General features: G+C 62.9%; 52 protein-coding genes and 1 riboswitch (1 of these 53 running past the window's edge). Of the genes, 20 read left to right on the top strand and 32 right to left on the bottom strand.

All coding sequences use genetic code 11. The features are described from left to right. The 24 genes from U4Y90_RS25700 to U4Y90_RS25585 form a co-directional block, all read right to left on the bottom strand. Positions 1-152, bottom strand: the start of a protein-coding gene (locus tag U4Y90_RS25700) for a cellulase family glycosylhydrolase (RefSeq protein WP_321798798.1). 847 nt of this gene lie to the left of the window's left edge; only the first 152 of its 999 coding nucleotides appear in the window; it begins with the start codon at positions 150-152; its stop codon lies beyond the left edge, outside the window. A 93-nt stretch (positions 153-245) separates the two neighbouring features. Further along, complete coding sequence (locus tag U4Y90_RS25695; RefSeq protein ID WP_321798906.1) at positions 246-1,409, bottom strand: glycosyltransferase family 4 protein; 1,164 nt, start codon at positions 1,407-1,409, stop codon at positions 246-248. Between the two features lie 10 nt (positions 1,410-1,419). Next, complete coding sequence (locus tag U4Y90_RS25690; protein ID WP_321798796.1) at positions 1,420-2,598, bottom strand: glycosyltransferase; 1,179 nt, start codon at positions 2,596-2,598, stop codon at positions 1,420-1,422. After that, positions 2,595-4,058 (bottom strand): murein biosynthesis integral membrane protein MurJ, encoded by a 1,464-nt coding sequence (gene murJ / locus U4Y90_RS25685; protein WP_321798904.1) that lies wholly within the window; start codon positions 4,056-4,058, stop codon positions 2,595-2,597. The genes U4Y90_RS25690 and murJ overlap by 4 nt, the downstream gene beginning before the upstream one ends. A 20-nt stretch (positions 4,059-4,078) precedes the next feature. Then, a complete protein-coding gene (locus U4Y90_RS25680; protein ID WP_321798794.1) occupies positions 4,079-5,194 on the bottom strand; it encodes a glycosyltransferase in 1,116 nt (371 codons plus the stop codon). Positions 5,195-5,247: 53 nt separating this feature from the next. Further along, positions 5,248-6,390, bottom strand: coding sequence for a glycosyltransferase (locus U4Y90_RS25675; RefSeq protein ID WP_321798792.1), 1,143 nt, complete (start codon positions 6,388-6,390; stop codon positions 5,248-5,250). Continuing rightward, a complete protein-coding gene (locus U4Y90_RS25670) occupies positions 6,383-7,708 on the bottom strand; it encodes an O-antigen ligase family protein (RefSeq protein ID WP_321798790.1) in 1,326 nt (441 codons plus the stop codon). The genes U4Y90_RS25675 and U4Y90_RS25670 overlap by 8 nt, the downstream gene beginning before the upstream one ends. Positions 7,709-7,750: 42 nt before the next feature. Next, positions 7,751-9,952 carry a polysaccharide biosynthesis tyrosine autokinase gene (locus tag U4Y90_RS25665; RefSeq protein ID WP_321798788.1) on the bottom strand — a complete coding sequence of 734 codons (2,202 nt, stop codon included), beginning with the start codon at positions 9,950-9,952 and terminating at the stop codon, positions 7,751-7,753. A gap of 39 nt (positions 9,953-9,991) precedes the next feature. Next, a complete protein-coding gene (locus U4Y90_RS25660; protein WP_321798902.1) occupies positions 9,992-10,441 on the bottom strand; it encodes a low molecular weight protein-tyrosine-phosphatase in 450 nt (149 codons plus the stop codon). 106 nt (positions 10,442-10,547) lie between these two features. Further along, a complete protein-coding gene (locus U4Y90_RS25655; RefSeq protein WP_321798787.1) occupies positions 10,548-11,894 on the bottom strand; it encodes a polysaccharide biosynthesis/export family protein in 1,347 nt (448 codons plus the stop codon). A gap of 13 nt (positions 11,895-11,907) precedes the next feature. After that, positions 11,908-12,960, bottom strand: coding sequence for a sugar transferase (locus U4Y90_RS25650; RefSeq protein ID WP_321798901.1), 1,053 nt, complete (start codon positions 12,958-12,960; stop codon positions 11,908-11,910). A gap of 142 nt (positions 12,961-13,102) precedes the next feature. Then, positions 13,103-14,524, bottom strand: coding sequence for a mannose-1-phosphate guanylyltransferase/mannose-6-phosphate isomerase (locus U4Y90_RS25645; RefSeq protein WP_321798785.1), 1,422 nt, complete (start codon positions 14,522-14,524; stop codon positions 13,103-13,105). 85 nt (positions 14,525-14,609) lie between these two features. After that, positions 14,610-16,028 (bottom strand): UDP-glucose/GDP-mannose dehydrogenase family protein, encoded by a 1,419-nt coding sequence (locus U4Y90_RS25640; RefSeq protein WP_321798783.1) that lies wholly within the window; start codon positions 16,026-16,028, stop codon positions 14,610-14,612. Between the two features lie 651 nt (positions 16,029-16,679). After that, positions 16,680-17,780 carry a TraB/GumN family protein gene (locus tag U4Y90_RS25635; protein WP_321798781.1) on the bottom strand — a complete coding sequence of 367 codons (1,101 nt, stop codon included), beginning with the start codon at positions 17,778-17,780 and terminating at the stop codon, positions 16,680-16,682. Positions 17,781-17,824: 44 nt separating this feature from the next. Further along, positions 17,825-18,829, bottom strand: coding sequence for a peptide ABC transporter ATP-binding protein (locus tag U4Y90_RS25630; protein WP_321798779.1), 1,005 nt, complete (start codon positions 18,827-18,829; stop codon positions 17,825-17,827). Beyond that, on the bottom strand, positions 18,826-19,818 hold the full coding sequence (locus U4Y90_RS25625) for an ABC transporter ATP-binding protein (protein ID WP_321798778.1): 993 nt from the start codon (positions 19,816-19,818) through the stop codon (positions 18,826-18,828). Before U4Y90_RS25625 ends, U4Y90_RS25630 begins: the two co-directional genes overlap by 4 nt. A 1-nt stretch (position 19,819) precedes the next feature. Continuing rightward, the gene (locus tag U4Y90_RS25620) at positions 19,820-20,737 is read right to left on the bottom strand and encodes an ABC transporter permease subunit (RefSeq protein WP_321798776.1); all 918 of its coding nucleotides are present in this window, start codon (positions 20,735-20,737) and stop codon (positions 19,820-19,822) included. 13 nt (positions 20,738-20,750) lie between these two features. Continuing rightward, positions 20,751-21,761, bottom strand: coding sequence for an ABC transporter permease subunit (locus U4Y90_RS25615; protein ID WP_321798775.1), 1,011 nt, complete (start codon positions 21,759-21,761; stop codon positions 20,751-20,753). A 125-nt stretch (positions 21,762-21,886) separates the two neighbouring features. Then, positions 21,887-23,518, bottom strand: a complete 1,632-nt coding sequence (locus tag U4Y90_RS25610; protein ID WP_321798773.1) for an ABC transporter substrate-binding protein — start codon at positions 23,516-23,518, stop codon at positions 21,887-21,889. 322 nt (positions 23,519-23,840) lie between these two features. Next, on the bottom strand, positions 23,841-24,680 hold the full coding sequence (metF, locus tag U4Y90_RS25605; RefSeq protein WP_321798772.1) for a methylenetetrahydrofolate reductase [NAD(P)H]: 840 nt from the start codon (positions 24,678-24,680) through the stop codon (positions 23,841-23,843). Positions 24,681-24,718: 38 nt separating this feature from the next. Further along, positions 24,719-25,072, bottom strand: coding sequence for a phage holin family protein (locus U4Y90_RS25600; RefSeq protein WP_106853794.1), 354 nt, complete (start codon positions 25,070-25,072; stop codon positions 24,719-24,721). A 79-nt stretch (positions 25,073-25,151) separates the two neighbouring features. After that, positions 25,152-26,573, bottom strand: coding sequence for an adenosylhomocysteinase (gene ahcY / locus U4Y90_RS25595; RefSeq protein ID WP_321798770.1), 1,422 nt, complete (start codon positions 26,571-26,573; stop codon positions 25,152-25,154). 32 nt (positions 26,574-26,605) lie between these two features. Beyond that, positions 26,606-26,742: riboswitch (S-adenosyl-L-homocysteine riboswitch) on the bottom strand. Between the two features lie 77 nt (positions 26,743-26,819). Further along, the gene (locus tag U4Y90_RS25590; RefSeq protein ID WP_321798769.1) at positions 26,820-27,542 is read right to left on the bottom strand and encodes an LrgB family protein; all 723 of its coding nucleotides are present in this window, start codon (positions 27,540-27,542) and stop codon (positions 26,820-26,822) included. A gap of 10 nt (positions 27,543-27,552) precedes the next feature. Then, positions 27,553-27,996, bottom strand: coding sequence for a CidA/LrgA family protein (locus tag U4Y90_RS25585; protein ID WP_321798768.1), 444 nt, complete (start codon positions 27,994-27,996; stop codon positions 27,553-27,555). A gap of 130 nt (positions 27,997-28,126) precedes the next feature. Between U4Y90_RS25585 and U4Y90_RS25580 the strand changes: the two genes are divergently transcribed. Next, on the top strand, positions 28,127-29,071 hold the full coding sequence (locus U4Y90_RS25580) for a LysR family transcriptional regulator (RefSeq protein WP_321798767.1): 945 nt from the start codon (positions 28,127-28,129) through the stop codon (positions 29,069-29,071). An 86-nt stretch (positions 29,072-29,157) separates the two neighbouring features. On the opposite strand, the gene U4Y90_RS25575 is transcribed toward U4Y90_RS25580, so the two are convergent. Next, complete coding sequence (locus U4Y90_RS25575) at positions 29,158-30,816, bottom strand: OmpA family protein (protein ID WP_321798765.1); 1,659 nt, start codon at positions 30,814-30,816, stop codon at positions 29,158-29,160. A 320-nt stretch (positions 30,817-31,136) separates the two neighbouring features. On the opposite strand from U4Y90_RS25575, the gene U4Y90_RS25570 reads away from it, so the two are divergent. From U4Y90_RS25570 to U4Y90_RS25560, 3 genes are all read left to right on the top strand, one after another. Then, positions 31,137-32,834 carry an isovaleryl-CoA dehydrogenase gene (locus U4Y90_RS25570; RefSeq protein ID WP_321798763.1) on the top strand — a complete coding sequence of 566 codons (1,698 nt, stop codon included), beginning with the start codon at positions 31,137-31,139 and terminating at the stop codon, positions 32,832-32,834. 151 nt (positions 32,835-32,985) lie between these two features. Next, positions 32,986-35,382, top strand: a complete 2,397-nt coding sequence (locus U4Y90_RS25565; protein ID WP_321798762.1) for a hypothetical protein — start codon at positions 32,986-32,988, stop codon at positions 35,380-35,382. Beyond that, positions 35,382-35,981: a hypothetical protein gene (locus U4Y90_RS25560; RefSeq protein WP_321798761.1), complete on the top strand. Its 600-nt coding sequence runs from the start codon at positions 35,382-35,384 to the stop codon at positions 35,979-35,981. The genes U4Y90_RS25565 and U4Y90_RS25560 overlap by 1 nt, the downstream gene beginning before the upstream one ends. A gap of 189 nt (positions 35,982-36,170) precedes the next feature. Here U4Y90_RS25560 and U4Y90_RS25555 read toward each other — a convergent pair whose 3' ends face one another. The 5 genes from U4Y90_RS25555 to fliE form a co-directional block, all read right to left on the bottom strand. After that, positions 36,171-36,485, bottom strand: a complete 315-nt coding sequence (locus U4Y90_RS25555) for an EscU/YscU/HrcU family type III secretion system export apparatus switch protein (RefSeq protein ID WP_321798759.1) — start codon at positions 36,483-36,485, stop codon at positions 36,171-36,173. Next, positions 36,482-37,786 carry a flagellar hook-length control protein FliK gene (locus U4Y90_RS25550; protein ID WP_321798757.1) on the bottom strand — a complete coding sequence of 435 codons (1,305 nt, stop codon included), beginning with the start codon at positions 37,784-37,786 and terminating at the stop codon, positions 36,482-36,484. The genes U4Y90_RS25555 and U4Y90_RS25550 overlap by 4 nt, the downstream gene beginning before the upstream one ends. A 55-nt stretch (positions 37,787-37,841) precedes the next feature. Beyond that, entirely contained in the window at positions 37,842-38,171 is a 330-nt protein-coding gene (locus tag U4Y90_RS25545) for a flagellar protein FliT (protein ID WP_321798755.1), read from the bottom strand. Positions 38,172-38,200: 29 nt separating this feature from the next. Next, positions 38,201-38,620 (bottom strand): flagellar export chaperone FliS, encoded by a 420-nt coding sequence (gene fliS, locus U4Y90_RS25540; RefSeq protein WP_321798754.1) that lies wholly within the window; start codon positions 38,618-38,620, stop codon positions 38,201-38,203. Positions 38,621-38,861: 241 nt separating this feature from the next. Beyond that, positions 38,862-39,230, bottom strand: a complete 369-nt coding sequence (gene fliE, locus U4Y90_RS25535; RefSeq protein WP_321798752.1) for a flagellar hook-basal body complex protein FliE — start codon at positions 39,228-39,230, stop codon at positions 38,862-38,864. Positions 39,231-39,501: 271 nt separating this feature from the next. Here fliE and fliF point away from each other — a divergent pair, with 271 nt between their 5' ends. The 6 genes from fliF (at position 39,502) to U4Y90_RS25505 (ending at position 46,388) form a co-directional block, all read left to right on the top strand. Continuing rightward, positions 39,502-41,277 carry a flagellar basal-body MS-ring/collar protein FliF gene (gene fliF, locus U4Y90_RS25530; protein WP_321798750.1) on the top strand — a complete coding sequence of 592 codons (1,776 nt, stop codon included), beginning with the start codon at positions 39,502-39,504 and terminating at the stop codon, positions 41,275-41,277. Continuing rightward, positions 41,267-42,262 (top strand): flagellar motor switch protein FliG, encoded by a 996-nt coding sequence (gene fliG / locus U4Y90_RS25525; protein WP_035499267.1) that lies wholly within the window; start codon positions 41,267-41,269, stop codon positions 42,260-42,262. Before fliF ends, fliG begins: the two co-directional genes overlap by 11 nt. Next, positions 42,255-42,929: a flagellar assembly protein FliH gene (fliH, locus tag U4Y90_RS25520; protein WP_321798747.1), complete on the top strand. Its 675-nt coding sequence runs from the start codon at positions 42,255-42,257 to the stop codon at positions 42,927-42,929. Before fliG ends, fliH begins: the two co-directional genes overlap by 8 nt. Further along, a complete protein-coding gene (gene fliI / locus U4Y90_RS25515) occupies positions 42,923-44,446 on the top strand; it encodes a flagellar protein export ATPase FliI (RefSeq protein ID WP_321798746.1) in 1,524 nt (507 codons plus the stop codon). Before fliH ends, fliI begins: the two co-directional genes overlap by 7 nt. Positions 44,447-44,510: 64 nt before the next feature. Beyond that, entirely contained in the window at positions 44,511-44,966 is a 456-nt protein-coding gene (gene fliJ, locus U4Y90_RS25510) for a flagellar export protein FliJ (protein WP_321798744.1), read from the top strand. A 30-nt stretch (positions 44,967-44,996) separates the two neighbouring features. Beyond that, positions 44,997-46,388, top strand: a complete 1,392-nt coding sequence (locus tag U4Y90_RS25505) for a flagellar hook-length control protein FliK (RefSeq protein ID WP_321798742.1) — start codon at positions 44,997-44,999, stop codon at positions 46,386-46,388. Positions 46,389-46,404: 16 nt separating this feature from the next. On the opposite strand, the gene U4Y90_RS25500 is transcribed toward U4Y90_RS25505, so the two are convergent. Beyond that, positions 46,405-47,952, bottom strand: coding sequence for an acyl-CoA-binding protein (locus tag U4Y90_RS25500; RefSeq protein ID WP_321798740.1), 1,548 nt, complete (start codon positions 47,950-47,952; stop codon positions 46,405-46,407). Beyond that, positions 47,949-49,262, bottom strand: coding sequence for an MASE1 domain-containing protein (locus U4Y90_RS25495; RefSeq protein ID WP_321798738.1), 1,314 nt, complete (start codon positions 49,260-49,262; stop codon positions 47,949-47,951). The genes U4Y90_RS25500 and U4Y90_RS25495 overlap by 4 nt, the downstream gene beginning before the upstream one ends. A 242-nt stretch (positions 49,263-49,504) precedes the next feature. Here U4Y90_RS25495 and U4Y90_RS25490 point away from each other — a divergent pair, with 242 nt between their 5' ends. The 10 genes from U4Y90_RS25490 to U4Y90_RS25445 form a co-directional block, all read left to right on the top strand. Then, positions 49,505-51,781 carry a patatin-like phospholipase family protein gene (locus tag U4Y90_RS25490; protein WP_321798736.1) on the top strand — a complete coding sequence of 759 codons (2,277 nt, stop codon included), beginning with the start codon at positions 49,505-49,507 and terminating at the stop codon, positions 51,779-51,781. A 110-nt stretch (positions 51,782-51,891) separates the two neighbouring features. Next, positions 51,892-52,704, top strand: coding sequence for a MipA/OmpV family protein (locus U4Y90_RS25485; RefSeq protein ID WP_321798734.1), 813 nt, complete (start codon positions 51,892-51,894; stop codon positions 52,702-52,704). Positions 52,705-52,943: 239 nt separating this feature from the next. Further along, positions 52,944-53,432 (top strand): flagellar basal body-associated protein FliL, encoded by a 489-nt coding sequence (gene fliL, locus U4Y90_RS25480; RefSeq protein WP_321798732.1) that lies wholly within the window; start codon positions 52,944-52,946, stop codon positions 53,430-53,432. 24 nt (positions 53,433-53,456) lie between these two features. Continuing rightward, complete coding sequence (fliM, locus tag U4Y90_RS25475; RefSeq protein ID WP_321798730.1) at positions 53,457-54,455, top strand: flagellar motor switch protein FliM; 999 nt, start codon at positions 53,457-53,459, stop codon at positions 54,453-54,455. Positions 54,456-54,459: 4 nt separating this feature from the next. Beyond that, entirely contained in the window at positions 54,460-54,879 is a 420-nt protein-coding gene (fliN, locus tag U4Y90_RS25470; RefSeq protein ID WP_415749413.1) for a flagellar motor switch protein FliN, read from the top strand. Then, positions 54,876-55,370 carry a flagellar biosynthetic protein FliO gene (gene fliO, locus U4Y90_RS25465; protein ID WP_321798726.1) on the top strand — a complete coding sequence of 165 codons (495 nt, stop codon included), beginning with the start codon at positions 54,876-54,878 and terminating at the stop codon, positions 55,368-55,370. Before fliN ends, fliO begins: the two co-directional genes overlap by 4 nt. 310 nt (positions 55,371-55,680) lie before the next feature. Continuing rightward, the gene (fliP, locus tag U4Y90_RS25460) at positions 55,681-56,388 is read left to right on the top strand and encodes a flagellar type III secretion system pore protein FliP (RefSeq protein WP_415749412.1); all 708 of its coding nucleotides are present in this window, start codon (positions 55,681-55,683) and stop codon (positions 56,386-56,388) included. A gap of 10 nt (positions 56,389-56,398) precedes the next feature. After that, positions 56,399-56,668, top strand: coding sequence for a flagellar biosynthesis protein FliQ (gene fliQ, locus U4Y90_RS25455; protein WP_008352562.1), 270 nt, complete (start codon positions 56,399-56,401; stop codon positions 56,666-56,668). A 10-nt stretch (positions 56,669-56,678) separates the two neighbouring features. After that, positions 56,679-57,473, top strand: a complete 795-nt coding sequence (fliR, locus tag U4Y90_RS25450; RefSeq protein WP_321798723.1) for a flagellar biosynthetic protein FliR — start codon at positions 56,679-56,681, stop codon at positions 57,471-57,473. Beyond that, positions 57,470-57,671 (top strand): hypothetical protein (locus U4Y90_RS25445; protein ID WP_321798721.1); only part of this gene is annotated, 202 nt, incomplete at its 3' end. The genes fliR and U4Y90_RS25445, both read left to right, overlap by 4 nt.

Raw genomic sequence — 57,671 nt, 5'->3', positions numbered from 1 at the left:
GCGGGAAACGTGTAAGCGCCCTTCGATTTTTCGACATCGGACCAGTGGACCTCCATGCGAATCGACCGCATGCCCGCGTTGCTCGCCATCGGCAGCGTGCGGCCCTGGAAGCCGGGATCGGCCGCCCGGTGGATGCCGACGCCGACGATCATGTCTTGCGCCGGGTATGCCGGCAAACTGAACGTCAGGAACAGGCCGATGCAGAGAAACGTAAAGATCCGGGATGTCATCGCGTCGCTTTCCGGTCAAATGTCCATGTGATCCGCTTGGGCAATACTGCTGCAGCTTTCCACGAATTCAGCGTACCGTTTCTCGCAGTACGAGTGAAACGACTGCCGAAACCGTTCCGCCGAGAATCGTTCCGCGTTCATCCTGCATGCTCGCGGGTCGATCGGCTCCGCCAGGGATTCGAAGCGCGCGACGGCATCCACGATCGCATCTGGAGACTGGGCCGCATAGAACAGCCCGGTCGACCGGCGCGACGCGTCGCCGATTACCGTCTCTTTGGCGCCGCCGCTGCCGAATGCGATCACGGGTGTGCCGCATGCCTGCGCCTCCACCGGAACGATCCCGAAGTCCTCTTCCGCGTTGAAGACGAAAGCCTTGGCCCGGCGCATATGGTCTTGCAGGACGCTGAAGGGCTGATAGCCCATCAGCGTGACGTTCGATGTCGCGTGAGCTTTTGCTTTTGCGAATTCGGGACCGTCGCCGATCACCACGAGCCGTCGGGAAGGCATCTTCGCGAATGCCTCGACGATCGCCGGAATCTTCTTGTACGGAACGAGTCGTGATGCCGTCAGATAGAAGTCTTCTTTCGTATCGCTGCACTCGAAAGCGTCGATGCTGACAGGCGGATAGATCACGCTCGCTTCCCGGCGATAGACCTTGTTCACCCGGCGGGCAATGTAATGCGAGTTGGCGACGAAGCAGTCCACGCCAAGAGACGAGCGTGCATCCCATTGGCGAATCCTGTGCAGAATCAGTCGCGCGGCCCATCCGCTCAGACCTTTGTCGAGACCTGCTTCGCTGAGATATTGATGCTGCATATCCCAGGCATAGCGGATCGGCGAATGGATGTAGCAAATGTGAAGCTGATTGGGTCCGGTGATCACGCCTTTCGAGACCGCGTGCGAACTCGAGATGACGAGATCGTACGAGGAGAGGTCCAGTTGCTCCACAGCGAACGGCATCAGCGGAAGATACTTCTGATAGAGACGCGATACGCGCGGCAATTGCTGGATGAAAGTGGTCTTGGCCCGCCGCCCGCCGATGTGCTTCCGGTCCGCATCGCTATAGCAGTCGATGACCGAAAACAGGTCGGCATGCGGCCAGATCTCGAGCATCTGCTCGAGGACTTTCTCGGACCCACCTCGGGTGACGAGCCACTCATGGACGATCGCGACGCGCAGTTGACTGAATTCACGCATGTTGCCGGCTCCGCCCGTAGATCAAGTCCAGCATCTTTTGCGTTCGGACTTCATAGGTCTGTTCACGCGCCGCCTCCAGACGTGCATCCAGCGTGGCGCCTTCGCCGCGCAGCGCCGCGGCCACGGCTTCGATGAATTCGTCGTGTGTGCCGGCGAGCCGGGCAACATGGCCATAATCCCGAAGCGCATGGAGTTGGGTGGACACGACGGGTTTGCCCGCCGCCAGATATTCGAAGAACTTCATTGGGAACATCGCACGGGTGTAATCGTTGATTCGACATGGCAATATCGCCACGTCGAGTCCTTTCAGATAGCCAGGCAGGTCGCCATACGGGCGCGGACCCAGCAGATGAATATTGGCGTGCTGCTTCAGTCGCGATACGTCCGTATTCCGCTCGCCCTCGCCCACTTTTCCGATCAGCACGATCGACCATTCCGGATGCCGCCGCGCCATCTCCGAAATGAGCTCGAAGTCCACCTTATAGGCGCTCAGCGCGCCGATGAAGCCGATGCGAGGCCCAGGAATCCGGGCAAGGTCGTCGTGAATCGAGACGCCGTCTCCCATCGCCGATTGGAAATGCGAGAAATCGGCGACGTTCGGGAAGTAATGCGTGTTGTCGTTCCAGGCCTGGCGCGTGTCCAGAAGATGCTGCGAGGTGACGAAGCATATGTCCGACCGGCTCACCAGCTCTCGCTCCGCGCACTCGAGCTCGGCAACCGGCATATCGGGTTGAGCCTTGATTTCGTCGACGCAATGGAACACCACGCGCGCGAACCTGTCGAGCTTGATCAACTGGTGCGTCTTGGGGTTATAGGTCCAGCACAGCCCGGGTTTCATGCCCGTGCTCGCGAGGCATCGGGCGAGACCCATGCGCAGCAGGAGCCGGTTCAGGCGCACGACCCAGGGATAGCGATGCAGCGGCAATATCAGCGGGGACCACACCCACAAGTTTTCCCGGACCTTCCTCGGACCGGCAAGCCCGCGCCGCACGCGCCGCACTATGCGCTTCAGATCCGCGCCTGAAGCGGAGGGCTGGCGGATGGCCAGCGAGTCCACATAGAGAACCTTATGTCCCCGGCGGGCCAGTTCGACCGCGACGTGCTGCTTGTTCGTCCAGAACGGGTTGTCCCAGTCGGCCGTCGATATCAACACGATATCGTCTTTACTCATAACGTCTTACCTTGAACGCGTGTTTTCATGTATCCGAGCAACGTTTGACGGAGGCGGCGGTTCGCGCCTGTCCAGACGACCCAGAAGATGCCCGAAGCGACGGCGGCGATCACCAGCCCGCGCGGGCCAGATGGCCAGTCGATCATCACGGAGAGTGCGATGTAGGCGATCTCGCCCGCGATCATCCAGCCGATCGGGCCCAGTTCCTTTGCGCTGTAGCCAAACGCACGCGCAGCCATGACGCTATTGACGACGCCGTAGCCCGTCACGGCGAGTCCAATCGCCGCGACGCCGATCCAGCGTGATGCGACGAGATTGATGGCGACGGACACTGCCAGGCTGATCATCATGAAAGTGACCGCCGTCCTGTTTCTCAATTGGGCTGAAAGCGCTTTCTGCGCGATATAGCCAAGCGCCTGAGCCCAGAGTCCGATCGACATGGTGGCAAGAATGGCGCTCGTCAAAAGAATCGAACGCTCGTCGAAAGCGCCCCGGCCATACATCAGCGCCACGACATCGTGGGCGTGCACGTAGAGGAATCCCGAGGCGGGCACGGTCAGCAAGGTCAACGGGATCGCGATTCCAAGCAGGGCTTCGCGAATCTCATCGGCCGACTTTCCCGCAAGCTCGCTCAGGACCGCGAGCGCGAACGGAACCGTGATCAGGACATTGACGGTCTCGGAGACCAGCCGCGCGTAGTCGATCGCCGCCACGGCGCCATCCGCCAGTCGAGTGGCGACGATTCGCTCCACGGCGAAATTGCCCTGCATCAATATCGGCAAAAGAATCAGCGGACGCATCAGGCGCAGAACGCGCCGCACGACTTCCTTGACCTGATCCAGGCTCATGCTGGTGCGCCGGATCAGGCCGAGCGCGGTCAGTCTTCTCCATCCCCATACGCAGCAGACGATCTGGGCCAGCACGAAGCCGGTCGCGAGCAATGCGGTCTGTTCGAGGAAATAGGCGGCGCAGGTCGATGCAATCAACCCAATGCTCTGGACGGTCGCGCGCGCGCTCGTCAAGGTATGCCCGCCCGCCCCCATCTCCAGGTACGACATCAGCCCCGCGAGAATGTAGAGAGGCGCCGCCAGAGAGAGAATCTGCAGGAACATGGTCGCGCAGGCATGTGTCGGCGCATTGAAGGTGGGCGCGAGGACATGAACGATCTCCGACGAGAAGCAGACCATGAGCAGGCCAAGAAGCAGCCCGAACAGCCCGAATCCCACGAGGACGATCGTCGCGAAGCGCACCTCCGCGTCTTTGTCTTCCGCGCCCTGATATTGCCGTTGCAGCGGGATCACCGCCGCGTTCAGGACATCGGCCGTGAAGAAGTTGATCGGAATGAAGAGCGCGGCCTGAGCCAGCCGGTAAGCGGAAGCGACCGAGCCCGTTCCGTATAGCGACGCGACGAGCAGTTCGCGGCCCACGCCGACAATCTTGCCGACGAGCCCGCCGCTCATGAGCGCAAGTATCTTTCGCTTCATCGGCCTGCCATCCGCCGAATCAACTTCAGATAAGCCGATGCGCAGGGCTCCAGCCGATAGGTTTCCGGGAGCTGCGTGCGGCCGCCTCGCGCGGCAAGGTCGCAAGCGCGCCCAAGGGCTTCGACGACAGCGTCCGTATTTTTTGAATCGACCGCGAAAATACCTGCTTGCGAAGGTATCGAGGCAGCCACGCTCTTCGCGAGGACCGATGGCAGTCCGGCCGCCAGCGCTTCAAGCATGTTGAGCGGCAAACCCTCCACGCGAAGCGTGAGAAAGCCGAACACGTCGGCTGCGGCGAGACTGCGCGCAACTTCGCTCCGTGCCTGCGCGCCCGTGAACACGACGCGCGAGGCAATGCCTTTCTCTTGCGCCAATGCCTCAAGCGCTTCCTGATCCGGTCCGTCGCCGACGATCAGCAGACGCGCGCGCGTATTCGGGCGCGCGAATGAATCGAACGCCGACAGGAGTTCCCGGACACCCTTCTGAGGATGCAAGCGACTGACCGATACGATCACCTGATGAGCGTCGTCGAATCCATACGCCTGTCTTGCCGCGCGACGAACCGAAGGCTCGAGTGCGAACACGCGCTCGTCGATACCGTTGGCGATCACCTCGATCGGCGCATGCGACCTGGATAGGACGGACGTCCATTGAATCTGCCGTTTGACGGCGTCGGAGATCGCAACGATCGCGTCATAGCGCGAAAGCGCGTGGCGGTCCTTGAAGATCCAGAGAAGATTTTTCGATGAGCCCAGCACCGAGCGCAAGGTCGGTCGGCGCCATTTCGATATGAACTCGCCGATGCTCGACCCGTGGGCCTGCATCATCACCGGGACCGTGCGGTTCGTCCGATGCAGCGCGATCGCGCGCGCGCCCGCGCTCACGCCGATCGCCGCGTCGAGTCCCTCGGCGCACAGGACATCGAAAGCGGCCAGCGTACCGTTCCAGAAGGCCGTCGAATACCGGCCGCCGCGCGCGCCCTCGATCGCAATGACGTCGATGCCATCGATCTCGAACCGGCCCGGACAGCCCGCGACGGCCGATGTCACGACGGTCGTCCTGATGCCGCGCGCATGGAATGCCTGAGCCAGATCCCAGACGACACGCTCCATTCCTCCGATCCGGTGCATCGGAATGGAACGGGAAAACAGGCTGATATGGCGTATCACGGACGACTCCCACGAATGGCGGAGTAGATCGATTCCAGCTTCTGCGTTTGCCGCGCGATGTCGAAATTCTCCTCGACGACTCGGCGGGCGTTCGCCGCAAGGCGCGCGTGAAGTCGCGTGTCCGTCAGCACCGCCGCCATGCGGTCCGAGAGACCATTGGCGTCGCGTTCCGCTACCAGCAATCCGTTTACGCCGTCCTGGATCGCTTCGGGAATTCCGCCATGACGCGTGGCCACGCACGGGACATGGTGGGCCGCCGCTTCCAGCAAAACCATGCCCAATCCCTCGGAATCGCCCGATTTCGCGGTCACGCTCGGGAGGCAAAACAGATAGGTGGTCGACATGAGCTTCATGACGTCAGCCCACGACAACGCGCCGTGAAACCGGATAGCGTCGCCAAGCTGCAGGGAGCTGGCGAGAGCCATCAGTTCCTCGCGCAGCGGCCCATCTCCCACGATATGCAGTTCGATGTCGGTAATGCCTCGCCTGCGCAGCCTTGCAAAGGCTTCGATGAGATAGCGTGTGCCTTTCTTTTCGACCAGACGCGCGACATGCAGGATTCGCCGCCCCGGTTGAGCATCCCAGACCGCGGGTTCGAACGAACGCGCGTCGATGCCCATGTAGTGTGTCTCGAGCAGATGTTCGGGATAGCCATAGTCGATGGCTCGGCCCCTGATGAAATCGGACACGCAAATGAGCCGGCTGGCGCCTTTCGCAACCGCGTTGCGCGAAAACGCGTAGCGCATTTCCGTGGGCTTGCCCGACAACGCGAAGGCTGACGGCCGGACGGTCACGTCGAAGCCATGAAGGGTGACGGCTAGCGGAATATCGAGCTTTTGGGCGACACGAATGCCGTACACCGCATCGAGCCCGAAGTGGGCATGCATGAGGGCAGGCCGATCGTCGCGCAAAATGTCGAGAAACGGGCGCGGCTCGCACCACAAGCGGTTTGCGAACCGGCTCCAGTTCGATGCGCGCTCAATCGTCCGGACCTCGCTACCTTCCGGAGCAGGTCCCAGGGTCTTTCGCCCCACATACAGCGGGCGATAGTGCCGCAACCAGCTTGCCTGCGCGTGAATGAACGGCTCTGACGCCTTGAACAGTTGATGTCGATAGACCAGAACACTCGGCTTATGCATTTTCCAACCTTCCCATGCGGGAACGTACCCGGTCGTTTTCATCTGCGTGGCGAACCCGGAAAGCAATCACGCGCGCCACGCCGAGACATGCGGCGAGCAACGGACTTACACGCAATGTACCGAGCAGTCCCCAGTTCTCGCCCAATCCTTGAATGAAGATGAAGAGAAACCCGCAAAGCATCCCGGCTCCGATCCATGCGGCGCTTTTCGGTCCGCAGCGCATGAACGCGACGATCTCCGCCACGAACGCGATCGAGAAGGCGGCGCCGCATACGACAGCAGGAATGCCGCTCTGTGACCAGAGTTGAATGAAGGTGTCATGCGGCGGAAGCTCGAGGATCTTGTTTTGCCACGCGTACGATCTGAACGATTCTGCCCAGCCACCGAACCCCTGTCCCAGGAGAGGACTTCTGATGAACTCCGATGCTGCATGTACCCAGATGAGCTGACGTGATCCGAGCGTGTCCGAGGAATCCTGTCCGAATCGTGTCGATGACAGAAATGCCAACCCGGCCACGCCGACGATGGCCACAGCAGCCAGCATGAAAAAGACCACCGCAAGACGCGAAGCCGACATCTTCCGGGACGTGTACGCCAGCATGGTCATGGCGAACAACAGGAGCACCGCGAGCATCAGTGACGCCTTGGATCCCGTGAACGCCACTGCACACAGGTGAACCGCGCCGACACAGACCAGAAGAGGCTTGCGCAGGCCGATGGCAATTCCGGCCGTCAAAGTCCCGACCATGCCGATCCAGACGCCGCCGAAATTCGCGTTGACTTCGAAGCCTCCCGATTTCTCGGGATCGAGGGCATTGTTTCTGGCAACGTCAAACAGGCCGCTCAACGTGCTCGGATTGGCGAATATTTCCGCTAACCGACTTTGGAGGTAGCTCAGCTTGATGCCCGGTTCGAGCCGGAAACCAATGACAAGGCCCGATTGAGCCAGCGCGCAAACCGAGTAGGCCATGATCAGGCTCATGACGAAGCGAGGATCGCGCTTCGCTTCGTGCATGCACGCTGCAAAGATGAAAAAAAATGGCAGCGTATAGATGATCTCGCGGACGCCGTCACGCACGCTGACGGCCCAAAGCAGGCTGATAGCCTGCACCAGGATCAGCGCCGCCAGACACTTCAGGGCGGTGGATGTCCTGAGCGGAGTCCACACGTCATAGAAGATCACGAGGCTGAAGCTGAGCAGCAACACCAGCGACGGATAGATTTCGCCAACCGGAAAGGTATAGATCTGAAATGGCGCGAGCAGCATCGTTAGCACGAGCATGCCACGCCCCATCACGCCATTGTTCCGAAATCCCATTAGTCGTCGCTCCGCATCGCGGTGCCGCGCCAGCGCATCCGTTCAACGCTTGTCATCGTAAGAGTACTGATACGCGTACTTGTATCGGCCGTATCGAAGCTTGCCGTTCGCGAGCGGAACCTGATTCATCACGGTGCCCTTCAGATTGACGCCCGCTTGCGTCAGCCGACGCACTGTCATTTCGATCTCTCTGGCCGGATGTGCGCCGAAACGCAGGACGAGCAGCGCCATGCCGGTCAGACGGCCAATGATGGCCGCATCGGTCACGGCCAGCACGGGTGCTGTGTCGAACAGGACGATGTCGTATTGCGCGCAAACTTCTTTCCGGAAACGATCGAAGCCCGGGTGCAGGAGCAAGTCGACCGGGTTCGACGGGATCGCGCCAGTCGAGATCAAATCCAGGCCGGGACCGACTCCGCGATGCACGCAATCCTCGAACTTGCCCATGCCCGAAACGATGTCCGAAAGACCTCGGCCTCGGTCGACGCCGAAAGAGTCGTGCAGAGCGCCGCGCCGCAAGTCCGCATCGATCAACAGCACGCGCTTGTTCATGGAACCCAGTATCGCGCCCAGGTTGGAGGCCACGAACGACTTGCCGACTCCCGGCGCCGGGCCGGAGATCATGATCGAATTGTTCGATGCGCCCTGCAGGGCGAAGTGCAATGTCGTGGCAAGGCTGCGCACGCTCTCGATCGCGCTGTCAGACGCGTTCTCGTAAGCGAGGCAACTTCCGCGCTTCTGTTTTCGGAGCAGCGGCATCAGACCCGACTCGCCACCGCTATGCGGAATCGTCGCGTACACGGGGAGGCCCAGTCCGCTTTCGATCTCCTCGCAATCTTCAACGCCGGATTGCATCCCGGCCCGGGCGAACGCGGTGCAGATGCCCAACAGCAGGCCAACGATCGCGGACAGGCAAACGACCAGCAACTTCTTGGGCTTCACCGGGAAATACGGCGTGACCGCGTTGTCGACGATTCGCACGCTCCCGATTCTCCCTGCCTTCACGACGCGTAACTGCTCGAGGTTGTTGAGCAGGTTCACATAGATCTGTGTATTCACCTCAAGGTCGCGCTTCAGACCGAGTGCCGCCTGCTCGTCGTTCGGCAGGCGTTTGATCCGGTCCTTACCCGCCGAGATAGTGCTCTTCAGAGCCGCGATTTGCTGATCGATCGCGTTCACGTCGGGTGCCGTTTCCATGAACCGCGGTATCAGCGCGGCCCTGCGCTGTTGCAATTCAGCCAGTTGCGCTTCGCCATCCACGCTCTGCTTGAGCAACAGTTTGGCTTCCTCGCCCAGGTCGAGAACCGCATGCTCACGCCGGAAATCGTTATACGCTTTCTCCGACACTTCGAGCTGCGACTTGACGAGTGGTAGCTGTCCCTCGAGGAAGGAGATCATATTCTGAGCTTCGGCTGCTTTTCGGTCAGCGTTCTGCCGCAGATAGGTCTGCGCCATCTCATTGAGCACGCGAGCGATCTGAGCGGGATCTTTGCCTTCCAGCGTGACGCCGACCACGCCGGAATCCTTGCTGCGCTCCTCGATCAGCAGGGACTTGGACAGTTGGTCGATCGTATCCAGTCGCTCGTTGCGGATCAGTGTGAATTCGGTATCCGGCTCGCCAATCATCCTGTCGATCTTCAACGACACTTTGCCGGCGTCGGTTTCGCCCGACTCCAGCTTTCCCGTGACCCCATCGAGGATTTTCTCGCCGTCGAGAAGCAGCCGATATTTGCCGCCTTTTTCCGCCACGACGATCCACTTGGCGCGATACAGCTGCGGCGGGACGTCGAACACATCGACGTCGATGCTCTCGGTGCCCCACGCGTAGCTGCGCAGCCCGAACAATGGCTTGCTGACCTGATCCTTATCAGCGGACTTTGCAACCAGCCGGCCGAGCACCGGAAAGCGCCGTGGCTCGGCCACGATGAACAGACGCAGATCGTCGACCGTCTGTCCGAGGACCAGGCGCGAGTTGAGAACCTCGATCTCCGTCGTCGCCTGCGATGACACGCCAAGGAACCCTGACAGGTTCTGACCGAGCAATGTCGAGGCAGTCGTTCCCACAGGGTTGGGCTGCTCGATTTGCACGGCAAAGTTCGACCGATAGGTAGGCGGCGCGAGAAACGCATAGAGCGTGCCGAGCACCAGAATGATCATCGTGACGATCGCCGCCATCCAACGGCCATCCCATAGGATAGCCAGATAGTCGCCCATTCCCTTTTCGCCGTCGGCATTCGGTTGCATGAATGCTCTGAGTTGATCGTCGCTTGTAACTGACATCTGTTATTTCCCTGTTACTGCTGGCATGCCCAGCTTCGCTACCCAATCCGCGGTTCCCTCGACCATCAAGTCGAGCGTCAAACTAAAGTGCTGCCTGGATTTACGGTATGGATCGGGCACATCGATCGCGCGGCTTTCCAGGAAGCGGAATATGCGCCCCCTCGTTTCGGGGAGCCAGGATTCGATGTCCCGCTTCTGAGCCGCTTCCATGACCAGAATGAGGTCGGCGCTGACGGCCGTTTCGCGCGTGAGCTGCCGTGCGACATGGCTCTCGATGTCGATACCCCGCTGCGCCATGAGCTCGATCGCGAGCGGGTCCGCGCCATGCCCGTCCAGCGCGTGCAGACCCGCCGAAACGATGTCGATGGATTCGCAAGCGTGTTTCAGCAGCGCGGCGCCCATCGGGCTTCTGCAAATGTTCCCGGTGCAAACCACCAGTACTCGCTTGAACATGATCACGCCGCCGTCTCCGCTGCGGCTTCGTCAACGCCGCGTATCGACGGAGACGAAAGCCCGATGGCATCCGGGCGCGATTCGCGTGCAATCGTCGAGGCAAGCATCATTTCGCCACGACCGCCGCAGTCAAGCCGGCATTGATGGCTGGCAACAACAAGGAAAGCACGCGGCTGAAGCGCACGAGGCCATTGCCGTCGACGTAGACGACGTCTGACGGGTGCAGGTCGAACTGGTTGGCAAGGATCATGGCGACCGGCGAGCGCGCGTTCAGATGGAACACCTGCGGCTCGGACGCCGAAGCGTTGCGGATGACGTAGATCTGCGCCGCGTCGGCGCTCATGCTGTTGAGGCTGCCCGCCTGGGAGAGCGCGTCGCTCAGTGTGAGCTTGCCGTTTGTCATCGGCACCGCGCTGGCCGGCTTGTTCACTTCACCCATGACGTACACCGGGCTGTCCGTTCTGGCCAGGACGCGAACGACATCCTTGTTACGCAGTACGATTTGCGCCGGGCTTTGACCGCGGCTGAGCATGGCCGTGAAATTGATCAAATGAGACTTCCCGTTGCGGATCAGGACGACACGGCTTTGATCAGCGGTCGAACTGAAACCGCCTGCCCGGCTGATCGCGTCGTAGATCGACATTGGAATGTCGTTGACCGGCTGAACGCCGGGAGCGTGGACTTCACCGTCGATATAAGCTGCCTGAGAGCGAAACGACGCCACGCGCAATGTCACCTGCGGTGAGCGCAGCGTTTTTCCGAGCTGCGCCACGAGCAACTGCCGGGCTTCGTCAGGGCGCAGTCCGGCAACGCGGATATGGCCGACGTAGGGGAACTGGAGATCGCCAGTTTGATCCACGACGAATCCGGGCGCCGGATCAGCCGTTCGCGTGGGGCTTTGAAGCGGTGCGCCTGCCGCCGCGGCGATCTCGGGGTGATCCCAGACCGTGATTTGGAGCACATCGCCTGGCCCGATGGCATAGGGCCCAGGCGCCGCGAGCAGCGAGGGATCGTCAAGGCCGCCACTTGCCGCGGTTTCGCTCTGGATCGTCCTGATGAGCGAGAGATCGATGTCCCGGATCGGAATATTTTCGGAACTCGCGGATGCATTCGCACTGCCGGCAACAACCGGCAGCGTGGCGGTGCTATTCATCTGCATACCGGGTGCGACGGCGCAAGCGCCGAGCGCGGCACACAGAACGATAGCCGCGATGCCTTGTGTGCCTTGCCACAATGCTTTTCCAATCGCGGCCGCTTTGGGCGGCACAACTTCGTATGTCATTTTGGTTGCTTGAGGGTCGACGAAACCGATCGACGCAGTACCGTTAAAAGAACATCTCGATGAACGTGCGAGGGTTTCGTCCGCATGTTTGCATCGGATCATGTTTGTTACCAAAGGCCGGAAATTCATCTCAGGCCCGAGCGCATCGAAGGTGTGATCCGACTCGTGCATTCGACTCGTGCATTCAATAGGCTCCGACCCGCCGCAGGACGACACTGAAGGTCCTGATGAGAATGCGAAAATCCTCCGTAAGCGACCAGTTGCTTATATAGGCCGTATCCAGATTGACGCGAGTCTCATAGTCGACGTCGTTACGCCCACTGATCTGCCAGAGTCCGGTCATGCCCGGGGTTGCGCTCAGATAGCGAGACTTGAATTCACCGTACTTCTGCAACTCCGCCTCGACGATCGGCCTCGGGCCCACCAGGCTCATGTCGCCACGCAACACGTTCCATAGCTGCGGCAATTCGTCCAGACTGGTTTCGCGAAGGAGCCGCCCAACCGGCGTGACTCGGACATCGTCCTTCAGCTTGAATTCGCGCTCCCACATTTCGCGCGCCTTCGCGTCGCGAGCAAGCAGGTCTGCCAGAACAGCGTCGGCATTGGTCACCATCGTGCGGAACTTCCAGCAGGCGAACTTCTTGCCGCCTCGTCCGATCCGCTCGTGCCCGAAAATCGCCCGTCCGCCGTCGCGCCGGACAGCGAGCGAAATCAGGCAGAAGAAGGGCGATAGAAGCACCAACAGGAACGCCGACATCACGACATCGAAAGCCCGTTTCAGCATGCGTCGAGAACGCAGCGAAACGCCTTCCGAAGCGGCCGCTTCGCGCTTCTCGCGCTTCTCGCGCTTTTCCGCGTTGAGGCGTTTCAGGCGCTGCGAGTAACGCATCAGAAGTCTCGTCATGAGCATCCCGAAGCCGCTCAGAAGCATCCAATACATATTCCAGCGGAAAGGAATCGCATCCGAGTCTCGAAGCAGATAACCGATCGCTATTTCGCATGCCTGCACCGCGAGCCAAGCCGCGATCGCCCGGCCGATCGATCGCCTCATCGATGGCGTAAGGCCGAGGCGGTAGCAACCGAACGCGGGAAACACGCTCAGGGATAGCGCTACCGCAAATGCCACCCGTTCTCCGATCAAAGGAGGCAATTCAGGAACCATCGATTGACCCAACTTCGATGCCAGGAATGCCCCTGATACGATACAAGCTAAATCAGATATCCTAATAAATGCCATCACTTACAAATTTATAGAATCTTTGCTCAACCTTGGTCATGGGCAGAGACCCAACCAGCAGAATCAGGTTGAACGTGTCGGTCTGGGTTCCCTTGTTGCAGTCGTATGGACGCCACCAGGCACCGTCTACCTACAACCTTGCCTACGCACGGCCATACGTATCTTCCAGACGAACTATGTCGTCCTCTCCGAGATACGTACCGGACTGAACCTCGATCAATTCGAGCGGAATCCTTCCTGGATTAGCCAATCGATGAGCGATGCCCAACGCTATGAAGGTCGACTGATTCTCCGAGAGAATCGTCTTGCTATCACCGTTCGTTACGACCGCAGTTCCCTTCACGACGACCCAATGTTCAGCGCGATGATGGTGCAACTGAAGACTGAGTTGCGCTCCCGGATTCACGACGATGCGCTTCACCTGAAAACGATCGCCGTGGTCGATGCTTTCGTACCAACCCCAAGGCCTGAAAACCCGTCGATGAGCGCTCGCTTCGACGCGCTTGTCCGCTTCCAGTCTTTCGACGATTTTCCTCACGTCTTGCGCCTTGTCACGACTCGCCACCAGCACTGCATCCGGCGTTTCGACGATAACCAGATTGTCGACTCCGACCGCGGCGACCAGCCTGTGATCAGCGCGAATGAAGCAATTCGAAACAGACTCACAGACGATATCGCCCGATAGCGCATTGCCCTGTGCATCGTGGTCAGCCAGGTCGTGGAGCGAACTCCACGATCCGATGTCGTTCCATCCCAGATCGTCGCTCGGGATCACCGCGGCGTGAGCAGTCCGCTCCATGACGGCGTGGTCGATCGACAGGTTGGCGCATGCACTGAAGACCGACTCGTTCAGGCGAAGGAAGTCATTGTCCCGACACGCTTCATCGACTGCACGATGGGCCTGCGTCACCATGTGCGGCTCATGTGCTTCCAGTTCGGCCAGATAGCGATCTGCCCTGAACATGAACATTCCGCTGTTCCAGAGATAAGTTCCTTCCTCCAGGAAGGAGCGGGCGGTCTCGACCGATGGTTTCTCTACGAAGCCTTCGATGTTGAGTGCATGCCCGCTGTCTGCCAGAACATCACCCGTACGAATATATCCGTATCCCGAATGCGGCTCACTGGGCGTTATCCCAAAAGCCACGAGGAAATTGTTTGTTGCAGCATCCGTTGCCAATGAAACCGCACGGACGAACGCCTCCTCGTTCTCTATCGCGTGATCGGAGGGCAGCACCAGCAGCGCAGCATCGGGACATTGGCGTAACGCAAGAATTGCCGCGACAGCGGTCGCCGGAGCGGTGTTTCGACTCACGGGCTCCAGCACAACGGCCGAAGGCGTGACATCTATCTGCCGCAAATGCTCGGCAACGAGGAACCGCTGTTCGTTGCTCGTCACGACGATAGGCGGTGTTATATCGCGGAGTGCTCGAAGACGTAACGCGGTCTTTTGGAGAAGACTTCGTTCATCGGTCAGAGCGAGATATTGTTTGGCGTAGCTGCCTCTGGACATGGGCCAAAGGCGACTACCCTTACCTCCACACAAGATGAGAGGGAAAATTTGCATAGCTATGAATGAAGGTGGGCGGCCGGATCCGCTATCGCGAATCGGTCAATCGACGCTCTTATCGCGGGCGGAGAGCCGCCTTGGCTCATTGAATCCCGATGCGAGCCGTTTCGTGTCCGATGTCCTGCGCTTTGGCCGGATGAATGGCCGGACGCCCCATGCAGTAGTACTCGAAGCCAGCGCCCGCCAAGGCGTCTGATTCGTAGAGGTTGCGGCCGTCGAAGATCAAGGGGGTTTTCAGCAGCTTGTGGAGATGCTGGAAGTTCGGCATCTTGAATTCCTTCCACTCGGTGACGACAACCAGAGCATCGGCGCCCATTGCCGCTTCGTCGGCGCTATCAGCCAGCTCGAAGCGCGACAATTGCTCCGGATCCGATTGCATGTCCGAGGCCATTGCCTTGCCGGCTTCTTCCATCGCCACCGGGTCGTAAGCTTTTACGCGCGCCCCTCGAGCGAGAAGATTCGCGATGATTGCCCGGCTCGGCGCTTCCCTCATGTCATCGGTGTTCGGCTTGAAGGCGAGTCCCCAGACTGCGAATACGAGATCATCCAACCGCTCACCCAACCGGCTCGTGATCTTGTGCGTGAAAATATCGCTCTGTTGACGGTTGACTTCCTGTACTGCGTTCAAGATCCGCATCGGCGCACCGAATTCGGCGCCGATGCGCGCAAGCGCCTGAACGTCCTTCGGAAAACACGAGCCGCCATATCCGACACCCGAATAGAGGAAGTCGTACCCAATGCGTGGATCCGAACCCATGCCGCGGCGAACCGATTCGATGTCGGCGCCGACGCGCTCGGCCAGGTTCGCCAGCTCGTTCATGAACGATATGCGCGCTGCCAGCATTGAGTTGGCCGCGTATTTCGTGAATTCCGCTGAGCGAACGTCCATGTACATCGTACGTTCGTGGTTTCGATTGAAGGGCTTGTAGAGCGTGGCCATTTGCTCGCGCCCGAATTGGCCCGCTTCGTCGTCGGCGTGACCAATCACGATGCGATCCGGACGCATGAAGTCCTGAATCGCGGCGCCTTCCTTTAGAAACTCCGGATTCGACACGACGGTGAATCCGTACGGCACGCCGCGACTTGCCAACTCGCGCTGCACGCTTTCCGAGACACGAACGGCAGTGCCGACCGGAACGGTCGATTTGTTGACAATGACTTTGAATTCCCGCATGTGCGATGCGATGCCGCGTGCCGCGGCCAAAACATAGCCCACGTCCGCTGATCCGTCTTCGCCGGGCGGGGTTCCGACTGCGATGAACAAAATGGAGCCATGCATGACTCCGGCGGACATGTCAGTCGAAAACCAGAGGCGCCCGGCGTCCCGATTGCGATCGATCAATTCTTTCAGGCCGGGTTCATGAATCGGAACCCCACCACTATTGAGAATCGCTATTTTTGCCTCGTCGATGTCAATACAGGCGACCTCATTACCGATCTCAGCCAGGCAGGCGCCAGTAACCAGACCGACGTAGCCAGTGCCAATTATCGTGATCTTCATACTCAATTACCGATTCAATTTATTTCGCGGATTCGTGACCGTAACAATGGGCGGCTGGGTCCGCTTATGCGCTCCTGATTTCAAGCACATGAGGTCAGGTTCGCTCTTCCGGTCCCCACCGTCTGAGGTACCGGATCGATAGGCGACCTGGAGTGTTGGTCCAACGTGTTGTGTCGCTCTGACGTGGACGGCTTTGGACACTGCCGTCGTGCGAGCCTTGACTGCGTTCCTGTACGCAACGGCAGCAACGATCTTAATCTGGTGATTGCTCGTTGTGTGTCGGAATAACCTGCAAAATATCGCCAGGTCGGACCCGGCGAGCAGCGCGACTCTGTCGATACTGATTCAACAGGCAGCCGTTTAGGGGACTGCCGAACGAGTTCAAAATATCGGAAGCAGCAACTCTCAAATTAAGAGAGATAATATGCAGTATTTTTTCGATATTCGTTGTCAATATTTGTATATCGGCAGCGAATATTATATGTGGAAATTGGTGGTGACTCGCGCATTACGCAGATTTCGGCAATTTTAGGATTTTTATTATTTGATTTGCCGAATAATATCGCCGCCTTCTGGACTCATTGATTACCTCAGGCGCATCGCAATCATGGCGATCCAGCCGTCGTGGAAGGGGCGTTCGAGTCTGAGGCGCTAGCTCGCCTCCACCGCAAAACCTCTCTTCCTCAAAAGCTCCAGCACCCCCCTCGGCCCGCCGAGATGCAACGCCCCGATCGCCACGAACACCGGTTTATCCGGCGCAGCCAGCGCGACCATCCTCGCGACGAACCGCCGGTTGCGCTCATAAACCACGCGATTGTCGACCTGGGCCGCGAGCGTCTTGTTCCTCGCCAGCTTGCTCGACTTCGCATCGTCCCAGGCCTTCAACGCATCCGCATCGCCGATGCGCCACAGCCTGTGCAGCTCCTTCACGTCCACGACGTTCTCCGCCGGCGTCTGCACCAGATCCTGCGCGAGCATCTCGCGCTGCTGCGCCGACGTGAGCCGCGTGAATGTCGAGATCTGCTCGTTCAACGTCTCCAGCCCGACGATCTTCCCGCGCGCCCTCAGATACACATTCTGCAACTGTGCCTCGGTCCCGTACTCGCTTTGAAACCCCGCCTTCAACGTGTCGTAGGTTTCGATCAGCATCGAGGCGAGCCACGGACGCGTGTGCCGCAATTCCTTCAGCGCGTCCGGGTTGCCGCGCATGCGCATCTCGACCTTCTTCCACATCGAGTCCGGCAAATAGTCGAGCAGACACTCGCTGCGGCACATGCCGTAACGGTTCACATCGTCCTGGGAGAGCAGGAGTTCGTCGGGTGAAATTTCGAGCGCCAGTGTCGGCGATGCGTCGAGCGCGGCGAGTATCGGTTTGCGAAACGGTTGCTCGGCCGGATAGTCGCTCGCGAAACCCACGTGGAGCGTGCCGAGCACATAGATGGTCGTCGTGCCCTTGGTCGCGACATAGAACGGCATGCGCGGCGGCTGCGCGCGCACCGGGCCGCTCGCGGTCGTGCCGTCCGAGCGATCCGCGCGCGGTGGCGCAGCCGGACTGGCGGGCGTGGCAGGCGCGGCGGCCGAGCCGGCATCGCCCGCGGCCTGCGGCGTGCGCGAACCAACTACCGCGAAGCCCGGCGATGAAACCGAAACGCCCGCCGTAAACAGCACGAACGACAGCACGAGGGCTGTCGTTTTGGCGAACGCCGCGCGCAGAAGGCGCGGCTTGTCGAATGAATCCGGCACGACCGACATCTTAAAACATTCGCGTGACGCGCCGCGCACGGGCCCGGCGAGATTCAGACTTCGCCTTCGCCGACCTCCTCGGCGCGATGGCACGACACCTGACGTCCATCGACCGCGCGCAGTTTCGGCTCTTCCACGCGGCATCGCTCGATCGCATACGGGCAGCGCTGATGGAACGTGCAGCCCGATGGCGGATTGAGCGGCGACGGCATCTCGCCCTGCAGCTTGATCTTGATGCGCCGGTCTTCCTCGAAGATCGCGGGCGTCGCGGACATCAGCGCGCGCGTGTACGGATGACGCGGCTTCGCGAAGATCGTCTTCTTGTCGCCGACCTCGGCGACGCCGCCGAAGTACATCACCATCACGTCGTCGGCGATATGCTCCACAACCGACAGGTTATGCGAAATGAACACGTAGCTCGTGCCGAATTGCGCCTGCAGATCCATGAACAGATTCAGGATCTGCGCCTGAATCGACACATCGAGCGCGGATACCGGCTCATCGGCGACGACGATCTGCGGATCGAGAATCATCGCCCGCGCGATCGCCACGCGCTGACGCTGGCCGCCGGAAAACATATGCGGATAGCGCGATGCGTGCTCGGGCCGCAGGCCGACGGTGCGCATCATCTTCGCGATGCGCTCGGCCCGCTCCGTCGACGACAGCGCCGTGTTGATCGCGAGCGGTTCGCCGAGCGTCTGCTCGACGGTCTTGCGCGGGTTCAGCGACGCGAACGGATTCTGAAACACCATCTGCACGCGCTGACGCAATTCGGCGATCTTCGCCTTGCTCGCGCCCGCGACGTCGTCGCCTTCGATCAGCAAGCGGCCCGACGTCGGCGCCTCGATCATCGTCAGCTGGCGCGCGAGCGTGGACTTGCCGCATCCCGATTCGCCGACGACCGCGAGCGTGCGCCCGCGCTTCAGCTCGAACGATACGCCGTTGAGCGCCTTCACCGTGCCGTGCTTGAACGCGCTGCGCTTCACGTCGTAATGCTTCGTGAGCTGATCGGCGGCGAGCACGATGTCCTGATTCGATTCCTTCGGTACGGCGTTCATCGCGCGCCTCCTTCCACCACTACGTCGATGTTCAACGGCTTGATGCATCGCGCGCGCACGGCCGGATCGTTCTTGTCGAGCTGATAGAGACTCGGCCGGCCCTTGCGGCAGTCGTCGACGACATACTTGCAGCGCGGCGCGAAGAGGCATCCGGTAGGCCGGTCGTCCTTGCCCGGCACCATGCCCGGCAACGCGGCGAGACGCTCCGCGCCGCGGCTATGCTCGGGAATCGCGGCGAGCAGCGCTTCCGTGTATGGATGATGCGGCTCGCTGAAGATCGTCGGCACATGATTCGTCTCGATGATCTCGCCCGCGTACATCACCGCGACGCGCTGCGCCACTTCGGACACCACGGCCAGATCGTGCGAAATCAGCACGAGCGCCATGCCGCGCTCCTTCTGCAGGCGCACGAGCAATTCCATGATCTGCGCCTGGATCGTCACGTCGAGCGCGGTGGTCGGCTCGTCGGCGATCAGCAGCTTCGGATTGCACGCGACCGCCATCGCGATCATCACGCGCTGGTTCATGCCGCCCGACATCTGATGCGGAAACGCGTTGATACGGCTTTTCGCGTCCGGAATGCCGACCTGATCGAGCAGTTCGAGCGCGCGCCGGTCGAGCGCGTCGCCGCGCAGGCCTTCGTGCAGCTTCAGCACTTCCTTGATCTGATAGCCGACGGTATAGCTCGGGTTCAGGCTCGTCAGCGCGTCCTGGAACACCATCGCGATGTCCTTGCCGATGATCCTGCGGCGCGCGCGCGCCGACGCCTTCAGCAAGTCCTTGCCGTCGAACGTGACCTGATCGGCGGTGACCTTGCCGGGTGCGTCGATGAGGCCCATCAGCGCCATCATCGTGACGCTCTTGCCGGAGCCGGATTCGCCGACGACGCCGACCACTTCGCCGGGCTTCACGGAAAGATCGATGCGATCGACGGCCTGCGTGCCGCCGAAAGTCACCTGCAAATTACGGATAGTCAGAAGATCGTTCATGTCAGCCCATCCGTTTGAGTTTCGGATCGAGCGCATCGCGCAGACCGTCGCCGAGCAGGTTGATGACGAGCACGGAAATCAGGATGGACAGACCCGGCATCGTCACGATCCACCATGCGCTTTCGATGTAATCGCGCGCCGATGCCAGCATCGCGCCCCACTCCGCCGCCGGCGGTTGCACGCCGAGGCCGAGAAAGCCGAGCGCGGCGGCATCGAGAATCGCGGACGAGAAACCGAGCGTCGCCTGCACGATCAGCGGCGCGGCGCAGTTCGGCAACACTTGCGAGAACATCAGCCGCACGGTGCCCGCGCCCGCGACGCGCGATGCCGTCACGTATTCCTTCTGCAACTCGCCGAGTGCCGATGCGCGCGTCAGGCGCACATATCCCGGCAGCGCGACGATCGCAATCGCGAGCATCGTATTGACGAGCCCCGGCCCGATGATCGCGACGACCGCCACCGCGAGCAGCAGCGACGGCAATGCGAGCAGCACGTCCATCACGCGCATGATCGGCGTATCGAGCCAGTTGAAGAACGCGGCCATCAGACCGAGCACGACGCCCGGAATCAAGGCGAGAATCACCGACACGAAGCCGATCCAGAACGACAGCCGCGCGCCGTACATCAGCCGCGAGAGGATGTCGCGGCCGGCTTCGTCGGTGCCGAGCAGGAACATGCGGTTGCCGCCTTCGAGCCACGCGGGCGGAATTTTCACGTGATCGCGGTATTGCTCGATCGGACTGTGCGGCGCGATCAGCGGCGCGGTGAGCGCGACGAGAATCAAAAGCAGAACGATCACGCCCGCGACGACAGCGCCGCGATTGCGCGAGAAGTTCGCCCAGAATTCGCGCGCCGCGACCATGCGGCCGGAAGGCGGCGTAAGCGCGCCCGGAGGGAGATTGTTTTGAACGTCAGCCATAACTTGTGTTTCCTCAGCGAGTATGGCGAATGCGCGGATTCAACACGCCGTAGAGCAGATCGACGACCAGATTCACGACGATCACGAGCGTCGCGATCATCAGAATGCCGCCTTGCACGACCGGATAGTCGCGACGCGAAATGGCATCGATGAGCCATTTGCCGACGCCCGGCCACGAGAACAGCGTCTCGGTCAGCACCGCGCCCGCGAGCAGCGTGCCGACCTGCAGACCGATCACGGTCACCACGGGAATCAACGCATTGCGCAGCGCGTGAACCACCACGACGCGCAGCGGCGACAAACCCTTCGCGCGCGCCGTGCGGATATAGTCCTCGCGCAGCACTTCGAGCATCGACGAACGCGTCATGCGCGCGACGACCGCAAGCGGAATCGTGCCGAGCACGATGGTCGGCAGAATCAGATGCGAGAGCGCCGACGTGAACGCGCCCTCATCGGTCGAGAAGAGCGAATCGATCAGCATGAAGCCGGTGACGTGCGGAATGTCGTATTCCACCGCGATGCGCCCCGACACCGGCGTCCAGCCGAGCTTTGCCGAGAAGAACATGATGAGGATCAAGCCCCACCAGAAGATCGGCATCGAGTAGCCGGTGAGCGCGGTGCCCATCACGCCGTGATCGACGACGGTGCCGCGCTTGAGCGCCGCCGCGACGCCCGCCGGCAGTCCGACGGCGAGCGCGAAGATCATCGCGCAGATGGACAGCTCGACGGTCGCCGGAAAGCGCGCGAGGAACTCGCCCATCACGCTCGTGTTCGTGATGATCGACGTGCCGAGATCGCCTTTCAGCGCGTGCCCGACGTAAGTGAGATATTGCAGCGGAAGCGGCTGGTCGAGGCCGAGGCGCTTCATGGCTTCGGCGTGCATCGCCGGGTCCACGCCGCGTTCGCCCATCATCACTTCGATGGGGTCGCCAGGAATCAGGTGAATCAGCGCGAACGCGAGAATCGTAATGCCGATGAACGTCGGTATCACCATTCCTATGCGTCGCAAAACGAATCGGAACATGATCGCCCTTTTCGGTATTGGGAGGACTGAAAACGCGTCCGGCGGCCGGGATCGTTGTCGACCCGCGCCGCCGGACCTTTTCGATTAGTTATGGTTTAGTGCAAAAAGCGTTCCGCAGCAAAACCTTATTGCAGGCCGACGCCATCGAAGCGCGCGTAGCCGAGCGGCTCGATCTTCATGTTCGTCACCTTCTTGCTGACGGGCTGATAGACCGTCGAGTGCGCGATCGGAGAGAACGGCAGCTGCTGCGCGAAAATCTGCTGCGCGTCCGTGTACGCCTTCGTGCGCGCGGCGACATCGGTGGTCGAACGGCCCTTCACGACGAGCTCGTCGAACGGCTTGTAGCACCACTTCGAGAAGTTGCTGCCCTTCACCGCATCGCAGCCGAGCAGCGTGCCGAGCCAGTTGTCGGGATCGCCGTTGTCGCCGGTCCAGCCGATCAGGAGCGCATCGTGTTCGCCCGCGTGCGCGCGCTTCAGATACTCGCCCCACTCGTACGACACGATGTTCGCCTTCACGCCGATCTTCGCCCAGTCGGCCTGGATCATTTCCGCCATCAGGCGCGCGTTCGGGTTGTACGCGCGCTGCACCGGCATCGCCCACAGCGTGATCTCGAAGCCGTTCGGGAAGCCCGCCTTCGTGAGCAGCGCCTTCGCCTTCGCGGTGTCGTACGTCTGGCCTTTCAGGTTCTTGTCATAGGACCATTGCGTCGGCGGCATCGGTGCGGTGGCCGGCTGGCCCGCGCCCTGATACACGGAATCGATGATCGCCTTCTTGTTGATCGCCATGTCGAGCGCGCGGCGCACGTCGGTGTTGTCGAGGCCCTTCTTCGTCACGTTGTACGCGACATAGCCTTCGTTGAAGCCCGCCTGCGAAGGCGTATCGATGTTCGACGCCGACTTCAGCGCCGCGATATCGCCCGGACGCGGATAGCTCATCACCTGGCATTCGTTGTTCTTCAGCTTCTGCACGCGCACGGCGGCGTCCGGCGTGATCGAGAAGATCAGCTTCGAGATCTGCACCGCGTTCGGCTTCCAGTAATCCGGATTGCCGTCGAAGCGGATGGTCGCGTCCTTCGTGTAGCTGCGGAAGATGAACGGGCCCGTGCCGACCGGCTGCTGATTGATGTCCGCCGCCTTGCCGTCCTTCAGGAGCTTGTCCGTGTATTCCGCCGACAGGATCGACGCGTATTCCATCGCCATGTTCTGGATGAACGGCGCGCTCACTTCCTTCAGCGTGAACTTCACGGTGTACGGATCCACCTTCTCGATCTTCGAGATCAGCTTGTCCATGCCGAGGTCCGTGAAGTACGGAAACTGCACGTTGTACGCCTTGCGGAACGGATTGTTCGGATCGAGCATGCGGTTGAACGTGAAGATCACGTCGTCCGCGTTGAATTCGCGCGTCGGCTTGAAGAACGAAGTCGTCTGGAACTTCACGCCGTGACGCAGATGGAACGTGTAGGTGAGACCGTCCGGCGACACATCCCACTTTTCGGCGAGACCCGGCTCGACCTTCGTGCCGCCGCGCTCGAACTCGACGAGACGGTTATAGACCGTGAAGGTGTTCGCTGTGAAGTCGGTACCGGTGGTGTACTGGGCCGGATCGAAGCCGGCCGGGCTGCCTTCCGAGCAGTAGACGAGCGTCTTGTTCGGGATGGCGGCGTTCGCCGCGGTTGCCGCAAAGAGCGATGCCGTGGCCACGGCGCCCGCGAGCGCCGACATGCGGACGGCTCGCAACAGGCTGTTTTTGTTCATGTTTCCTCCAGGTCGAAGCCGGCTTCTGGCCGGCGTAGCGCGAGTGTACTCGATCGCGTCGCCCCGTTTTTCGAGGCGCACGTGCGAAGTCGGGCGCTACCCTAGCACGAACAAAAGTGACATGCGTAGTTGGTTTTCCCCAGTAGAGTTTGTCGGCAAAGGCACTTCGATAAGGGTAGGTTATCGGCCATGCACGGAGGTGATGGATTGGACGACGAAATATTGCGCCCGATGACGTAAGCCGGCGCAAAAAGGCGAGAAACGAAGGGGAAGAAGAAAGAACCGCGCGGCGAGCGCCGCGCGGGTGAAACATTGATGCAGGTCAGACGCTTTTGAAGCCCAGACGCTCGCAAACCGTCTTCGAGGCCCACGCGCCGTTGAGCGTGTAGAAGTGCAGCCCCGGCGCGCCGTCGTCGATGAGGCGGCGGCACAGGCCCGTCACCACGTCGACGCCGAATGCGCGGATCGACTCGCGATCGTCACCGAAGCTTTCCAGCCGGCGCGCGATCCACTTCGGCACTTCTGCGCCGCACATGTCGGAGAAGCGCATCAGTTGCGTGAAGTTCGTGATCGGCATGATGCCCGGCACGATCGGGACGTCGACGCCGAGCTTGCGCGCTTCCTCGACAAACTTGAAGTACGAGTCGGCGTTGAAGAAGTACTGCGTGATCGCGGAATTCGCGCCCGCCTTCACCTTGCGCGCGAAGTTTTCGAGATCGGCGCGCGGCGACTTCGACTGCGGATGGAACTCCGGATACGCGGCCACTTCGATGTTGAACCAGTCGCCGTGCTCTTGGCGAATGAACGCCACGAGCTCGGACGCATAGCGCAACTCGCCGACTTCGCCCATGCCCGAAGGCAGGTCGCCGCGCAGCGCCACGATATGGCGAATGCCATGCTCGCGATACTGCGAGAGAATCGCGCGCAGACTCTCCTTCGACGAGCCGATGCACGAAAGATGCGGCGCGGCTTCGAAGCCTTCCGAGGCCATTTCGAGCACGGTGTCGAGCGTGCCTTGCTGCGTCGAGCCACCCGCGCCGAAGGTCACGGAGACGAACTTCGGCGAAAGCGTCTTCAGCTCGGCGCGGGAAGCGCGCAGCTTGTCGACGCCTTCCTTCGTCTTCGGCGGAAAAAACTCGAATGAAAGTTCGATCGGTTTCATGATGTTTTATGACGGACGGCAGCGCCCGCACTCCAACGTCAACCGAAATTGCGATTCCCGAAAATCAGCGCCGACAGCAGCCACGACACGATGCTGTACAGAATCGAGCCGAAGAACGCGGACCAGAAGCCCGATACTTCGAAGCCCTTCAACAGCGACGAGCACAGCCAGAAACACAGCGCATTCACGACGAGTATGAAAAGCCCGAGCGTGACGATCGTCACCGGCAGCGTGAGGATGATGAGGACGGGGCGGATGATCGCGTTGATGAGACCCAACACCACCGCGATGATGAGCGCCGTGCCGAAACTGCGAATGTGAATCGACGGCACGAGGTAGGTGATGATCAGCAGCGCGAGCGCGTTGATCAGCCAGGTCAGCAGCACGGTCATCGAGGAATCTCCGGTTGATGCATTGAAACGCGCGGGCGTGGTTCTCACGCCCGCGCAAGGTACTGCCACCGCCTTGCGATTAATAGCGGTAGTGGTTCGGCTTGAACGGGCCGTTCTTGTCGACGCCGATGTAGCCGGCCTGCTCGTCCGACAGCACGGTCAGCTCCGCGCCGATGCGGCCGAGGTGCAGGCGCGCGACCTTCTCGTCGAGATGCTTCGGCAGCACGTAGACCTTGTTCTCGTACTTCTTGCCTTGGCAGAACAGTTCGATCTGCGCGAGCGTCTGGTTCGTGAACGAGTTCGACATCACGAACGACGGATGGCCCGTCGCGCAGCCGAGATTGACGAGACGGCCTTCAGCCAGAATGATGATCTTCTTGCCGTCCGGGAACACGATGTGATCGACTTGCGGCTTGATGTTGTCCCACGTGTACTGGCGCGTCGACGCGATATCGATTTCCGAATCGAAGTGGCCGATGTTGCAGACGATCGCGTTGTTGCGCATCGCCTTCATGTGATCGTGATTGATGACGTGGTAGTTGCCCGTCGCGGTCACGAAGATGTCGGCCTTGTCGGCGGCGTATTCCATCGTCACGACGCGGTAGCCCTCCATCGCCGCTTGCAGCGCGCAGATCGGATCGATTTCCGTGACCCACACCGTCGCGCCCAGACCGCGCAGCGATTGCGCGCAGCCCTTGCCCACGTCGCCGTAACCCGCGACGACCGCGATCTTGCCCGCGATCATCACGTCGGTCGCGCGCTTGATGCCGTCGACGAGCGACTCGCGGCAGCCGTACAGGTTGTCGAACTTCGACTTCGTGACCGAATCGTTGACGTTGATGGCCGGGAAGGGCAGGCGGCCTTCCTTCTCCATCTGATACAGGCGGTGCACGCCCGTGGTCGTTTCTTCCGTCACGCCCTGGATGTGCGAAAGGCGCGTGGAGTACCACGTCGGATCGGCGTCGAGATGCTTGCCGATGGACTTGTACAGCGCGACTTCTTCCTCGTTCGTCGGCTTGCCGATGACCGAGCGGTCCTTCTCCGCCTTCGCGCCGAGGATGAGCAGGAGCGTCGCGTCGCCGCCGTCATCGAGAATCATGTTGGCGAACTCGCCGTTCGGCCATTCGAAGATGCGGTGCGAGAATTCCCAGTATTCGTCGAGCGATTCGCCCTTGAATGCGAACACCGGCGTGCCGCCCGCCGCGATCGCGGCGGCTGCGTGATCCTGCGTCGAGAAGATGTTGCACGATGCCCAGCGCACGTCCGCGCCCAGCGCCGTGAGCGTCTCGATCAAGACGCCCGTCTGGATCGTCATGTGCAGCGAACCGGCGATGCGCGCGCCCTTCAGCGGCTGCTGCGCCTTGTACTCTTCGCGCGTCTGGATGAGACCCGGCATTTCCGTTTCGGCGATGTCGAGTTCCTTGCGGCCCCATGCGGCGAGCGACATGTCGGCGACGATGTAATCGTTGGAATCTTTGGAATCGAGAACTGCGGCGTTCATCACGCCCTCCTTTTCTAAAAAGACTAGAAATGTTGACGTGAGCGCCGTTCGATGCGGTGGCTCAGCGGGCGCCTTGATTGCATGGCGCTTTCGAACCGTCCGGATTGAAGGCCTCCGAGCCTGGCGAGCAAATGTTCAATGATTGCCCGTCGCAACGCTCCTCGGAGGCGAGCGTCGATTGTAGCAAAGTCTCGTGTGGCGAACGGGATTTCGAGACGCGGATATGGGCTTTCGCGCGGGCCGCGATCAGAACGGCAGAGCCGACAGGAGCGGCGCGAGCAGCACCATCGCGACCCCGGCGATCATCATCGTGAGACTCGCGACGACGCCCTCTTCGCTCCCCAGTTCGCGCGCCTTCGCCGTACCGACGCCATGGGCCGCGGCGCCGAACAGCGCGCCGCGCGCGAGCCGTGTGCGCAACGGCACGAGCGCCAGCACGATCTCCCCGAAGAGCATGCCGCAGACGCCCGTCGCGATCACGAAGAGCGCGGTCAGGTCCTTCGGCGCGTGAATCCTGTCGGAGACGGCGAGCGCGAAAGGCGTGGAGACCGAACGCGTCGCGAGACTGCGCTGCAATTCCGGCGAAAGATGCAGCAGCTTCGCGAGCGCGAGCGAGCCGCCGACCGCCACCAGAATGCCGACCGTCACGCCGACGGTGAGCGAAATCCAGTGCCGCTTGATGAGTTCGCGGTACTCGTAGATCGGGACTGCGAACGCGACCGTCGCCGGGCCGAGCAGCCACATGAGCCAGCGCGTGTCGGTGTAATAGACCGAGTACGGAATGCGCGCCGCCACGACGATGATCGCCAGCACCGCCGGCACGGCCAGAAGCGGCGTGAGCCAGGGCCGTCTGAAGCGCGCATAGAGGCGCTTGGCCGCGAAATACAGCGCGACGGTCAGCACGAAGCAACCCGCCGCGATCAGGCGCGCGGCGTCGTCTTCGAGCAAGGAGGCGAAAAAGTGATTCATGTCCGCTCGCTCAGGCGCGGGCCGCATGACGAGCGACTAGCACGCGGCGCAGCGCGAGACGGCGTTCGAGGCGCGCCGCACGGTCGACGGCGAACGCGACGGCCACCATCACCATCAACGTTCCGCCGACGACCACGAGCGCGAGCCGCCAGCCGTCTTCCATGAGGAGGCCGCCGTACTGAACCGCCGCGACGGCCGCCGGAATGAAGAACAGCAACATGTCGGAGAGCAGCCAGTCCGCGCCCGCCTTGACCCAGCGGGGCGCGATGCCGCCGCAGAACAGGAGCGCGAGCAGCGCGACGAGGCCGATCACGCCGCCCGGCACCGGCAGCGCCAGTTTGCGCGCGACGAAATCCGCCACGACCCAGATCCCCGCGAGCGCGGCGGACTGCACCGCGGTGCGCAGGAAGCGGGCGAAGGCGGACGGCGTATTGGTCGAAAGGGCGGCGGACATGGCGGGCTCTTGTGCGGTGAAAACAATCGATTAGGGTTATCCCGTAGTCGAAGTATATGGGCGCCCCTTGCATAATAAAAATGACTTAATCTTATCAAAATCATTCCAAACTGGAATTCGGGAGCCGACGATGGAATTGCGCGCCTTGCGGTACTTCATCGAAGTGGTCAAGCAGAAGAGCTTCACTGCTGCGGCCGAGCACATGTTCGTGACCCAGCCGACCATCAGCAAAATGGTGAAGGCGCTGGAGGATGAGGTCGGCTCGCCGCTGCTTTTGCGCGAGGGCCGGCAGATGGTGCTGACGGATGCGGGGCAGATCGTCTATCAGCGTGGCGTCGAGGTGCTGGCTGCGCACGCGCGCCTGGAAGCCGAACTGAACGATCTCGGCACATTCGGGCGCGGCACGCTGACGATCGGTATTCCGCCGATGGGCGGATCGCTGTTCACGCCCGCCATCGCCACGTTTCGACGCCGCTATCCGAAAGTCGAGCTCAAGCTGTTCGAGCGCGGCTCGAAGGCGATCGAGGCCGCGCTGATCGACGGCGAGCTGGAACTGGGCGGCGTATTGCAGCCCGTCGACACGGAGATGTTCGACATTCTGCCGGTCAGCCGGCAGATTCTGTGGCTCGTCGCGCCCAAGGGCTCGCGCTGGGACGATGCCCGCGAGGTCGCGCTCACCGATCTCGCGGCCGAGCCGTTCGTGTTCTACGGCGAGAGCCTCGCGCTGAACGATGTCGTGCTCAGCGCGTGCCGCGAGGCGGGTTTCGCGCCGACGATCGTCGGCCGCAGCGGGCACTGGGACTTCATGGCGGCGCTCGTGCAGGCGGGCATCGGCATCGCGCTGCTGCCCGCGCCGTACTGCCGCCGCCTCGACGCCGCCGCGTTCACCTGCCGCCCGGTCGTGGCGCCGGAAATTCACTGGGACATGGCGCTCGGCTGGCGGCGCAACGGCTATCTGTCGCACGCGGCGCGCGCGTGGATCGAAGTCGCGCGGGAGATGCTGCCCGCCAATCTCGATCAGGATTTCATGGCCGATGGCTTCCCACGCGGGCGATCCGGCGCACCCGGAAACTGATTCGCCAGCGCCCCAAACGAAAAGCGCCGGTCCGCGATGAGCGGGCCGGCGCTTTTTTCACTACCGTTTCCGGACGTTTTCCGGGATCAGTTCAGTTCCTTGAACTCGATCCGGCGATTCGTCGCGCGACCTTCACGCGTAGCGTTGTCGCCGCGCGGGTAGGCATCGCCGAAGCCTTCTGCCGTCAGCGTATTCGCCGGCACGCCGTGCTGGATCAGATACGAGCGCACGGCCCGGGCTCGCTTTTCCGACAAGTGGAGATTCACCGCCGAATCGCCCGAACTATCCGTGAAGCCGCCGATTTGCAGCTTGATCGGCTGGCCGGCTGCATTGCAATCCTTCAACGCCTTCGCCGATTCGGCGAGTTCGTTCAGCGCCGCGCGCGGCAGCGCGTTCGACGCGAAGCCGAAGTTGATCGGACGCAGGTTCAGATTCTTCGCGACGTCCTTGGCGGCGCAGGTCGCCGCGGCGCGCGCATCGGAGGCAGCGAGGGTCTTTTCCGCAGCGCTCGTGTCGGTTGCGGCGATCGTCCAGCCGTCGCCGAAGAACGCCTTCAGCTTGTCCTTCCAGCCGAGCGCCGGATCGCCGGCGCGGCCGCTCAGGTCGATCTGGTCGCCGGCAACCCGCACTTGCGCGCCCGGCAGCGCCATGACCGGAAACAGGCCGTCGAGCTTGCCGATCCAGGCGGCCGGCTTCGTGTCCGGATCGACCGTGATGTCCGCCTTGAATTTGTCCGCGCCGAGCTTCGCTGCGAGCGCGTCGATCAACTGGCGGCGCTCCTGCTCGCTGTTGACCGTGGCGGTCAGCGTGGGCGTGCCGGATGCATCGACGGCGAAGGACATCGTCGCGTCCTTGGTCGGCTGCACGGCGGTGGCCGACGACTGATCGACGGCTGCCGCAGCCGTTGTTGCGTTGGCGTGCGCGTCGGAAGCCGCGTCCGGCTTCGCAGCTGGCGCCGTATCGTCCGGCTTCTCCGTCGAGCAACCGCGCCCGAGCAGAATCGCGAGCAGGGCGAGCGCGGCGGCGAGCGCGATCCACCACCACTTCTTCTTCCCGGCGTTCTCCTTCACCGGCTGTTCGGGCGCGGCAGCGGGCACTTCCTGCGGCTGCGAGAACGCCACGGCTTCGTGCGTCGCCGGATGGTCGAGATGTGCCGACACGGCCTTCAGCCGCGACGCGACACCGGCGAGAAACGCGCCGACCGAACCGAGGCCGAGCGCGCTGGCGAACGCGTCTGTCATGTTTGCGCGCACGACCGGCAACTGATGGCCGAGCAGTGTCGGAAGCTGGCCGGGATTGCCGTTGTGCTGCGAGAGATAGCGCTTGAGCACGCCGAAAAGCGTCGCGCCGACGACGCCTGCGAGCGTGCGCGTGGCGCCGACCGCCACGCCCGTGTATTCGGCGACGCGTTCGGCGAGCACGTCGAGGCTGTCGCGCGATGCGATCGCCGCATCAGCCTTTGCGCTGGAATCGACGAGCGTTTTGAAACCGTCGTCCTGCACGACGAAATGGGGCAGTTCTTCCGCGATCAGCGCGTTCGTTCCCGGCGACATGATCGCCGCGAACAGATTGCGCGCGCCTTCGAGCGACGACGCCTTGTTCATCATCGCGCCGATGAGCGCCGGTCCGTACAGCGACACCACGCGCTTGGCGGATTCCGGCGCGCAGCCAATGCGCCCGGCGATGTGCTGCAACACGCTCTCTGTCAAAGCGCCCTGGACAAGTTGATTGAGGTTGATGCTCATTGGTGATTACTTCCGTGAAAGGCGTTACTGCATCCGCCGGAATTAGGCGAGCCGATTATAGGTTCGGGCTCCTGTGCGTCGTCGGCGTCGGCCTAACAATCGGATTTCTCTCAGATGGCCGCGCTCCACGCGCGCGCGTTGTAAGCGCATGCGCAAACCTGAGAAGAACGAAGCCTCTTCACGTCCGGCGAATGCGCAGCCTATGATTCTTGAATTCGAGATGGCGTTCGATTGGCCGAATCGCACCGCGTCCACTGTTGCGCCCGCCCGACAGTGACGATTCACCGCGCCGCCGATCCGCGCATGCAAGGAGACAGAGGATGTCCGATCCTGCCGATCGCCCGTTCGGGCAGACACACGACGTTACGAATCAGGCGTCGCCGCTCGTCGGTTATGACGCTTTCGCATTCGATCGGGCGCTCGTCGCCGCCGTCGAGCGCGAAGGCGCGCAATGGCATGGCGAGGCGCTGTCGCGCGACGGGATGGCGCTGACGCAGCCGGACGCCGTCGCGCTCGCGGATCTCGCCAACCGGCACGAGCCGGAACTCGCGACGCATAGTCCGCGCGGCGAGCGCATCGATGCCGTGGAGTTTCATCCGGCCTGGCACGAGCTGCTGCTGCGTCTGCGGCACGCAGGACTGCACGCGATGCCGTTCGAGCCGTCCGCGCGCGCCGGGTCGATGGCCGCGCGCTGTGCCGGCTACTATCTGCACGGCCAGCTCGAATCGGGCTCGCTGTGTCCGGTCACGATGACCTTTGCGAGCATTCCGGTTCTGCGCAACGAACCGGACCTGTTCGCGCGGATCGCCCGTCCGCTGCTCGCGCGCGAGCACGATCCGCGCGACATTCCGCTGGAAGCCGGCAAGCATTCGATGATGGTCGGCATGGGCATGACCGAAAAGCAGGGCGGCTCCGACGTGCGCAGCAACCGCACGCGCGCGTACGCGCTCGGTGCGCCGGGACGCGGCGGCGCTTATCGGCTGGTCGGTCACAAATGGTTCTTCTCCGCGCCGCAATGCGACGCGCATCTCGTGCTCGCCCGCACCGCCGACGATGGCGGCCTGTCGTGCTTCTACGTGCCGCGTTTCGCGCCGGACGGCCGCAAGAACGCGGTCCAGGTCCAGCGCCTGAAAGACAAGCTCGGCAACCGCTCGAACGCGAGCAGCGAAGTGGAATTCCTCGATGCCTACGGCGTGATGATCGGCGACGAGGGGCGCGGCGTTCCGACCATCATCGAGATGGCGAACTTCACGCGGCTCGATTGCGTGATCGGCAGCGCGGCGCTGATGCGCGCGGCGCTCGTGCAGGCGATCCACCACGCGCGGCATCGCAGCGCGTTCGGCGCGCATCTGGTCGATCAACCGCTGATGCGCAACGTGCTCGCCGATCTCGCGCTTGAATCCGAAGCGGCAACGGTTCTGTTCATGCGGCTCGCGGGCGCGTTCGAGCAGAGCGCCGCGCCGGGCGGAGCGCTCGCCGAGCGTGCGTGGCGGCGCATCGTGACGCCGGCCGCGAAGTTCTGGGTGTGCAAGCGCGCGCTCGAATTCACCGGCGAGGCGATGGAGGTCTGGGGCGGCAACGGTTACGTCGAGACCGGGCCGATGGCGCGCTTCTATCGGGAAGCGCCGGTCAATTCGATCTGGGAAGGTTCGGGCAACGTGATGTGTCTCGACGTGCTGCGCGCGTTCGAGCGCGAGCAGGACGCCGCGCATGCGCTTATCGACGACTGGAAGACGACGGCCGCCGGGCATCCGGTGCTGGCGGGCGCGTTGTCGTCGTTGCTGGCGATCCTGACGGGCGACCCATCGGCGCGGGAAGCGTCGGCGCGGCGCATCGCACAGCAATTGGTCCTGTGCGCGCAAGGCGTGCTGCTGGCGCGGTATGCGCCGCAGGATGTCGCCGATGCGTTCATCGAATCCCGTCTCGGCGATGCGCGCGGTGAAACCGGCCGCGTGTATGGGACGCTGCCCGCGCGTTTCGATCACGCGAGGATCGTGACGCGGGCGTTTGGGGCGTAGCAGCGCTGCTCGTTATTTGTTTCAGCGCGGGCCAGTCCACGAAAAGTCTGAATTCGACCAGCCGGTCATTTCAAGCTATTTACCTCTGCACCGGTCGGAATGAGAATCGCACGATCGCCACGTCGCGGACGCGGCATCACATGCGTCGACCATGATCATCAGCCCGCCGTTCCTGCCCGTCGAAGGACTCAACACGCCCACCCAAAAATGGAAGACCGATCCGATGATGGACGCGGTCGACGGATATGAGCTGCTTCACAGTGGCGTCTTCCCCATCGCCTTCGATCGTCGCTGGCATTGCGGCATGCACCTCGTGCCGTACGGCGGACGCGGGCAGACAGAGCCGGTGCGCGCCATCGCGGACGGCGAAGTAGTCGCCTATCGTGTCGCGAAGAATGCGGTGGGCGACGGACAGAAGGCTGCAAATGGCAGCGAAGCACTGAACAGCAACATCGGCTTCGTTTTGCTCAAACACGTCACCGATACCGGAGAAGACCGGACGATCACGTTCTATTCGCTGTACATGCATTTGCTCGATACCGTCAGCTTGAACGAGTTGGCGCCGCAGCCCCTGATCACTCAGGCGCCGCCAGAGACTTCGCCCAACGCGCTGCCGGCGTGGCTGCTCGCCGACAGCGCTGGAGTTCAGGCAGGCGGCGGCAAGAAGGTGTATCGGAAAGATCAGTTGGGCTACGTCGGGAAGTATCAGGGTCATCGCCATCTGCACTTTGAAATCTTCATGGCGGAAGACGATTTCTCAGCATGGTTCGAGCAAGAGGGGCGAAGGACCGCCTTAGGACAAGGGCATCCCCGAACTCCGGGATCGAAGGACTATTGGGGGCACACGTATTTCGTCATTCCTGCCGGGTTAGCGTTCGTTAGCATGCCGCCGGGAAACACGGAATCGCCGTTTTTTCCCAGACTGGACGCAGGTGCGCTCGATCACAGCAGGACGCTATACGTCGAAGCTTTCTTCAGCCGCGGCGAACGGTTTATGCGTGCGTGGATCGACAACGGCGACGGAAGGCTCGTCTCTCTCACGCCTGAGCCAATTCAGGACAAATGCGCCGAATATGAATACAAGCTCTATGAGCGCGCGACCAGACTGTACGAAACGTGTCCGAGCGAAGGCTTCGAATTGCTGCGCTTCGGACGAATTCTGGGTACGGAGAACCCTCTTTTGGCCGCCGATGCGCGAGCGACATGGGTCGCAGTGCCGTTCGATCACGGCAAGACGGGTTACATCGACGTCAATCATGCATCCATTCAAAAGCTCTCGGACGCCGATTTTCCGTTCTTCAAGGACTGGCAGAAAATCGAGGACGGCAATACGCCCTTCGATCGGGACGGTCTATGCGGCTATGACGCGCTGTGCGAGATCACCGGTATTCCGGACGGACTCTCGTACATGCCGCCCGCATACAGTCACGACGAGCGAATTTCGGCCTTCGTGCAGCTTCACGCCGACGCGCGAACCAGGCTGAGGGGTTTCGTGTGCCATGCCCGCAGCGAATGGGATGCGAGCATCAATGAAGAACGCTTCCGAAACCTGAAAGAAGCAGACGGCTTCTTCGGCAAGCGACGAGAAGAGGATCCGCACGGCTATGAGAACTTCATCAAGTTCGCGAAGCAGTGTCAGTTCATGGAGCGCACCCCTTTCGGCGAAGGAAAAAGGTTTTGGTTCTTTCATCCACTGGCATTTATTCGGCATTTCAGAAAGTGTGGGTGGCTTAGTGAAAAGGAGATGCTACAACTCATTCCGCAATTTGTTATAAGGAAACCTGGCTCACACAACTCGACTCATCAAGGGGTTTGGGAGTCACCTAACCTGGCCTTTGCTTCCGCCCTACTACAACGTCACCGAGTGCATCTGAATTACGCGATGCGGAAGTTCAAAATTGACAGTCCGGTACGACAAGCGTGTTTCATGGGCAATGCGACTCAGGAAACCGGGTGGTTTCATTATCTTACGGAGGGAAATCGCGCAGATGACGCGATCGACCTGCATCAGGGTTGGTTCGGGCGTGGCTTTCTTCAGTTAACCAGTCCAAATGGCGACATGGGACAAGGCAATAACAATTACTACAAGTATTTCAGATTCCTTGGCAGACATCCGAATTTGCCTCCCGGTCCACAGGAGGTACATTGGCGAAACGAACTTGGCAGAGATGCTTTCCATGCGAGTCACAGCGCGGGCGCTTACTGGGTTTGGCCGGGAAAATCCGCGCCGACAACGCACAATCCGTCACGCCCGCAGGTCGATAGTGCTAATAGATATGCGGACATATCTGGCTCGAACGAAAGGAAAGAGATTCGAACTAGCGCTGGACTCAGGGTCTGGTACTACAACCAGTCCTTTGCGAATTGTGCTGCGGCGGTTAATTTTCCCGGAGCTACCGGGAAAAGCCCACCTGCTATGAACGGACTCGTGGATCGATCAATATCCTTTATCAATGCGATGCTTTTGTTGGCTGATGTCGTCTCCTTCAAAGGGCGGAGTGGAGAAAATAATTCGTGGCCAGAATACTTCGTAAAAAGAAAGATTTGATGAAGAATATTCTCGTCGCGCTCGCCGTAATTCTTGCTCCAAATCAGTTCGCCAATGCTCAAACAGCATGGCATGGGGAGCCACATTTAAATGTAGATCTTTCAATGCTTGAGAACCAATGCGGATACAAACTCGGTGAGAAGTTGTTGAGGCACGTCAAATCGTCTGCGTCACGGATTGAAAATCAAATCATGTCAGTGGTTATCTATCTTGATGTCGATCCGTTCCGGAGAGCGATCCATGCCAAGTTCTCATTTAGCTGTTTTATCGCTAGCACGACTGGATCTAGCCCCGATACAGCCCACAGGACAACCGCTCGCGCGGAGATTCAGGCCGAAGATTCGGGTGGCCGATACACCAGAACGATTGAATGGCAGAGAGAATTTCGGGGTATCGATTGGGTAGGTACCATCGCGTACGTAAATTCCATTTATGGTGACGGCGAGAAGCGAACCGTTCCGGATTTTTTTCTAATATGTCCGAACAAAGATGGAATGACTTGCTTCGCACTGGAGGTCGAGAAAACCACGCTTTCGAAGAAGGAGAGTGACTTGATACCCGGGGCGATTCGCGAAATTTCGATCCCGAGAAAGTTTTGATTTCGAGCGAGCGGAGCGCCGCGCACTGGTCGATCACTAGAAGATGACGGCTGACGCATCCGACGCCGTTAAGCCAGCATTTCGCAAAGCAACGCTGGCTGCGCTTCAATCGATGTCGAGGGAATGGTCGCTCGGAATGCTGGCCTCTCCCGGCCTTTTCGAAGTCCGCGATGGAGCATCGCCTTGAATTCAGCGAATCCCCCTCCCCGTTTCCCGCATCGGTTCCTCGTTCTCCAGCCGATACACCCACGACAGCAATTCCGCCACCGCCTGATACAACGCGGGCGGAATGTGCGCGTCGAGATCGACCTGCATCAGCAGCGACACCATCTCCGGCGATTCGTGAACGTACAGCCCCGCCTCCTTCGCGCGTTGCACGATCATTTCCGCGACCATCCCGTAGCCCTTGGCGACGACGCGCGGCGTTCCCTCGCGATTACCCGCATCGTAGGCGAGCGCGGTCGCCTGTCGGCGCGTGTACGGCGGCTGATCCTGCGCGCTCATGTCGTGCTCCCATCGCCCGTCGGGGGGCGGAACAGATGTTCGAGCGGCGAGCGCACCGGCTTTTTCGCCGCGCTCTGGTCGCCGGAAAGCGCGAGATCGGTCGAGCCGTCCATCGAGCGCACCGACAGCGACGCCAGCGTGATCCCCGCCGCTTCGAGCTGCCGCGCGAACGCGGCGCCGTCGGATGCGAGGCGGCGCGCGCCCGCGTCGCCGGCCTTGACGCGCGCGACGAGCTTTTCGCCCGCCAGCACGAGTTCGGCGTCCACTGTGCCGAGCGCTGGCAGCGACAGCGTGATGCGCGTACGCCACGCATGTTCGTCGGGGGGACCGTCGTCGGCGGTGCGCGGATCGCGCGTCTCGCGGGCGACTTCCCACTCGAAGCGCGTGCCGGGCCACGCCTCGCCCTGCCAGCGGAACTGCTGGTTCGCGAGCACGTCGAGTTGCTGGCGCACGACATTGAGCGTCGCCGGATGGATGCCCGCCGCGGCCGACGCCTGCAGCGCCGATTCATGCTGGCTCGGCTGCGCGGCCTGCGCGTTCGCAACGCCCGCCGCGTTGCCGTTTTGCGACATCGACAGCGCGGCCGGCGGCGCATCGCGCACCGACGCCGCGAGCGCGGCCGCTTGCTGCGGCGTGCGCGGCGTCGCGACCGGCGGATCGGGTGCGAACTGCGGCGCGCGGGCGTCGTCGAGGCCGGTGTCGCCGGGCGTAGGGGCGTGGGCGAAATCGAACGGCAGGGACATCGACCGCACGTCGGCGCGCGCCTGCGGCTCGTTGCCGAGCGACGCGGCGCTGCGCTGGCCGGCGAGCCATTGCACCAGATGCGATTCGTAGAAGAGTCCGCTTTCGTCGACGGTTTTTGCGAGCGCGCTCGCGAGCGCGGCGGCGGGCAGCGGCGGCAAGTTGTGCGTCGCGGCGCGCGCGGCCGCCACGGCGGCTGCGTTGGAAGAGAAAGCGGTATCGAAGAGACCCGTCGTGAGCGCGGCGAAGGCGCTTGCCGGGCGCGGCGGCGTCGGCCACAGCGGGGCGTCGCTCGTCAGCGCGGGCGTCGCGCCGCCGAAACGCGAAATCACGTCGAGCGTGCGCGCGACGCTGGAGAACGCGGTTTGCGCCGATGCCGCCGGCGTGGCCGCATCGGCAGTCGCGCGGATGATCTGCGCAAGGTCGGTCTGCGTCGTCTGCCCGACGCTCGCGCCGGTCACGCCGCCGCCGGCGACGCCGGCCGGCGCGCGGATCGCGGACAGAAGGAGCTCGGTGCGGCTGGCGAGCAACGATGCGATCGCGGTATCGAGTCCTGTCATGCCCGCATCCTTTTATGGCGCCCGCCGGGCCATACGGTCCCGGCGCGAACCGCGTCTAGCGCAGTCCGATCATTTTTTTCAGTACGCGCGCCGGGCTGTTGACCGTGAAGAGCGCGGACAGGCGCGCGAGGCTCGGCGATGTCAGATCGCGGATCGCGGCGTCGTCGGCGAGAATCTTCTTCACGAGGTCCAGCTTGCGGGCGCGGGCGTTTTCGTCGAGTTCGGAGCCCGAATCGACTTCCTTCAGCCGCTCGACCAGCTCGCGGTAGGTGCCTTGCAACGCCTTCAGCTCGCTCCATTCGCCGCCGCGCGCTGCCGCCAGCATCTGGCCGGAAACCGCCGCGATGGCTTCGTAGTGGGCGAAATATTCTTGTGTCGTCTTCATTCTTTCGAGGCAGTCGACGCGCATTCCCGTCAAACGGGCACCGCGGTCATTTGCGCCACTTCCGGTCCAATTCCGACCCAGGCATCCTCGAGCGTCGCGAGCAGGTTGTCGACTTCGACGAGCATCGTCTCGTCCTGCTTCAGATTCGCCTCGAGTAGCCGGCGCGTCATATACGTGTAAAGCGCGTCCAGCCGCTGCGCGATCTCGCCGCCCGCATCCTTGTTGAGCGCCTGCTGCAAACCGCTCTCGATGATGCTGATCGCCTTGCTGATCGCCGTGCCGCGCGCGCCCACATTGTTCTGCTGCATGTGCATGCGCGCCTGCGCGATCGCCTGGCGGGCGCCCTGGTACAGCATCACGATCAGCCGGTGCGGGCTCGCTCCCATCACCCCCGTCTGCACGCCCACGCGTGCGTAGGCGTTGGCTCCAGCGTGTCCTGGGGAATACATCTCTCGGTTCTCCTTATGCGATGCCGCAGCGTCCGCGGGTTTCTTGCGGACGCCATGCCGCTCGTCCTGGTCCGTGTGAGTCCGGTCAAGCCGGTGCAGGCGAGCAGGCCGCCCGCCGAAGCGAGCGAACCATCGTTCGCCGTGCCGTTACCGGGGTTATCGGAGAAACGCGGCAAAGCTTTAGGACTCAAGGCTCTGGAGCGATCGCACTATTGAGGGATGGATCGCGATAGCGGCTGCGTCAGACGGAGATCTGCATGATGTCGTTGTAAGCCGTCACGAGCTTGTTGCGCACCTGCAACCCGAACTGCAGGCCGACGTTCGCCTTCTGCATGTCGACCATCACGTCGTTGAGGGACACGTTCGGTGCGCCGATTTCGAAGGCGTGCGCCTCGCCGAGCGCCTTGGTCTGGTTGTCGCTGATCTTGTCGATGGACGATTTCAGCGCGTCGGCGAAGCTGCCTGCGCTCGCCGCGCCCGATGTCCCGCTCTGCCCCGTGACGGCGCCCGACGCGACGGCCGAGCTCGCGCCGGTCCCGCCTGCGGCTTGCGACGCCATCGACTGAATGGCCGAAAGAGCCGAGGAAAGCGGATTGATCGGAAAGTTCATGTTGACTCCGGATGACTGGAAATTGCCGGCGCCGCTCGTGGCGGAGACCTGACGCTCGGGCCGCGTTGGCGGAGGTTCACCGAGTACGAAAAAGATTAGCAGCGGGCGGATTTTCAAAGCACCGGAAGAGCGGGGAAAACTCCGCTCTATTCGCCGAATCGACTTGCAATCTTCTGCGGATAATCCCCATCGTGAAAAGTCCTCCACCGCCGCTTACATGGAAAGCGGAAGCGGCGGGAGGAGAACCCAGGATTCGGAGCTTCGACGCTAAATGGAAACGCCCAACAACTCACTCATCACGCCCGACGCCAGAATGGGCCTGGCGGGCGCACAGCCGGGTGCAGCCGGAACGGCCGCAGCGGGCGGCGCGGGCGCCGACTTCGGCGGTTTCGCGCAGCGCGTGCCGATGCTCAACCAGTTCCGCTCGAATCCGCGCGTGCCGCTCATCGTGGCCGTCGCGATTCTGGTGATGGTGGTTGCGGGCCTCGTCATGTGGTCGCGCCAGCCGGATTACCGCGTCCTCTTCTCCAATCTGTCCGACCGGGACGGCGGCGCAATCGTTGCCGCGCTTCAGCAGGGCAACATCCCCTACAAGTTGTCGGACGGCGGCGGCGCCATTCTCGTGCCGGCCGAGCAGGTTCACGAAACGCGTCTGCGCCTCGCGAGCCAGGGTCTGCCGAAGAGCGGCTCGGTCGGCTTCGAGCTGATGGACAACCAGAAGTTCGGCATCAGCCAGTTCGCCGAGCAGGTCAATTACCAGCGCGCGCTGGAAGGCGAGCTGGAGCGCACCATCGGTTCGATTTCGTCGGTGAAGTCGGCGCGCGTGCATCTGGCGATTCCGAAGCCGAGCGTGTTCGTACGCGACAAGGAGCTGCCCACCGCCTCCGTCATGGTCAATCTGTATCCGGGCCGCGTGCTCGACGAAGGCCAGGTGGTCGCGATCGCGCACATGGTGGCATCGGGCGTCGCGGACATGCCGGTCAAGAACGTCAATATCGTCGATCAGGACGGCAACCTGCTGACGAGCCAGAGCGTCGCGAACGGCCTCGATGCGTCGCAACTGAAGTACGTGCAGCAGATCGAGCACAACACGCAAAAGCGCATCGACGCGATCCTCGCGCCGCTTTTCGGCGCCGGCAACGCCCGCTCGCAGGTGAGCGCCGACATCGACTTCTCCAAGCTCGAGCAGACCGCCGAGAGCTACGGCCCGAACGGCAACCCGCAGAGCACGGCGATCCGCAGCCAGCAATCGAGCGAATCGAGCGAAACGACGGGCAGCGGCGCGTCGGGCGTGCCGGGCGCGCTGTCGAACCAGCCACCGCAGCCGGCTTCCGCGCCGATCGACGCGGCGGCATCGGGCGCGGCGGGCGCAGCGGCCAGGTCCACGCCGCAGAACCAGCGCAAGGACACGACGACGAACTACGAAGTCGATCGCACCGTGCGCCACTACGAGCAGGCGACCGGCGGGATCAAGCGTCTGTCCGTCGCGGTGGTCGTGAACTACGAGAAGAAAATCGACGCGAAGGGCAACGTCACGATGACGCCGCTCGCCGCCGACAAGCTCGCGCAAGTCCAGCAGCTCGTGAAGGACGCGATGGGCTTCGACGACAAGCGCGGCGACTCGGTGAACGTCGTGAACAGCGCGTTTTCCGCCGATCTGAACGTGACGCCGGACGTGCCGTGGTGGCGCACGCCGCAGATGATCGCGTGGGGCATCCAGGCGGCGAAGTACCTGGGCATCGGCATCGTGGGGCTGTTCCTGTACTTCAGCATGGTGAAGCCGGCGATGCGCCGCGCCTTCCCGCCGCCGCCCGAAGCCGCGCCCACGCTCGCCGCGCCGGATGAACTCTCGTTGCTCGACGGACCGTCGCTCGAAGGCGGCGCGAAGCAGGAAGACGAAGACAAGGATGCCGAGGTCAGTCTGCTCGGTCATGAAAGCAAGAAAGCCAAATTCGATCGCAATCTCGACTACGCGCGCATGGTGGCGCGTCAGGACGCGAGAATCGTTGCGACGGTCGTAAAGAACTGGGTGTCCGATGAACGCTGAAGGCCTGAACAAAGCCGCCCTCCTCCTGATGTCGATCGGTGAGGAAGAAGCCGCCGAAGTTTTCAAGTATCTCGCTCCGCGCGAGGTGCAGAAGATCGGCGCGACCATGGCGGCCCTGAAAAACGTGACGCGCGAGCAGCTCGACAACGTGCTGACCGAATTCGTGTCGGAAGCCGAGCAGCACACCGCGCTGTCGCTCGATTCGAGCGAGTACATCCGCTCCGTGCTGACGAAGGCGCTCGGCGAGACCAAGGCCGGTGCGCTGATCGACCGGATCCTGCAGGGCAGCGACACGAGCGGCATCGAAGGCCTGAAGTGGATGGACTCGGGCGCGGTCGCGGAACTGATCAAGAACGAGCATCCGCAGATCATCGCGACGATCCTCGTGCATCTGGACCGCGATCAGGCGTCGGAAATCGTGTCGCTGCTGGCCGACCGCCTGCGCAACGACGTGCTGCTGCGCATCGCGACGCTCGACGGCATCCAGCCCGCCGCGCTGCGCGAACTCGACGACGTGCTGACGACGCTCCTGTCGGGCAGCGACAACCTGAAGCGCGCGCCGATGGGCGGCATCCGCACGGCGGCCGAGATTCTCAACTTCATGTCGAGCAACCACGAGGAAGGCGTGATCGCGAACGTGCGCGAATACGACGCCGAGCTCGCGCAGAAGATCATCGACCAGATGTTCGTGTTCGAGAACCTGCTCGATCTGGAAGACCGCGCGATCCAGCTTCTCCTTAAGGAAGTGGAATCCGAGACGCTGATCGTGTCGCTGAAGGGCGCGCAGCCGGCGCTGCGTCAGAAGTTCCTGTCGAACATGTCGCAGCGCGCGGCCGAACTGCTCGCCGAAGACCTCGATTCGCGCGGTCCGGTGCGCGTGTCGGAAGTCGAGCAGCAGCAGCGCAAGATTCTGCAGATCGTCCGCAATCTCGCGGAAAACGGTCAGATTCAGCTAGGCGGCAAGGCGGAGGACGCATATGTCTGACACCCGCGCGCGCAAGGACCCGGTCTCGGCGTATCAGCGCTGGGAGATGGCGTCGTTCGATCCCGTCGAAATCAAGGTCGACAACAGCGCGGCTGAACAGGCCGCGCTCGAAGCGCACCTGCGCCGCGTCGAAGACGACGCGTATCAGCAAGGTCTCGCGAAGGGTCACGTCGCGGGTCAGGCGCTCGGCTATCAGGCAGGCTACGAGCAAGGCCAGGCGAAGGGTTTCGAAGACGGCCGCAAGGAAGCGCTCGCGCAGGCCGCGCGTCTCGCCGACATCGCCGATGCGTTCAAGACCGCGCTGCAGGCCGCCGACGCGGCCATCGCGGAATCGCTCGCCGAGTTGGCCGTCGATATCGCGCAGCAGGTCGTGCGCCAGCATCTCGCGCTCGATCCGACGGCGCTCGTCGCCGTGGCGCGTGAAGTGATCGCCGCCGAGCCGGAGCTTTCGGGCGCCCCGACGCTCATCGTCAATCCGGCCGACATGCCGATCGTCGATGCCTATCTGAAGGACGAACTCGAGGCCGCGGGCTGGATCGTGCGCCCCGACCCGGAAGTCGAGCGCGGCGGCTGCAAGGCGCACGCCGCGACCGGCGAGATCGATGCGACCAACGTGTCGCGCTGGGAGCGCGTGGTGGCCGCCCTCGGGAGAAGCAAGCCATGGTGAATCAACGGATTACGCAAGACGGACTGAGCGCGCTGGAGCAGGAAATCGCGCGCGCGTCGTTCGGCCCGCTCGCCGACGACGCCTTCGACGCCGAATCGCCCGACGAGCTCGCCGCGCGCACCATCGCCCAATTGGCCGATATCGCGGGCAATCCGCACATCGACACGTGGCGCGACACGCTCGACGCGCTCAAATCCCGCAACGCGATCGCCAAACCGCTGCGTCCGTGCGGGCGTCTCACGCGCGCCGCCGGTCTGGTGCTGGAAGCGGTCGGCCTGAAGATGGGCGTCGGCTCCGAATGCATGATCGAGCTGCCGCCGGGCAGCGCGATTCCGACCGCCGAAGCCGAAGTCGTCGGCTTCGCGGGCGACAAACTCTTTCTGATGCCGACGACCGAAGTCGCCGGCCTCTTGCCGGGCGCACGCGTCTATCCGCTCGAAAGCGCGCCGATCAACGATCCGATGGCGGGCGCCAAGCGCCTGCCCGTCGGCTGGGAAATGCTCGGCCGCGTGGTCGATGCGTCCGGCCGTCCGCTCGACGGGCTCGGCCCGCTCGGATCGAAAGTCGATGCGCCGCTGTCCGCGCCGGTCATCAACCCGCTGAACCGCGAGCCGATTCACAAGGTGCTCGATGTCGGCGTGCGCGCGATCAACTCGCTGCTGACGGTCGGGCGCGGCCAGCGCATGGGCTTGTTCGCGGGTTCGGGCGTCGGCAAGTCGGTGCTGCTCGGCACGATGGCGCGCTACACGAGCGCCGAAGTGATCGTGATCGGGCTGATCGGCGAACGCGGCCGCGAAGTGAAGGAATTCATCGAGCAGATTCTGGGCGAGGACGGTCTCGCGCGCTCGGTCGTCGTGGCCGCGCCGGCGGACGTGTCGCCGGTGCTGCGCATGCAGGCGGCCGCGTACACGACCTCGCTCGCCGAATATTTCCGCGACCAGGGCAAGCACGTGCTGATGCTGATGGATTCGCTGACGCGCTACGCAATGGCCCAGCGCGAGATCGCGCTCGCGATCGGCGAGCCGCCCGCGACAAAAGGCTATCCGCCGTCGGTATTCGCGAAGCTGCCGGCGCTCGTCGAGCGCACCGGCAACGGCCCGGAAGGCGGCGGCTCGATCACCGCGTTCTACACCGTGCTCACCGAAGGCGACGATCAGCAGGACCCGATCGCCGATTCCGCGCGCGCGATTCTCGACGGCCACATCGTGCTGAACCGCTCGCTCGCCGAGGCGGGGCACTATCCGGCCATCGACATCGAACAGTCGATCAGCCGCGCGATGACCGCGCTCATCGACGACAGGCATCTCGAGCGCGTGCGTCTGTTCAAGCAGATGCTCTCGCGCTATCAGCGCAACCGCGACCTGATCAATGTCGGCGCTTATTCGAGCGGGCGCGATCAGTTGCTCGACCGCGCGATCGCGCTGTATCCGCGCATGGAGTCGTTTTTGCAGCAGGGCTTTCGCGAAGAGGCGCCGTTCGAGCCGAGCATCGCGATGTTGAATCAACTGTTCGAATAGTTTTCGACTAGTATCCGAAGCATTCATCAGAAGAACGCCAAAGACCATACGGGACCGCCACGCCATGTCCAAGAATCTGCCGATCAACACCCTCATCGAACTCGCCGAAGAGGAACTCGACGCCGCCACGAAAAAGCTCGGCAAGCTCCAGCAGGAGCGCAACGACGTCGAGGCGCAGCTGAACTCGCTCGTGACCTACCGCGACGAATACCACGCTCGGTTCACGGCATCGGCGCAGGAAGGCACCACGGCGCAGACGCTGCGCAACTTCCAGGCGTTCGTCGACACGCTCGATGCCGCGATCGCCCAGCAGCGCACGGCGCTCGTGCTGGCCGATCAGCGCATCGAGGCGGCGAAACCCGACTGGCGTCTCAAGAAGCAGAAGCTCGGCAGTTACGAAGTGCTGGCCGCGCGCGGCGAGGCGATGCTCGCGAAGAAGGCCGCGCGCGTCGAGCAGCGCGAAGCCGACGAGCACGCCGCAAAGGTGCTGCGCATGCGCGCCGAGCGGGCTTCGTCGTAATCCATTCATCGATCTATCCAGAGACTCAGCATGTCCTCCGTTTCTCTTCTCAATTCGGTCTCGGGCGCGATGTCGTCGAGCAAGGCTGCGGCGCAGCGTGCGGCGAGCGCGGGCGCGTCGTTCGGCATGACGCTGCAAGGCATCACCGATCGCGCCAACGCCGACGCTCAAGCGGCGCAGGCGCTGACGGATTCCTCGGCCGACAAGACGAGCGTGCATGACGCGCCGCAGCCGGACGACAGCGCGTCGGATGCAGCCTCGAAGAACGACGACGCGGCGGATACGCAGGCCGCCGCGAAGTCCGATCAGGCGGATGCGCCGAAAGCGGCGTCGAAGAATACGGACAAGAGCGAGACGGCGGAGACATCGAAGCCGGCGGCGCAGACCTCGGCGTCGCCGTCGGATGCGGCCGCCGCTGCGCAGGCGAAAGCCCGCGCGGATGCCGCCGACGCTGCCAATGCCGGCGACGCCGACGACACCGACGCGACGCTCGCCGATGCAGCCGATGCGGCGTCCCTCGTCACGGCCGCCGCATCGACCGACGACGACAAATCGACGGGCACAACGCACAAGGCGAGCGACGCGAAATCGCCGCAGGACGCGCTTCAGGCGGCGCTCGCGGCGATCAGCAACGCGCAGCCGAACGCGCTGCCCGCGAACGCGGCGGCGAACGGCGCAGCGGCGACGGCGCGCGGAAGCGCGAATGGCGACGATCAGGGCGGTCTCTTTGCCAAGGGCGGAAAGGGCGCAAGTCTGGTCGGCCTCACGGTCAACACGAAGGCCGACGACAAGACCGTCGACGCCGCCGCGCTTGCAAGCGCACAGGCCGCGTCGACGACGCCCGCCGACGCCGCGACCGCCGCGTACAAGCAGGCCGCCGATGCGGCCGCGCACGCGGTGGCGATGCAGACGGCATCGGCGAATTCGGCGGCGTCGAGCCCGCAAGGCGCAATGGCGTCCGCGACGAGCGCCGCGATCGCACCGCACGTGGGCGGTTCCGGCTGGGACGATGCATTCAGCCAGAAGGTCGTGTTTCTGTCGAAGGGCGATCAGCAGAGCGCCGAGCTGACCCTGAATCCGAAGGATCTCGGGCCGTTGCAGGTGACCTTGCAGGTTTCCGAAAGCCACGCGCACGCGCTGTTCGTGTCGCAGCACGCGCAGGTGCGCGAGGCGGTAGAGGCCGCGATGCCGAAGCTGCGCGAGGCGATGGAGGCGAACGGCATCAGTCTCGGGAGCGCTTCGGTATCCGATGGATCCGCGTTCGCGCGTCAGTCGCGGCAGCAGAGCGGCGACGGGCGTTCCGGCTCGGGCAACGGCCGCGGGACGGGCGGCATCGGTGGCGTCGGTGGCGGCGATGCCATTGCGGCGAGCGTGAACGTGCCCGTGCGGCGCACGGTCGGGCTCGTCGATACGTTCGCGTGACCGACTGCCCGGCGCGTCACGCCACGCACTCGGCGCTCAGTCGTTGCGCGATGAGCACGTAGTGCCGGCGCGCTTCGTTCGCCGCCATACCGGCGAGTTGTGCCCATGCCGCATGTTTCGCGCGCGCGACCGGATCGATCGCCGATGGGCGTCCGACGGGCGCATCGCCTTGCGTGGCCTGTTTGAAGTACGCGTAGAGCTTTAACTGCGTCTCCCTCGACGGGCGGCTCGCCAAAGTTTTCACGCTCGCTTGCGCACTGGAGAACCGGCGTTCGAGCGCGTCGCCCCGGAGCGCGGCCAGTTCTTCGGACATGACTTCGTCCGTGGAGCCGGAGCGCAGCGGATCGCGTGCCCATTCGACTTCGCTCGCCCAGAAGGCCGCGTCGGCGGTCACATCGTGCGGCGCGTGGACGACTCGCGCGATGCGGCCGTTGCGCAGCACGAACGTCTGCCGCGCGCGCCCTTCGAACGCGCGCCCGCCGCGGCTGGCGATATAGCGCGCTTCGACCACCGCCGTCTGGCCATCGAATGCCGGTTCGCCGAAAGAGCGGAACGCGAAGCTGCCGTCCGAGCGCTCGATCAGACTCGAAAACAGTTCGACTAGGCCGCTGCGGCCCTCGAATGTCCGTGCGAGCGCACCTTCGCCGCGCTGCTCCCAGACGACGTCGGAAGCGAACAGCGGCAAGGCGGCCTCGAAGCGCTGCGCAGCCATCGCGGACAAATAGCGCTCGACGAGATCGCGCATATCGGACTCCGACATGGGTACGTCCTGCACCGTCGCGGGCTCCGCGGCGCTGTCCGCTGTCAAATCGAGAAATCTCAGAACGCTCTTCGCGACCACTTCACGATCGTTGTCGACGCAAATCAGGTGATAGCTGTTCTCGAGCACGATCACCTCGGAGCGCTCCACGCGCTCATGCAGGAAGTACGCGGACTTGAGGCTCGTCAGTTCGTCCTCGCGCGCGTGCAGCACGAGCGTCTCGCAGCGCAACGCCGACGCCGCGCGCTTGACGATCCGGCGCAGGCGGTCGACCTCCCGAATGCATGCGAGCGGAACCCATCGATAGTGAAAGTTGTCGCCGCGCGCGAATTTCGCCTTGACGATCGAACGCACCAGCGCGTTCTTGATGCCGAAGGGCTCGTCTTCGTCGACGCGCATGCGCTTGGGCAGCAGCGGAATCCAGTAGAGCAGATGGCGCGCACGGCTATACCACGGGGTCGCCCAGCCGTCGATGTAGATCGGCGGCGCGAGCGCGACGAGCCTGCCGCGCTCGTGGCGCTCCTGCGCGCAGAGCGCGAGCGCGAGCAGCGAGCCCATGCACATGCCGATCACGTGGACGACTTCATACTGCTCCATCACTTCGCGATATTTGCTTCGGACTGCTTCGAGCCAATGCTCCGCGCGGACGTCGACGAGGTCTTCCGGCGTCCTGCCGTGGCCCGGCAGCGTCAGCGTGTGCGTGTCGATGCCGGCGCGCCTGAGCGTCTTGTGCATCGAGCCGAGATCGAATTGCGTGCCGCCGAGCCCGTGGATCAGCAGCGCTGCGGTGCGAGGCGCGGTCATGCCGGCGCTCCCGCGTGCTCGCCCGCATCGGCGGACCCTCGCGACTCGGCGGGCGTGCCGGCTCTGCGCCAGATTCCGGCGATGAATGCGGCGCCGTCGTCGAGGTCGTCGATGGGCGTGCTGACATCGGTGATGCTCACCAGTCCGCCGTCCTGCGTTCTCAGAAGAAACGAAATCTCACCGACGGGCGTGCCACCCGCCGCGCACAGCCAGCGGGCGCGGACGCGCGCGCGGTCTTCCTGGCTGATCCTGGCGAGCACGTTTTCCAGCGTGCGCAGCGCTTCCGGCGCCTGTCCCGTGATCGCCGCGACATCGCCGCCCCATTCGAGCCGGCCGCTCTTCGTATCGAGGCAATAGATGAGCTCGCCGCTGCCCGCGAGCGCGAGCTCCATGCTCGTGCGCCAGCGATGCGCGTCGCCGAGCGCGCGCGCGCGGCTGCCGTGCAGCGTCGTGGTCAGAAGGACGAGCACCGACGCGACGGCGAGATACGCCTGCACGCCGATCAGCGATGTCTCGTCGGTGGTCCGGCTGAACGGGCCGTGTCCGAGCAGCGTCTGCGTGAGCGCGATGATCGCCAGCACCAGCACGGAACATGCGCCGCCGCGCCCGTCCCACATCAGCGAGATGAGCACGCACAGCACGAGCGGCGCGTAGCTCAGGCCGGTCACGATATTGCCGTCGAAGCCCTGCGCGGCGGGCATGTCGAACGCGAGGAGCGCGCAGGGCACGAGCGCCGCGAATGCAATGCCGCCGATCACGCGCTCCGCGACGCCATGCATGATCTGGCGGCTCGGGCGGAAGCGCGCCCAGGTCGTGAACACCGGCGTGATGACGAAGATGCCCACGAAATGCGCCGCCGCGCGCAGTGGCATATCCGCGGAGAAGTCGAGCACGTGCCCCGAGTGCGCCGTGATATCCGTGGCGCTTGCGAACACGCTGGACAGCAGCGCGCCGACGAAGAGCGCGCGCAGGAAATAGAGCCCGTGCAGCGGCACTTGCGCGAAGCGCACGACGAGCGCCAGCGCGGCCGTCGGCGCGACGATCAGCAGGATGGCGATGTCCAGCGCGGAAACCACGCCGAGGCCATGCAGCAGACCGAAGAGCACTTGTGCGCCGACGAGCCCCGCGATGACCGCCGGCCAGCCGACCGGTCGCGTGAGCATCAGCGCCGCCATCGCGACGCCCGCGGGCAGCCAGATCGAAGCCGTCACGCCGGGTCCGTGACCGGCGCACAGCATCGTCGGAGCGTATGCCGCGAGTAAATAAGGGAGTGACCAGAACAGGCCGCTCAGGCCGGATTGCCGACGCATCTTTCACGCTCGTCTGAAGAAGAATCTCGAGCGCGGAGGCTAGTCCATATGGTCGTGCCAGCAGCATCGGAGCGGTCTGATTTGCTGGGGAATGCGCGAATTTGCCTCGCATGCGGCGCGCTGGATGCGACAGCTTTGGAAAATTTTATGTCGAGGGAAAAAGCGTCTCGTCAACGCTCCTAAAATCCGGCGCTTAGCCTGTTTTTGCACGGATTGCGCGTTTCGGAGCGCGTCACGGTTTCATGCGCGTTCTCGCCTCGCTTTTTCTGGCGCTCTGCCTGCAGTGCGCACTTTCCCCCGCCTTTGCCCAGCATTCGACCGCATCGGCGGTAGCCAGCCCCGCATCCGGGCCGCGGCCGAGAATCGCGCTCGTCCTGTCCGGCGGCGGCGCTCGCGGCTATTCGCACATCGGCGTGCTTAAAGTTCTGGAGCGCTTGCGCATCCCGGTCGATTTCGTCGTGGGCACGAGCATGGGCGCGGTCGTCGGCGGTTTGTACGCTACGGGCATTTCGGCCGACGAGCTCGAACGCAAGGTCGGCTCGGTGAATCTCGGCGACGTCGCCTTCGACCATGTCGAACGCAAGGCGCTTCCGGAAACGCGGCGTCAGGACGAGCGCGACTATCCGATCTCGGTGCCTGTCGGTTTCGACGATTCTGGCAACGTGAAGCTGCCGCGCGGCTTCGTGCGCGCGAACAGTTTCCTCGCGCTGCTGCAGGAATGGACCGCGTCCGTTCCGCCGAACCATTCATTCGATCAACTGCCCTTGCCGTTTCGCGCAGTCGCGACCGATCTCGAACACGGAAATCGCGTCGTGCTCGACCACGGCTCGCTGCCGATCGCCATTCGGGCGAGCATGGCCGCGCCCGGCCTGTTCTCGCCGATCGAGGTGAACGGCCGCTCGCTGATCGATGGCGGGATCGTCGACAACCTGCCCGTGGACGTCGCGCGCGAACTCGGCGCCGATATCGTGATTGCCGTGAATATCAGCACGCCGCTCAGAACGCGCGAGAACATCAAGTCGCCCGCCGACGTCGCCCAGCAGATGATCGGCATCCTGATCGGCCAGAACGTAAAGGCGGCGAAAAGCGAGCTCGGGCCGAGGGATATCCTGATCAGCCCGGATCTCGGCGACATCAGGTTCACCGATTTCACGCGGGCGAGCGAGGCTATCGCCGACGGCGAAAAGGCCGCCGATGCCGCGAGCGACCGGCTCGCCGCGCTGTCCCTGTCCGCCGAAGACTATGCGTCTTATCAGGCCGAGTACCGGGCCGCGTCGCGGCCCACGGCGGCGCGCATCGACGCGATCGACATCTCCACTTCTAAACGCATCCCGCCCGAGTATGTCCGTCAGGCGCTGAACGTCAACGAAGGCGACGCCTACGACGCGCACGAAATCAACGAGCGGCTGGCGCGCCTCGAAGCGAGCGGTTATTTCGAGAGCGTGTCGCACGAATTCGTCGACGAGGACGGCGTGAACCGCCTGCACGTGAAAGCGGCGGAAAAGAGTTGGGGGCCCAACTTTCTGCTTTTCGGTATCGGCCTGTCGACGGGCTTCGACGGCAGCGGCGGATTCACGATCAACATCGGCCACCGGCGGCCGTGGCTGACTTCATCGGGTCTGGAATGGCGCAACGATCTGTCGCTCGGCGATGAAAAACAAAGCCTGCGCACCGAGTTGCGCCAGCCGGTACTGGGTGGCTACGGCTACTACGTCGCGCCCTATGCGGAAGTGTCGCAGACGCACATGGCCTACTACAGCAGCGACGAGAACAACGCGATCAGCAAGCGGCCCACCTATCGCACATGGCGCAGCGAAGCCAAGGTCGGACTCGACTTCGCGATGCCGGTGTCGCATCTCGGCGAAGCGCGCATCGGCGTGGCGACGTCGCACATTCGCGAAACGCCGAATCAGGACGTGCTGGCCGCCACCGCGGATGGCGCGCTCACGGCGATCTCGCTTCCTTCGCAAAGCTGGTCGCAGTCATTCTTGCGCGCGCAGTTCGCCATCGACCAGCTCGACGATGTCCTGTTCCCGCGTTCGGGTTATGCGTTCCGGGTGACGGCTGAATCGTCGTTCGGCGCAGAGGACGACGCGTACCGGTATCTGCACGCAAGCGCCACCGCCGCCACCACGTTCGGGAAGCACAGCTTCAACGCGACCGTCGAGGTTGGCGCGTCCAGGGAGTCCGGTTCTCCGTTCACGCTGGGCGGCTTCCGTCATCTGGCGGCCTATGGCGTGAACCAGTTTTCCGGGAACTACGTGTTCTACAGCCAGTTGACCTATCAGTTCCAGGTGGCGTCCCCGAACAATGCGGCGGTGAACGATCTGTATCTGGGCACGATGGCCGAAGCCGGTAATGCGACGCTCACGCGCAGCGCGCTTCGCCCGAGCGAGTTGAAGAAGAGCTTCAGCGTGTTCGTCGGCGCGACGACGGCCTTGGGGCCCGCTTATCTCGGTTACGCGATCGCGCCAGGCGGCACGCAAAGCGTCTATCTCCAGTTCGGCGCGACGTTCTGAGGCCGACGCGCCTCATCGTGCATTGTGCGTACCCATTCGCGTGCATCGCGGTCCAGCAGGGCGTGACGCGAAGCCGACAGGAAACAGCGGACGGATCGTCCAGGAAATCCATGAAGCAACTGTTTTCGATGAAAGGGCTGGCGGCCGTCGCCGTGCTGGCCTTCGCGCAGCATGCATGGGCTGGCGATGGCGATCCGATGACGCCGTCTCCTGCCAACGCGCCCGCGCAGCCGGAATCGCCGTGGAAGATTTCGATCGGTCCGGGCGTCTATGTCGCGCCGGCTTATCCGGGCGCGGGTCGCCTGAAGGCGTATCCGTTTCCGTCGCTCGACATTTCGTACCGCGACCGGATCTTCTCGCAAGGGATGGACGTGCTGGGCGTCAACGTGCTCTCGGCGGACAACTATCACGTGGGCGCGTCGATCAGCTTCGATTTCCAGTCGCGCGACGTCTCGGACGATCCGCGTCTGCGCGGACTCGGCAATGTCGACGTCGGTCCCAAGCTGCGGCTGTTCGCCGACTACACGGTCTGGGCCTTCACGGGCGCGGCGGCCGTTTATCAGGACATCAGCGGAAACGGGCAGGGTTTGACGGCCACCGGCGATCTGTACGCTTCATTGCCATTGCCGGGCTGGCTCTTTTCGGTCGGGACCGGGCTCACGTGGGCCAACTCGGTGTACACGCGCACGCTGTTCGGCGTCTCGGCCGCGCAAAGCGCAGCGTCCGGCTTGCCGCAGTACGGGACCGGCGCGGGCGTGCGCGATGTACATGTGTCCTTCTACGCGTCTCACGACTTCTCGAAGCACTGGGTCGGTTCGATGAACGTGACCCTCGGACGCCTCGTGCACTACGCCGCCAATAGCCCGATTACCGAAAGCCGGCGCGAACTGACCGCTTTCGCCGCGCTGAATTACCGGTTTTGACGCGCGGCGCGATTCCCGCGCCGCAACCACTCCCGCCCCTGTTCCCTCGAACCGCCCGGATCTCGCGGGCGGTCGTCGTCGCGCGTCCGCGGTCTCTCCGTTGCGCCCTTGCCTCCGGCCGCGGCCCCCTGCGCAAGTCCGGCAATCGGATGGATTAGCCCCCAAAACCCCCTCTGTTCGACCCATCGCTTTACATCCCGATCACCAACAATTCAACCTATCGAAAGAGGCACGCATTCATGGCTACCACGACCGCAAACCAGCAACCCATCGTTCCCGCGAAAGGCGGGAAGCTCAAAAAGATCCTGATCATCGCCGTCGGCGCGATCGTGCTGCTCGGCGCGGGCGCGGGCGGCGCCTACTTCTTCCTCGGCAAGAATCACGGCCCGGCCAAGCCCGCTCCGGAACCGCCGCCCGTGTTCTTCCCGCTCGAATCGCTGACAGTGAACCTCCAGTCCGACGACGGCACCATGCACTATCTGCGCGCCGGCCTCACGCTCAAGCTGAAGGACGAAAAGGTCCAGTTGAGCGTGACCGAGCACATGCCCGAAGTCCGCAGCCGCGTGCTGCTTCTGCTCTCCGGCAAGCGCCCCGACGATCTCGCGACCGTCGACGGCAAGAAGCAGCTCGCAAACGAGCTGCGCGCGGCGGTCGAAACCGCGGCGAGCTCGGCTGAGAAGCCGGTGCGCGTCGAGGAAGTGCTGTTCACCGAATTCGTCGTCCAGTAACGCCGCATCAGCGAGTAAAGAGTCATGGGCCACGAAGAGTTCATGTCGCAGGAGGAGGTCGATGCCCTCCTCAAGGGCGTCACCGGCGAAATCGATCAAGTCTCCGACGAGAGCAAGCCCGCCGGCGTACGTCCCTACAACATCGCGACGCAGGAACGCATCGTCCGCGGCCGGATGCCCGGCCTCGAAATCATCAACGACCGCTTCGCGCGCCTCATGCGCGTGGGCATCTTCAACTTCATGCGGCGCTCCGCGGAAATCTCCGTCGGCCCGGTGAAGGTGCAGAAATACAGCGAATTCACGCGCAACCTGCCGATCCCGACCAATCTCAACCTGGTCCATGTGAAGCCCTTGCGCGGCACGTCGCTGTTCGTGTTCGATCCGAACCTCGTGTTCTTCGTGGTCGACAACCTGTTCGGCGGCGACGGGCGTTTTCATACGCGCGTTGAAGGCCGCGAGTTCACGCAGACCGAGCAGCGCATCATCGCCAAGCTGCTGAATCTGGTGTTCGAGCACTACGCGACGTCGTGGCGCAGCGTGAAGCCGCTGCAGTTCGAATACATGCGCTCGGAGATGCACACGCAGTTCGCGAACGTCGCGACGCCGAACGAAATCGTCATCGTGACGCAGTTCACGATCGAATTCGGCTCGACGGGCGGCACGCTGCACATCTGCATGCCGTACTCGATGATCGAGCCGATCCGCGACGTGCTCTCCTCGCCGATTCAGGGCGAAGCGCTCGAAGTGGACCGTCGCTGGGTGCGGGTGCTGTCGCAGCAGGTGCAGTCGGCGGAAGTGGAATTGACGGTGGATCTCGCCGAGATCCGCTCGTCGTTCGAACAGATTCTCAACATGCGCGCGGGCGATGTGCTGCCGATCGATGTTCCGGAGCAGGTCGTCGCGAAAGTGGATGGCGTGCCGGTCATGGAATGCGGCTACGGAATTTTCAATGGTCAATACGCGCTGCGCGTGCAGAAGATGATCAGCGCGACCGACACGATGAAGGAAGGTGGATATGAGTGACCTGATGCAGAACGATGCGCCCGGCGCCCCGGAAAAAGGCGACGAGCTCCTGTTGGACGACTGGGCGAGCGCACTCGCCGAGCAGAACGGCAACGACGCGCCGGTGGCCGCGAGCGCGGGCGTGTTCCAGCCGTTGTCGAAGGCCGCGGCGCCGTCGACGCGCAACGACATCGACATGATTCTCGACATCCCCGTGCAGATGACGGTGGAGCTCGGGCGCACGAAGATCGCGATCCGCAACCTGCTGCAACTGGCGCAGGGCTCGGTCGTGGAACTCGACGGCCTCGCCGGCGAACCGATGGACGTGCTCGTGAACGGCTGCCTCATCGCGCAGGGCGAAGTGGTCGTCGTCAACGACAAGTTCGGCATCCGCCTGACCGACATCATCACGCCGTCCGAACGCATCCGGAAGTTGAATCGATGAAACGCCTGGCCGCCGCGCTGCTTTTCGCCGCGCCTCTTTTCGCTCACGCCGCCGACATGAACGCGGTCAACCACGCCGCGCAGATCGCATCGAGCGTCGGCGCGGGCACGGCGGTTCCGTCGCTCGGCTTCGGCGCGGTGTTGCAGACGCTGCTCGGGCTCGTCGTCGTGATCGGCTTCGTGTTCGGCTGCGCGTGGCTCGCGCGCAAGTTCGGGTATCAGGGCGGCAAGCGCAGCGGTCTCGTGAAGGTCGTGGGCGGCGCATCGCTCGGCAACAAGGAGCGCGTCGCGGTCGTCGAAGTGGGCGATACGTGGCTCGTGCTCGGCGCGGGTCCCGGCAACGTGCGCCTCCTGCACACGATGCCCGCCGGATCGGCGGAGGTGGAAGGCGTCGGCGTCGCGGCGTCATCGTCGTCCGGCAACTTCGGCGCGCGCTTTCGCGACGCCCTCGCCGGCGAAGCGAACAAGCGGCTCCAGAAGTTCGTCAAGTAAGGCGCAATCGGCCGTTACATCGGGCGTGGTCCGCGAGGATCGCGCCCGATGTGCGTTTACGGCGCTGCTTCGCAATAGAACGAGTTGGCGCGGGTTTCCCCCTCTTTTCGCGCCATCGTTCGATAGCGCGATAGCCGAGAATTCATCCTGTCGAAAGAGGCGGGTTCTCATGGCTATTACGTTCGTTGTTCTTCAAGGTCGGCGCATTCTCGATGCGCTCGCAAGCATCGTCGGCGGGGGCAAGTAAATGCAGGTCAGTCGTAACATCGTGCGCGGCGTGAAGCTCGCGTTGCCCGTCGTGATCGGCTTGATGCCGTATCTCGCGTTCGCGCAAAGCACCGCCGGCCTGCCCGCCTTCAATACGAGTCCCGGCCCGAACGGCGGCACCACGTACTCGCTCAGCGTGCAGACGATGCTGCTGCTGACGATGCTCTCGTTCCTCCCCGCGATGGTCCTGATGATGACGAGCTTCACGCGCATCATCATCGTGCTGTCGCTGTTGCGGCAGGCGCTCGGCACGTCGAGCACGCCGCCGAATCAGGTGCTCGTCGGCCTCGCGCTGTTTCTCTCGTTCTTCGTGATGTCGCCCGTTCTGGACAAGGCTTACACCGACGCGTACAAGCCCTTTTCCGAAGGCCAGATCGCGATGGACCAGGCGATGACGCGCGGCGTCGCGCCCTTCAAGCAGTTCATGCTGAAGCAGACGCGCGAGTCGGATCTCGCGCTGTTCGCGCGCATCTCGCATGCCGCGCCGATGAACGGCCCCGAGGACGTGCCGCTCTCGCTGCTCGTGCCGTCGTTCGTCACGAGCGAGCTGAAGACGGGCTTTCAGATCGGCTTCACGATCTTCATTCCGTTTCTCATCATCGACATGGTGGTGGCGAGCGTGCTGATGTCGATGGGCATGATGATGGTTTCGCCGACGACGATCGCGCTGCCGTTCAAGCTGATGCTGTTCGTGCTCGTCGATGGCTGGCAGTTGCTGATCGGCTCGCTCGCGCAGAGCTTCGTTTCCTGAGGAGTATTCGATGACGCCGGAATCCGTCATGACGATGGCGCATCAGGCGATGTATGTCGCCCTGTTGCTCGCCGCGCCCTTGTTGCTGGTCGCGCTCGTCGTCGGTCTGGTGGTGAGCCTGTTTCAGGCGGCCACGCAGATCAACGAGTCGACGCTGTCGTTCATCCCGAAGTTGATCGCGGTGGCGGTGACGCTCGTGATCGCCGGTCCGTGGATGCTTTCGACGCTGCTCGACTACATGCGCCACGTCTTCACGATCACGCCTGCGATCACGGGCTGAGCGACGCTCGATGTTTTCGGTCACCTATGCCCAACTGAACGGCTGGCTCACGGCGTTCCTGTGGCCGTTCGTGCGCATCCTCGCGCTGATCGCCACCGCGCCCGTCCTGAGCCACATGGCGATTCCGGTGCGCGTGAAGATCGCGCTGGCCGCCTTCATATCGCTGATCGTCGCGCCGACGCTGTCCGCAATGCCGCAGGTGACGGTGTTTTCGGCGGCGGGCGTGTGGATCATCGTGAATCAGTTTCTGATCGGCGCGGCGATCGGCATGGTGATGCAGATCGCGTTCGCTGCCGTCGATGCGGCCGGCGAGTTCATCGGGCAGCAGATGGGTCTCGGTTTCGCGATGCTTTACGATCCGCGCGCCGGCGGAAATGCGGTGGTCGTTTCGCGTTATCTGAACACGCTAGCGATGCTCGCGTTCCTCGTGTTCGATGGTCATTTGCAGTTGATGAGCGCGCTGGTGGCGACATTTCAAAGCGTGCCGATCGAGGCGAATGTCGTGGCGGCGGCTTCGCATGCGCAGGGATGGCGCGTGCTGGTCGGGTATGGGGCGAGTGTGTTTTCGACGGGCTTGTTGCTGGCGTTGCCGATCGTGGCGGCGCTTTTGATCGCCAATCTGGCGCTCGGGATTTTGAATCGCGCGGCGCCGCAGATCGGGATTTTTCAGGTCGGGTTTCCAGTGACGATGCTCGTGGGGTTGCTGCTGTTGCAGCTCATGGTGCCGAATCTGATGCCGTTCTTTCAACGGATGTTCGATGTGGGGATCGCGCAGGTCGGGAGGGTGGCGGGGGCGATGTTTTGAGCGGTTTTGCTTTTGCTTTTGCTGTTGCTTTTGCTTTCGCCGGATCCCGTATTCGTGTCGGTCTATTTGCACTGCCCCTGTGCGGGGCGGCAGTCACTTTCTTTGCTGCTGCAAAGAAAGTAACCAAAGAAAGCAGCTATCCCCATCCAAAGTACTTCACACCGGCCCCGGCACAGGCGATTGGCCTAATGGTCCGCC

Origin of the sequence: Caballeronia sp. J97 (genome assembly GCF_905220305.1) — a bacterium.
Lineage (GTDB): Bacteria > Pseudomonadota > Gammaproteobacteria > Burkholderiales > Burkholderiaceae > Caballeronia.
This window is presented reverse-complemented; position numbering and strand designations above follow the sequence as displayed.

Bases quoted from the DNA above. Each gene is read 5' to 3' on its own strand.
- U4Y90_RS25690 (WP_321798796.1), bottom strand. From the start codon at position 2,598: ATGAGTAAAGACGATATCGTGTTGATATCGACGGCCGACTGGGACAAC.
- murJ (WP_321798904.1), bottom strand. From the start codon at position 4,058: ATGAGCGGCGGGCTCGTCGGCAAGATTGTCGGCGTGGGCCGCGAACTG.
- U4Y90_RS25680 (WP_321798794.1), bottom strand. From the start codon at position 5,194: ATGGAGCGTGTCGTCTGGGATCTGGCTCAGGCATTCCATGCGCGCGGC.
- U4Y90_RS25675 (WP_321798792.1), bottom strand. From the start codon at position 6,390: ATGCATAAGCCGAGTGTTCTGGTCTATCGACATCAACTGTTCAAGGCG.
- U4Y90_RS25670 (WP_321798790.1), bottom strand. From the start codon at position 7,708: ATGGGATTTCGGAACAATGGCGTGATGGGGCGTGGCATGCTCGTGCTA.
- U4Y90_RS25665 (WP_321798788.1), bottom strand. From the start codon at position 9,952: ATGCAACCGAATGCCGACGGCGAAAAGGGAATGGGCGACTATCTGGCT.
- U4Y90_RS25660 (WP_321798902.1), bottom strand. From the start codon at position 10,441: ATGTTCAAGCGAGTACTGGTGGTTTGCACCGGGAACATTTGCAGAAGC.
- U4Y90_RS25655 (WP_321798787.1), bottom strand. From the start codon at position 11,894: ATGCACGAGTCGGATCACACCTTCGATGCGCTCGGGCCTGAGATGAAT.
- U4Y90_RS25650 (WP_321798901.1), bottom strand. From the start codon at position 12,960: ATGGCATTTATTAGGATATCTGATTTAGCTTGTATCGTATCAGGGGCA.
- U4Y90_RS25645 (WP_321798785.1), bottom strand. From the start codon at position 14,524: ATGCAAATTTTCCCTCTCATCTTGTGTGGAGGTAAGGGTAGTCGCCTT.
- U4Y90_RS25640 (WP_321798783.1), bottom strand. From the start codon at position 16,028: ATGAAGATCACGATAATTGGCACTGGCTACGTCGGTCTGGTTACTGGC.
- U4Y90_RS25635 (WP_321798781.1), bottom strand. From the start codon at position 17,780: ATGTCGGTCGTGCCGGATTCATTCGACAAGCCGCGCCTTCTGCGCGCG.
- U4Y90_RS25630 (WP_321798779.1), bottom strand. From the start codon at position 18,829: ATGAACGCCGTACCGAAGGAATCGAATCAGGACATCGTGCTCGCCGCC.
- U4Y90_RS25625 (WP_321798778.1), bottom strand. From the start codon at position 19,818: ATGAACGATCTTCTGACTATCCGTAATTTGCAGGTGACTTTCGGCGGC.
- U4Y90_RS25620 (WP_321798776.1), bottom strand. From the start codon at position 20,737: ATGGCTGACGTTCAAAACAATCTCCCTCCGGGCGCGCTTACGCCGCCT.
- U4Y90_RS25615 (WP_321798775.1), bottom strand. From the start codon at position 21,761: ATGTTCCGATTCGTTTTGCGACGCATAGGAATGGTGATACCGACGTTC.
- U4Y90_RS25610 (WP_321798773.1), bottom strand. From the start codon at position 23,518: ATGAACAAAAACAGCCTGTTGCGAGCCGTCCGCATGTCGGCGCTCGCG.
- metF (WP_321798772.1), bottom strand. From the start codon at position 24,680: ATGAAACCGATCGAACTTTCATTCGAGTTTTTTCCGCCGAAGACGAAG.
- U4Y90_RS25600 (WP_106853794.1), bottom strand. From the start codon at position 25,072: ATGACCGTGCTGCTGACCTGGCTGATCAACGCGCTCGCGCTGCTGATC.
- ahcY (WP_321798770.1), bottom strand. From the start codon at position 26,573: ATGAACGCCGCAGTTCTCGATTCCAAAGATTCCAACGATTACATCGTC.
- U4Y90_RS25590 (WP_321798769.1), bottom strand. From the start codon at position 27,542: ATGAATCACTTTTTCGCCTCCTTGCTCGAAGACGACGCCGCGCGCCTG.
- U4Y90_RS25585 (WP_321798768.1), bottom strand. From the start codon at position 27,996: ATGTCCGCCGCCCTTTCGACCAATACGCCGTCCGCCTTCGCCCGCTTC.
- U4Y90_RS25580 (WP_321798767.1), top strand. From the start codon at position 28,127: ATGGAATTGCGCGCCTTGCGGTACTTCATCGAAGTGGTCAAGCAGAAG.
- U4Y90_RS25575 (WP_321798765.1), bottom strand. From the start codon at position 30,816: ATGAGCATCAACCTCAATCAACTTGTCCAGGGCGCTTTGACAGAGAGC.
- U4Y90_RS25570 (WP_321798763.1), top strand. From the start codon at position 31,137: ATGTCCGATCCTGCCGATCGCCCGTTCGGGCAGACACACGACGTTACG.
- U4Y90_RS25565 (WP_321798762.1), top strand. From the start codon at position 32,986: ATGATCATCAGCCCGCCGTTCCTGCCCGTCGAAGGACTCAACACGCCC.
- U4Y90_RS25560 (WP_321798761.1), top strand. From the start codon at position 35,382: ATGAAGAATATTCTCGTCGCGCTCGCCGTAATTCTTGCTCCAAATCAG.
- U4Y90_RS25555 (WP_321798759.1), bottom strand. From the start codon at position 36,485: ATGAGCGCGCAGGATCAGCCGCCGTACACGCGCCGACAGGCGACCGCG.
- U4Y90_RS25550 (WP_321798757.1), bottom strand. From the start codon at position 37,786: ATGACAGGACTCGATACCGCGATCGCATCGTTGCTCGCCAGCCGCACC.
- U4Y90_RS25545 (WP_321798755.1), bottom strand. From the start codon at position 38,171: ATGAAGACGACACAAGAATATTTCGCCCACTACGAAGCCATCGCGGCG.
- fliS (WP_321798754.1), bottom strand. From the start codon at position 38,620: ATGTATTCCCCAGGACACGCTGGAGCCAACGCCTACGCACGCGTGGGC.
- fliE (WP_321798752.1), bottom strand. From the start codon at position 39,230: ATGAACTTTCCGATCAATCCGCTTTCCTCGGCTCTTTCGGCCATTCAG.
- fliF (WP_321798750.1), top strand. From the start codon at position 39,502: ATGGAAACGCCCAACAACTCACTCATCACGCCCGACGCCAGAATGGGC.
- fliG (WP_035499267.1), top strand. From the start codon at position 41,267: ATGAACGCTGAAGGCCTGAACAAAGCCGCCCTCCTCCTGATGTCGATC.
- fliH (WP_321798747.1), top strand. From the start codon at position 42,255: ATGTCTGACACCCGCGCGCGCAAGGACCCGGTCTCGGCGTATCAGCGC.
- fliI (WP_321798746.1), top strand. From the start codon at position 42,923: ATGGTGAATCAACGGATTACGCAAGACGGACTGAGCGCGCTGGAGCAG.
- fliJ (WP_321798744.1), top strand. From the start codon at position 44,511: ATGTCCAAGAATCTGCCGATCAACACCCTCATCGAACTCGCCGAAGAG.
- U4Y90_RS25505 (WP_321798742.1), top strand. From the start codon at position 44,997: ATGTCCTCCGTTTCTCTTCTCAATTCGGTCTCGGGCGCGATGTCGTCG.
- U4Y90_RS25500 (WP_321798740.1), bottom strand. From the start codon at position 47,952: ATGACCGCGCCTCGCACCGCAGCGCTGCTGATCCACGGGCTCGGCGGC.
- U4Y90_RS25495 (WP_321798738.1), bottom strand. From the start codon at position 49,262: ATGCGTCGGCAATCCGGCCTGAGCGGCCTGTTCTGGTCACTCCCTTAT.
- U4Y90_RS25490 (WP_321798736.1), top strand. From the start codon at position 49,505: ATGCGCGTTCTCGCCTCGCTTTTTCTGGCGCTCTGCCTGCAGTGCGCA.
- U4Y90_RS25485 (WP_321798734.1), top strand. From the start codon at position 51,892: ATGAAGCAACTGTTTTCGATGAAAGGGCTGGCGGCCGTCGCCGTGCTG.
- fliL (WP_321798732.1), top strand. From the start codon at position 52,944: ATGGCTACCACGACCGCAAACCAGCAACCCATCGTTCCCGCGAAAGGC.
- fliM (WP_321798730.1), top strand. From the start codon at position 53,457: ATGGGCCACGAAGAGTTCATGTCGCAGGAGGAGGTCGATGCCCTCCTC.
- fliN (WP_415749413.1), top strand. From the start codon at position 54,460: ATGCAGAACGATGCGCCCGGCGCCCCGGAAAAAGGCGACGAGCTCCTG.
- fliO (WP_321798726.1), top strand. From the start codon at position 54,876: ATGAAACGCCTGGCCGCCGCGCTGCTTTTCGCCGCGCCTCTTTTCGCT.
- fliP (WP_415749412.1), top strand. From the start codon at position 55,681: ATGCCGTATCTCGCGTTCGCGCAAAGCACCGCCGGCCTGCCCGCCTTC.
- fliQ (WP_008352562.1), top strand. From the start codon at position 56,399: ATGACGCCGGAATCCGTCATGACGATGGCGCATCAGGCGATGTATGTC.
- fliR (WP_321798723.1), top strand. From the start codon at position 56,679: ATGTTTTCGGTCACCTATGCCCAACTGAACGGCTGGCTCACGGCGTTC.